General features: G+C 52.5%; 32 protein-coding genes and 2 tRNA genes. 21 read left to right on the forward strand and 13 right to left on the reverse strand.

Annotated elements, in window-relative coordinates; all coding sequences use genetic code 11:
* Nucleotides 1-193: 193 nt before the first annotated feature.
* Both tgt and queA read right to left on the reverse strand, forming a co-directional pair.
* The gene (gene tgt / locus AC4IE8_RS03465; protein WP_490790331.1) at nucleotides 194-1300 is read right to left on the reverse strand and encodes a tRNA guanosine(34) transglycosylase Tgt; all 1107 of its coding nucleotides are present in this window, start codon (nucleotides 1298-1300) and stop codon (nucleotides 194-196) included.
* A 289-nt stretch (nucleotides 1301-1589) separates the two neighbouring features.
* A complete protein-coding gene (gene queA, locus AC4IE8_RS03470) occupies nucleotides 1590-2630 on the reverse strand; it encodes a tRNA preQ1(34) S-adenosylmethionine ribosyltransferase-isomerase QueA (RefSeq protein WP_490790332.1) in 1041 nt (346 codons plus the stop codon).
* Nucleotides 2631-2805: 175 nt separating this feature from the next.
* Here queA and AC4IE8_RS03475 point away from each other — a divergent pair, with 175 nt between their 5' ends.
* The 7 genes from AC4IE8_RS03475 to AC4IE8_RS03505 all read left to right on the forward strand — a co-directional run bounded on the left by AC4IE8_RS03475 (nucleotide 2806) and on the right by AC4IE8_RS03505 (nucleotide 11221).
* Nucleotides 2806-3663 (forward strand): alpha/beta hydrolase, encoded by an 858-nt coding sequence (locus AC4IE8_RS03475; protein ID WP_490790333.1) that lies wholly within the window; start codon nucleotides 2806-2808, stop codon nucleotides 3661-3663.
* 32 nt (nucleotides 3664-3695) lie between these two features.
* Nucleotides 3696-5936, forward strand: coding sequence for a putative bifunctional diguanylate cyclase/phosphodiesterase (locus AC4IE8_RS03480; protein ID WP_068988327.1), 2241 nt, complete (start codon nucleotides 3696-3698; stop codon nucleotides 5934-5936).
* Between the two features lie 113 nt (nucleotides 5937-6049).
* Nucleotides 6050-6136 (forward strand) — tRNA-Leu (locus AC4IE8_RS03485).
* A 280-nt stretch (nucleotides 6137-6416) separates the two neighbouring features.
* Nucleotides 6417-7178, forward strand: a complete 762-nt coding sequence (locus AC4IE8_RS03490) for a hypothetical protein (RefSeq protein ID WP_490790334.1) — start codon at nucleotides 6417-6419, stop codon at nucleotides 7176-7178.
* A 24-nt stretch (nucleotides 7179-7202) separates the two neighbouring features.
* Nucleotides 7203-9215, forward strand: a complete 2013-nt coding sequence (locus AC4IE8_RS03495; RefSeq protein WP_490790335.1) for a vWA domain-containing protein — start codon at nucleotides 7203-7205, stop codon at nucleotides 9213-9215.
* Nucleotides 9216-9236: 21 nt separating this feature from the next.
* Nucleotides 9237-10010, forward strand: coding sequence for an ABC transporter ATP-binding protein (locus AC4IE8_RS03500; protein ID WP_083225937.1), 774 nt, complete (start codon nucleotides 9237-9239; stop codon nucleotides 10008-10010).
* A complete protein-coding gene (locus AC4IE8_RS03505; protein ID WP_490790336.1) occupies nucleotides 10007-11221 on the forward strand; it encodes an ABC transporter permease in 1215 nt (404 codons plus the stop codon). Before AC4IE8_RS03500 ends, AC4IE8_RS03505 begins: the two co-directional genes overlap by 4 nt.
* A 60-nt stretch (nucleotides 11222-11281) precedes the next feature.
* Here the strand turns inward: AC4IE8_RS03505 and AC4IE8_RS03510 are convergent, their stop codons facing one another.
* The 3 genes from AC4IE8_RS03510 to AC4IE8_RS03520 form a co-directional block, all read right to left on the reverse strand.
* The gene (locus tag AC4IE8_RS03510; protein WP_490790337.1) at nucleotides 11282-11755 is read right to left on the reverse strand and encodes a VPLPA-CTERM sorting domain-containing protein; all 474 of its coding nucleotides are present in this window, start codon (nucleotides 11753-11755) and stop codon (nucleotides 11282-11284) included.
* A gap of 197 nt (nucleotides 11756-11952) precedes the next feature.
* Nucleotides 11953-14295, reverse strand: coding sequence for an AAA family ATPase (locus AC4IE8_RS03515; protein WP_490790338.1), 2343 nt, complete (start codon nucleotides 14293-14295; stop codon nucleotides 11953-11955).
* A 329-nt stretch (nucleotides 14296-14624) separates the two neighbouring features.
* Complete coding sequence (locus AC4IE8_RS03520; protein WP_490790339.1) at nucleotides 14625-15920, reverse strand: putative Ig domain-containing protein; 1296 nt, start codon at nucleotides 15918-15920, stop codon at nucleotides 14625-14627.
* A gap of 431 nt (nucleotides 15921-16351) precedes the next feature.
* Here AC4IE8_RS03520 and AC4IE8_RS03525 point away from each other — a divergent pair, with 431 nt between their 5' ends.
* From AC4IE8_RS03525 to asd, 4 genes are read left to right on the forward strand one after another with little or no spacing between them, the layout of a single operon-like run.
* Nucleotides 16352-17539, forward strand: a complete 1188-nt coding sequence (locus tag AC4IE8_RS03525; RefSeq protein ID WP_068988318.1) for a pyridoxal-phosphate-dependent aminotransferase family protein — start codon at nucleotides 16352-16354, stop codon at nucleotides 17537-17539.
* Nucleotides 17536-18360 carry a sulfurtransferase gene (locus tag AC4IE8_RS03530; protein WP_490790340.1) on the forward strand — a complete coding sequence of 275 codons (825 nt, stop codon included), beginning with the start codon at nucleotides 17536-17538 and terminating at the stop codon, nucleotides 18358-18360. Before AC4IE8_RS03525 ends, AC4IE8_RS03530 begins: the two co-directional genes overlap by 4 nt.
* Nucleotides 18357-18944 (forward strand): hypothetical protein, encoded by a 588-nt coding sequence (locus AC4IE8_RS03535; RefSeq protein ID WP_068988314.1) that lies wholly within the window; start codon nucleotides 18357-18359, stop codon nucleotides 18942-18944. Before AC4IE8_RS03530 ends, AC4IE8_RS03535 begins: the two co-directional genes overlap by 4 nt.
* Nucleotides 18945-18951: 7 nt before the next feature.
* The gene (gene asd / locus AC4IE8_RS03540) at nucleotides 18952-19854 is read left to right on the forward strand and encodes an archaetidylserine decarboxylase (RefSeq protein ID WP_490790341.1); all 903 of its coding nucleotides are present in this window, start codon (nucleotides 18952-18954) and stop codon (nucleotides 19852-19854) included.
* Between the two features lie 25 nt (nucleotides 19855-19879).
* Here the strand turns inward: asd and AC4IE8_RS03545 are convergent, their stop codons facing one another.
* Together AC4IE8_RS03545 and AC4IE8_RS03550 are read right to left on the reverse strand one after the other, a co-directional pair.
* Entirely contained in the window at nucleotides 19880-20749 is an 870-nt protein-coding gene (locus tag AC4IE8_RS03545) for an arsenite methyltransferase (RefSeq protein ID WP_490790342.1), read from the reverse strand.
* A 15-nt stretch (nucleotides 20750-20764) separates the two neighbouring features.
* Nucleotides 20765-21052, reverse strand: coding sequence for an ArsR/SmtB family transcription factor (locus AC4IE8_RS03550; protein WP_490790343.1), 288 nt, complete (start codon nucleotides 21050-21052; stop codon nucleotides 20765-20767).
* A gap of 304 nt (nucleotides 21053-21356) precedes the next feature.
* Here AC4IE8_RS03550 and AC4IE8_RS03555 point away from each other — a divergent pair, with 304 nt between their 5' ends.
* Nucleotides 21357-24854 carry an autotransporter domain-containing protein gene (locus AC4IE8_RS03555; protein WP_490790344.1) on the forward strand — a complete coding sequence of 1166 codons (3498 nt, stop codon included), beginning with the start codon at nucleotides 21357-21359 and terminating at the stop codon, nucleotides 24852-24854.
* 263 nt (nucleotides 24855-25117) lie between these two features.
* Nucleotides 25118-26287 (forward strand): hypothetical protein, encoded by a 1170-nt coding sequence (locus tag AC4IE8_RS03560; protein WP_490790345.1) that lies wholly within the window; start codon nucleotides 25118-25120, stop codon nucleotides 26285-26287.
* 6 nt (nucleotides 26288-26293) lie between these two features.
* Here the strand turns inward: AC4IE8_RS03560 and AC4IE8_RS03565 are convergent, their stop codons facing one another.
* The 5 genes from AC4IE8_RS03565 to efp all read right to left on the reverse strand — a co-directional run bounded on the left by AC4IE8_RS03565 (nucleotide 26294) and on the right by efp (nucleotide 31740).
* Nucleotides 26294-27466 carry a GGDEF domain-containing protein gene (locus tag AC4IE8_RS03565; protein ID WP_490790346.1) on the reverse strand — a complete coding sequence of 391 codons (1173 nt, stop codon included), beginning with the start codon at nucleotides 27464-27466 and terminating at the stop codon, nucleotides 26294-26296.
* Nucleotides 27467-27677: 211 nt separating this feature from the next.
* Nucleotides 27678-28394, reverse strand: a complete 717-nt coding sequence (locus AC4IE8_RS03570) for a hypothetical protein (protein WP_068988303.1) — start codon at nucleotides 28392-28394, stop codon at nucleotides 27678-27680.
* A 273-nt stretch (nucleotides 28395-28667) separates the two neighbouring features.
* Complete coding sequence (locus AC4IE8_RS03575; RefSeq protein WP_490790347.1) at nucleotides 28668-29585, reverse strand: lipase family protein; 918 nt, start codon at nucleotides 29583-29585, stop codon at nucleotides 28668-28670.
* Nucleotides 29586-30166: 581 nt separating this feature from the next.
* The gene (gene epmA / locus AC4IE8_RS03580; protein WP_490790348.1) at nucleotides 30167-31147 is read right to left on the reverse strand and encodes an EF-P lysine aminoacylase EpmA; all 981 of its coding nucleotides are present in this window, start codon (nucleotides 31145-31147) and stop codon (nucleotides 30167-30169) included.
* A gap of 20 nt (nucleotides 31148-31167) precedes the next feature.
* Nucleotides 31168-31740, reverse strand: coding sequence for an elongation factor P (gene efp / locus AC4IE8_RS03585; protein ID WP_068988641.1), 573 nt, complete (start codon nucleotides 31738-31740; stop codon nucleotides 31168-31170).
* On the opposite strand from efp, the gene epmB reads away from it, so the two are divergent.
* Nucleotides 31739-32779: an EF-P beta-lysylation protein EpmB gene (gene epmB / locus AC4IE8_RS03590; protein ID WP_083225935.1), complete on the forward strand. Its 1041-nt coding sequence runs from the start codon at nucleotides 31739-31741 to the stop codon at nucleotides 32777-32779. The two genes, efp and epmB, sit on opposite strands and share 2 nt — an antisense overlap.
* Before the next feature lie 275 nt (nucleotides 32780-33054).
* Here epmB and tsaD read toward each other — a convergent pair whose 3' ends face one another.
* Nucleotides 33055-34098: a tRNA (adenosine(37)-N6)-threonylcarbamoyltransferase complex transferase subunit TsaD gene (tsaD, locus tag AC4IE8_RS03595; protein ID WP_068988294.1), complete on the reverse strand. Its 1044-nt coding sequence runs from the start codon at nucleotides 34096-34098 to the stop codon at nucleotides 33055-33057.
* A 119-nt stretch (nucleotides 34099-34217) separates the two neighbouring features.
* Between tsaD and rpsU the strand changes: the two genes are divergently transcribed.
* From rpsU to AC4IE8_RS03630, 7 genes are all read left to right on the forward strand, one after another.
* Nucleotides 34218-34433 carry a 30S ribosomal protein S21 gene (gene rpsU / locus AC4IE8_RS03600; RefSeq protein ID WP_068988292.1) on the forward strand — a complete coding sequence of 72 codons (216 nt, stop codon included), beginning with the start codon at nucleotides 34218-34220 and terminating at the stop codon, nucleotides 34431-34433.
* A gap of 34 nt (nucleotides 34434-34467) precedes the next feature.
* Nucleotides 34468-34911 carry a GatB/YqeY domain-containing protein gene (locus AC4IE8_RS03605; RefSeq protein ID WP_068988288.1) on the forward strand — a complete coding sequence of 148 codons (444 nt, stop codon included), beginning with the start codon at nucleotides 34468-34470 and terminating at the stop codon, nucleotides 34909-34911.
* Nucleotides 34912-34989: 78 nt separating this feature from the next.
* Complete coding sequence (dnaG, locus tag AC4IE8_RS03610; protein ID WP_068988286.1) at nucleotides 34990-36744, forward strand: DNA primase; 1755 nt, start codon at nucleotides 34990-34992, stop codon at nucleotides 36742-36744.
* Between the two features lie 103 nt (nucleotides 36745-36847).
* Nucleotides 36848-38695 carry an RNA polymerase sigma factor RpoD gene (gene rpoD, locus AC4IE8_RS03615; RefSeq protein WP_068988284.1) on the forward strand — a complete coding sequence of 616 codons (1848 nt, stop codon included), beginning with the start codon at nucleotides 36848-36850 and terminating at the stop codon, nucleotides 38693-38695.
* A 73-nt stretch (nucleotides 38696-38768) separates the two neighbouring features.
* Nucleotides 38769-38845: transfer RNA gene (locus AC4IE8_RS03620), tRNA-Ile, on the forward strand.
* Between the two features lie 191 nt (nucleotides 38846-39036).
* Nucleotides 39037-39822 carry a type IV toxin-antitoxin system AbiEi family antitoxin domain-containing protein gene (locus tag AC4IE8_RS03625; protein WP_490790349.1) on the forward strand — a complete coding sequence of 262 codons (786 nt, stop codon included), beginning with the start codon at nucleotides 39037-39039 and terminating at the stop codon, nucleotides 39820-39822.
* 28 nt (nucleotides 39823-39850) lie between these two features.
* Entirely contained in the window at nucleotides 39851-40732 is an 882-nt protein-coding gene (locus AC4IE8_RS03630) for a nucleotidyl transferase AbiEii/AbiGii toxin family protein (protein WP_490790350.1), read from the forward strand.
* Nucleotides 40733-41314: the final 582 nt, after the last annotated feature.

Genomic DNA, 41314 nt, shown 5'->3' on the forward strand with positions numbered 1-41314 from the left:
AACAAGTCCTGCTGGGCGCAAAAAAAAAACCTGAATGGTGGTTACTCTAACCTTATTTGGTGGGGCATGGCCCCACCCTACATTGATTTTAAGGTGTAGGGTGGGGCCATGCCCCACCAAATAGGGTTAGAGTAACCACCATTCAGGTTTTTTTTGCGCCCAGCAGGACTTGTTGGATTCGTGTTAACAGGCCCTAAGCACTATCACCCGAGCGCATCTCATAGAATTCTTTACGAAACGCTTCGAAGCGCCCATTCTCGATTGCACCGCGAATATCCCGCATCAGTTTCTGGTAGTAGTAGAGATTGTGGATGGTGTTGAGCCTGGCGCCAAGAATCTCATTGCATTTATCCAGATGGCGTAGATAGGCGCGACTGTAGTTGCGGCAGGTATAACAGTCACACAGCGGATCCACCGGGCTGTCGTCATACTGGTGGGCCGCATGGCGTATCCGTACAACACCCTGATGGGTGAACAGATGCCCATTGCGGGCATTGCGGGTCGGCATCACGCAATCGAACATATCGATACCCCGGGCGACCGATTCCACAATATCCTCCGGTGTCCCCACACCCATCAGATAGTGGGGTTTGTCGCCGGGCAACCGACCGCTCAGATGATCCAGTACCCGCCATCGGTCTGCAGGGGGCTCACCTACTGACAGACCACCCACCGCATAGCCGTCGAAGCCGATCTGTTTGAGTCCTTCCAGTGAGGCTTCCCGCAGGCCTTCATACATCCCCCCCTGTACGATACCGAACAGAGCAGACGGATTATCCCCATGAGCATCCCGGCTGCGACTGGCCCAGCGAAGCGAGAGCTCCATGGATCGCCTGGCCTCCTCTTCGGACGCCGGATAGGGGGTACACTCATCGAACACCATGACGATGTCGGAGCCGAGTTTTCGCTGCACCTGCATCGACTCTTCAGGCCCCATGAAGACCTTGCTGCCATCGATTGGAGAGCGGAAATCCACCCCTTTCTCTGTGATCTTGCGCATAGTGCCCAAACTGAAGACTTGAAAACCTCCGGAATCGGTGAGTATCGGCTTTTGCCAATGCATGAAATCGTGCAGATCCCCATGGGCCTGAATCACATCGGTTCCCGGCCTGAGCATCAAATGGAAGGTGTTGCCGAGAATGATCTCCGCACCTAAATCCACCAACTCCTCAGGCGTCATGGCTTTCACTGTTCCATAGGTGCCTACCGGCATGAAGGCCGGCGTCTCAATGCTACCCCTCGGAAAGCTCAACTGTCCCCGGCGAGCTGCACCATCAGTCTGGAAGATACTGAATTTCATCGTTTTATTGGCCCCGGAAGCCTATCATCGACCAACCATGCAAGGCATGATCAGGCAAAATCCTAGGAAATGTCATTTTCTGTGAACTCGCATTAGGGAAATCCCTAATATTTCTTGACTTTGACTCTCATAATATTAGAAAATACCTATGTGCTGATCATTATGCATCAGCACACACTCCTCCATCCTCCTTTGGTGGAATATTTCAGCGCGGCACCCCTGCCGCGCTTTTTTTTTGCCCTGAGTTCAGAGTCTTGCTCAACTCGCTGTCAACTGATGCCCGGAACATTTATGCCGCAGAAGATGCCCCTGGCGTGAGAAACATCGCATCCCCGTAGCTGAAGAAACGATAACGTTGTTCAACAGCATGCCGATAGGCACCCATCAGTCTCTCATATCCGGCAAATGCAGAGACCAGCATCATCAGGGTCGACTGGGGCAGGTGAAAATTGGTGATCAAGGCGTCAACCACATTGAATTGAAAGCCCGGACGGATAAACAGCCGGGTATCGCCCCGAAAGGGTTGCAGAACACCAGTTTGAGCTGCCGACTCCAGACTTCGCACACTGGTTGTACCAACCGCAATCACCCGCCCATTTTGTTGTTTGGTCTTGGTGATGAGATCACAAACAGCCTGATCAACCTCCGCATACTCCCGATGCATCACATGCTGGTCCAGGTCATCCACCCGTACCGGTTGAAATGTGCCAGCTCCCACATGCAGGGTCACTCTTGCCTGATTGACGCCCTTTTCCGCCAGTTCAGCCAACATCTCATTGGAGAAGTGGAGACCTGCCGTGGGAGCGGCGACCGCACCTGTCTTCTCGGCATATACAGTCTGATATCGGCTCTCATCCACCCCTTCGTCCTGACGGGTTATGTAGGGAGGTAGCGGCATATGACCCTGCTGATCCATCAAGGCATGGAAATCCCGATCTACGGCACGCAGCTGAAAGAACTCACCTTCCCTACCGATCACTTCAACCCGTGCATCATCTTCACCCAAGAGGATTTTGCTGTTGATTTTGGGTGATTTACTCGCCCGTACCTGAGCGAGTGCCCGGGTCGGTTCCGTAATCCGCTCAATCAGCACTTCGAGCCGCCCACCGGTCTCTTTTTTGCCGTGCAACCTGGCTTTCATCACCCGGGTATCGTTGAAAATCAGCAGATCGCCAGCACAGAGCAAGTCAGGCAGATCGGAAAACTGCCGATCCTCAGGTGACAACTGGTTTGGTGGAAGCACCAACAAGCGACTCGACCCACGCTCCTCTGGAGGATATTGGGCGATCAGCTCATCCGGTAGAAAGTAATCGAAGTCTGACAAACGCATAGGGCGCGGATGTTACCACGTGCAGCGTTTGATGTATTGATTATCGGCTCGTCATAACGACCAGCTTAAGCCTTTCCCTGATTTATTGACCTCACGCATATAACTGCTTACCGAGATAATTGACAATTGCCTATAAATAAAGGAAAAAGACCGGAGGTACAGGATGCTTACCCAGATGCTCAACCCCATAATCCGACCACGACCAAAACTGCTTTTGAGCCTCCTGCTGCTGGTCAGTCACTACTGCGCTGCGGAGACCATCCAACTGCGCATGCAGAACGGCCTACTCGCCACAGCAGACTATCTTGATGCGGGAGATAAAAAATCGCCAATCCTGATTTTGCACGGTTTTCTACAGACCCGTGACTTTTTCACCGTACGGCGGATAGCCGATGCATTGCACGATGAAGGGTATAGTGTTCTGTTACCCAATCTCTCCTTGGGCATTGATCAGCGTGATCAGAGCCTGCCCTGTGAAGCGATACATACCCACAGCATGGAGCAGGACCGGGACGAGGTAGCCCTTTGGGTCCGCTGGCTGTATGAAAAAAGTTCAAAACCAGTCACCCTGATCGGTCACAGCATGGGCAGTTTGACACTATTGGCCTATCTCGATTCGCAGCCTGACCAGGAATCCATCAATCAAGCGTTTTTAATCAGTCTTATCGCATTCGCACAGGGCCCGATAGCAAAAGAAAACTCAACGGATAAACAGCGTGCGGAACAAGACCTGTCAATGGATCCAAATCGTATATATAACTATCGACTGGCTTTTTGTGACCGCTATCCATCTCGACCTGACCACTACCTATCCTACCTCAACTGGGATCAGACCCGGGCCAGTCGTGCCTTACTTGGTTTATCAAAAAAACCGAGTATTATCTTAGGTAACAGAGACAATCGTCTTAGCCCGGAATGGAAACCGATACTCATGGACTTAAAAGCCAACGTTATCGAGATCGAAGGCGCCAACCATTTTTTTGATCACTCACATGAATTTGATCTATTCGACAGCATCATTCAGATGCTTTGATTGGAAAAAATGATCAGTAAGTTGTCATAGGCATGCAATTCAGACCGATACCATTAAGCCTCTTTACAACATTTTTTGTTGCCATCTTCTTGCTCCTGCTGTTCAGTCTAGGGCGCCTTACCTACCTGGAAATTGAAAAGCTGAACGACCGTTTCCACAATGCCAACCAACAGTTGGGAGACCAGGAGATCACTTCAGCATTGACTGAATCCCTGAACACAATCAGTAAGAAAACACACCAACTGGCTCGCTGGGAAGAGGTCGTTCAGCAGCTACAACAACCAACTTACTACACCTACTGGTACCGTCACCGAGCAAAACAAAACCGTTTTACCTCTGACTACATCCTCGATCTGGCCCTCTATGATGTCGAGGGTAATGTGCTGGCGTCGATCGATACCTCGCTGTTGCCTGATCACATTGAGAACGATCAGTTGGGTCAAACAATAAAAATCAGTGAACACCAGCCGTTTGTAACCGTTATCAAACCCGTTGTTAATCGGCATACCAACCAGCTACTGGGCTATATTTCCACACTCAATCAATTGATGCCGATCATCGAATCCCATCACTTCAGCAATGCTGATCCGGCAACACTCAACATCGACATCGAACAATCGGAAAATCTGTCGAGTGAGCAATTCAAACAACATCTGCACTACCGTTTGATCAGCACTCCATACAGTCAAGCCATTCAGTCCGAGTTGGCCGATTTTCTGCTGAGGCTTGCCGCTATCACAGCAATTCTCACACTGCTGATTTTCCCCTTGGCCGCGTGGCTTGTGAGCCGCCCGATCATGGCAATCACACATCACATCAACGAGCTGAAGCAATATCCTTATAAGAAGTTCGACCCAGTCAAGGATGCACCTTTGTTGATTACCGAACTGGATACCATCCGACAATCCCTCGACAGTTATCACAATCAGTTGAACCAGGTGAATACCACTCTCGATGAAAGAAATCAGCAACTGCAGCATCTGACCCAGCGGGATAACCTGACCGGGGTACTCAACCGCAGTGCGTTCGACGATTACTGGAACGAGATCAGCCAGCTGACCGGTAGCAAGAAACTGCAAACTTTCCTGATGCTGTTTGATATCAATCACTTCAAGGCACTCAATGACAGCTATGGTCATCAGGCTGGTGATGATGTGCTGATCACCATCGCTCAACTCATCAACAGTATGTTGCGAGGACGTGAACAGCTGTTTCGCTTGGGCGGCGATGAGTTTGTGACCATTTTGATTGGAGACAATCACCGTAAGGCGATGCAACTTGCCAAACAGTGCCACCTGGCGATTTCAAACTACCCGTTTGAAAAGCTGGGGATCCTGGAGCCTGTACGAATGAGTATCGGTCTGGCTCAAAGCTCGACTGAAGATGATTCAAATCTCAATACGTTGCTCTGGCAAGCAGATGTGGCAGTCCACTTTGCAAAACGTCCCGGTTATTCGAATATTGTCAGTTTTTCAGCAGAGCTGGCGCAACATGCCCAGGGACTGTTTTCCAATCGTACCCAAAGCGTCGTTTTCGATGCCATAGACAACGGCAGTGGATTGGTGCTGTTCTATCAACCCATTGTCAATCTGGAAACCGGGCAAGCCGAGTATTATGAGGCCCTGGTGCGCATCTCGCATGAAGATCAGCTGATCATGCCGTCCCACATCTTCCCGCTGGTGGAAGCAAGAAGCCTCGAGCTCGACCTGGACCGCCAGGTAATCCGGAAAATCTGTGCAGATCTGAAGGCGGACAAAATACCCGACGGTTCCGGTGTATCGATCAATCTCTCCGCTCCCACCATCGTCGATAGCGATTTAACCAACTGGCTGGAAACATTGATCCCCTACACAGGTCAGTACAAACTGCTGATCGAGGTCACTGAAACCGCACTGATCACGCAACTTGAAACGGCACGAAAAAACCTCAACAAACTGAGATCAATGGGATTCCGCATCGCGCTGGATGACTTTGGCAGCGGCTACTCCTCAATCCGCTACCTCGGCACGATGCCGGTGGATGTAGTCAAGTTTGATATCACCCTGACCAGGTTACTGGATGAGCCGGAGTCCAATCCCATCCTCGATCATCTGGCGCAGATGATCAACGAATCGGGGCACCTGCTGGTGGCAGAAGGGATCGAAACCCGATCTGCCGCAACCCAGTTGAGACAGCTTGGATTCCGCTATGGCCAGGGATACTATTTCGGCAAACCGAAGGGAGAGATTTCTGCAAAACAGGACTATAAAAACCCCTTAAATTTTTCTGCATGAGCCATGATTTCCAGGTATACTGTGCCGCTTCCAGGCGCAACCACCTAAAATCAACGGCTTATGTAGCCCTTGTGTTTTGGCTGGCCAGGCCAAAATGGTAATATTCGCTGTATGCCAGAGTGATGAAATTGGTAGACATGACGGATTCAAAATCCGTTGCCTTCACGGGCGTGCCGGTTCGAGTCCGGCCTCTGGTACCACTCCTTTCCCAGCCGGGACAAACGCTTAGGTCAGGTTTACTCCGCACCGCTTCGGCCAGTCTGCCGTAAGCCAGATCTCTCCCGGGTGTTGATTTTACTGAACACGCATCATCTCCACGAATCGCTGCTCATCAGCTTAGGCCCTAAGCGCCGGTTTGAGTCCTGGTTGTTTCATCGCCTGAGTAGATTTTAAATCTCCGTTCTGGTGAAATGTGCAGTTCAGGTACTCATCAACCACCGGTGAGGCTCGGCAGCCAGAACCCTAAAAAAACACGGCAGTATGACCAATTCGGATTCAACACAACCTGAAACTACCCCGGACGATCTGGAGGTGACCAATACCTCCGGCCATCTCAGGGTAGCCATTGAGATTGCCATTGCTGCAATGATACTGGTTGGTATCTACTATCTTTTCGCACCGGAAGAAACCATCGAATTGGCGCCACCGATCGATGAGACTCAGATCGATCCGGTGATTCGTGACCGGATTGAGGCTGCTAAAACAGATCAAAGCGCCGAGGAGATCCTGTCTGAACAGCCCGCAGTTGAGGAAACCCCTGCAGGAACCCTGCCTGATGAGCTACAAAGTTCTGAGTTGTCAGCCCCCACCGCACCCCCGGCTGCAGAAACTGTGGAACCTGCCACCATAACTCAGTCACAACCCGACGCACGCCAGATGATCTCGGAAATACGCCATGGTGAACTGGTGCTAAGTTCCGCTGAAATTATTGAAAAATCTGAGCTGTTCAGTCAGCAGGGACGATATACTGACACCTACCTGCTTCTATTCTATGCCGCCCGGGAAGGTGATGGTCAGGCCGCTTTTGCACTGGCCAGTCTTTATGATCCGAAATACTTTCAACCCGGCAGCGCCTTACTGGAGAAAGCGGATGTTTTCCAGGCCTACAAATGGTATAGCAAAGCCGCGAAACAACAGATTCCGGATGCCCAGCTTCGTCTCGACAGACTGCGTAATGAGACTGAAAAGCAGGCAGAAGCAGGAGATCCGGCTGCCCAGCGACTGTTATTGAACTGGCAATAATCCACACTATTCAGGATGCTTCCGATGTCATGGTTTAAATCGGTATCAATCATCATTGCAGCGATACTCTTCTCTGCAACCACCCTTGCCGCTCCCCAGACACGGCCGCTCCTGATGGACGGGAAACAGTCACTCTATCAACGGGTACTGAGTAAACCGGGTGCACAGATTTTCAGCCAGATCCAACAGGGTAGTGGCTCCGCAACGGCTCCGTTTTCCGTCTACTACGTCTACGATCGAAAACAACAGCAGGGTTCCGATTGGATACAGGTTGGATTAAGCCGTCACGGGGCGATTGAGGGCTGGATGCCTGAAGTTGACACCATACCCTGGAATCAGGGCCTCACCGTTGCATTCAGGGACCCGCTGGGAAGTGACCGGGTACTTCTGTTCAATGAAAAGCAGGCCCTGAAAGCGATCATCGAGGATCAGAATTCATCCAACTACAGTGAGCTCTATACCGCGGCGGAAGCCGGTAATCTGACAGCGGATTCTCCGGTGGTTGCGATCCAGCCCAGAACTCATATCGATATTCTCAAGGACTTTTACCTGGTCCCTATCCGTGACCACGAAGATATCTATATTGGTAGCGAGCAGGCAAGAATGCTGCAAATCTCCAGTGTGCCGCTTCAGCCGATCGAGCAGCAGCCAGCCAAAAACAAGGACGCAGCCAACAAGAGCGAACCCAAACGGCAAGCCTTTCGCTCTGCCGTGGTGTTCGTGATCGACTCAACACTCTCAATGGACCCCTATATCGATCGAACCCGGGAAGCCGTCAGAAAAATATACGACACCATAACCAAAGAGGATCTGACCGGTGATGTGAGCTTCGGACTGGTTGCCTTCCGAGACAATCCGAACGCTGCACCGGGGCTGGAGTATCTGACTGAAACCTACGTGGATCTTGAACAGGGCCAGAATGCCGACAGTTTTTTCTCTCAGGTCTCAACCCTGAAAGCGGCCACGGTCTCCAGTCGGGATTTCAAAGAGGATAGTTATGCCGGTGTCAACGAAGCCATCGCCGGAATCGATTGGCAGAATCAGGATGCCCGATACGTGGTATTGGTCACCGACGCGGGTCCCCGTGAAGCTGGTGACCCACTCTCTGGAACCGGTTTATCGAGCAGTGCATTGAGAAGTCTGGCGCAGAACAAAGGTATCGCCCTGTCTGTACTGCATCTGTTGACCCCCAGCGTGATGGCGGATCATGCCGATGCGGAAGAGACCTATCGGGACCTCTCCTACTATCCCGGTATCGGCAGTTTCTATTTTGGCGTCGAGACAGGCAACGTTGAACGCTTTGGCCGGGTGCTTGATGCACTGGCCCAGCAGATCACTGAGCAGGTCAAATTAGCGGCCATGGCTGCAGCCGGCAAAATGCTTGCTGAAGAGCGCCAGGCAAAACAGGCAGAGACAGAAAAGGCCGACGCCAACAATGATCAACTGGCGCAGTTTCAGGCAAAAGTGGCCAAGCTCGGATATGCGCTGAGAATGCGCTACCTGCAACAGGATGAAAAGCAGCAGATTCCCAGCATTTTCAATGCCTGGTTAGTAGATCGGGATATCCAGAACCCGCAACGCCAAACCCTGGATATCAGAGTACTACTGACCCGTGATCAGCTCAGTGACCTGCACAGCATCATGCGGCAGGTACTGATAACCGCTGAAGAGGGATTGCTCTCACCACGCAGCTTTCTCAACGACCTGAAGAGTCTTGCCGCAACCATCGCCCGTGATCCCGATCAACTCGGCACAACCACTCGGGCTACCGGCGCCAGAGAAGGAAATCTGGCTGATATGGGTTTCATGCGGGAGTATATTGAAGACCTTCCCTACACCGGCGAAGTGATGAACCTCTCCCTTGAACACTGGCAGGACTGGCCAGCCAAAGACCAGATTGAATTTATCAATCGACTGGAAGAGAAGATCAACTACTACCAGGTTCTGCATGACCATACCGATCTCTGGGTCTCGCTGGATGGCGGCCCGGTCTCTGGAGACTCTGTATTTCCAATCGGTCTGGAAATGTTGCCCTAGGGCCTCTCAACACGAATAGAAATGGTAAATCCTGAAGCTCAAGCAGGAGCGAGCCTGACAGGTGATCGCATCCTTATCTACCACTTGCGTGATGTAATCAAAACCCGTGAGGCCGAAGGCACCGCCTTTCGTCTTCGCGTGCCCAGCTTACAGATTGCGCTGGGAGAGAAGATTGCACTGATCGGCGAAAGCGGCTGCGGTAAAAGCACCCTGCTCGACATGTTGTCGATGGTGTTGCGCCCAACCGAAATCGGCTCGTTTCGCTTTCGCCCAGAACAGGGCGCAGAGCCGGTGGATATCACCAAGTTGTGGCAGAAAAGACGCCTGAACCAGTTGGGTGATCTGCGTCGTCAGCGTATTGGTTATGTAATGCAGACCGGTGGTCTGTTGCCCTATCTCACGGTGCGGGAGAATATCAACCTTTCCCGCCGATTACTCGATATGAATGACGATGGCCTGGTTGAGGAGCTGACCAAGGACCTGGGCATCCGGCAACACCTGGATAAGCTACCCCACAAACTCTCTGTCGGCGAACGCCAGCGGGTCGCCATCGGTCGAGCATTGGCTCATCGACCCTCCATCGTGATCGCCGATGAACCGACAGCCTCACTTGATCCCATAGCCGCTGAACGGATCATGTCGCTGTTTATCGAGCTGGTGGATGAGTTACATATCACTGTCATCCTGGCCAGTCATGCCTGGCGTCACATCAACCGACTGGGTCTGCGACATCTGGAACACCATACGGAGCGTAAAGAGGATGGATCCATGACAGAAACCGTGGTAAGCGGATGATGCGACATCGACTCAAAGATATTATCTGGCTGGCCAGCAAGGACTACCGCAACGAGTGGCAGATGTCCGGCTTCTTCATTCTTGCACTTGCGGCCGTGCTCGGACCGATGCTGATTCTGTTCGCCCTTAAATTCGGCATCGTCGGCAGCATGCTCAACAATCTGATCGAGGATCCCCGTAACCGGGAGATTCGACCCATCGGCAGCGGTCGTTATGACCAAGCCTGGATCGAGCAGCTGAATGAGCGGCCTGAAGTTCAGTTTGTCGTCCCGAGAACAAGAGCCATTGCCGCCACCATCGATCTGAAAAGTGAAACTGCGAAACGCATCATTTCGGTCGAGATGATTCCGACAGGCAACGGTGATCCTTTGCTGAAACACAAGCAAATTCCAGCGTCTGCTACCGAACTGGTTCTCTCCAGCAACGCAGCAAAAAAGCTGAATGTAAAAGTCGGTGACGAGATCACTGGCAGCCTGGCGCGGCGTTTCAAAGGACGCAGTGAACGGGTTCACCTGAAGCTCAAAGTCGTGGATATAGCATCGACTGCCAGCTTCGCCAGAGATGGCGCTTTTGCCCCGGTCGGCCTGGTCGAAAGTGCAGAGGATTTCAGAGATGGACGAGCTGTCGATGAATTCGGCTGGCAAGGCAACCAGGTGGATCCAGGCAGCCGTAAGTACCCAAGTTTTCGCCTCTATACAGATTCGATCTACAATGTGGGCCGGATCAGTGATGCGCTGGATAAAATCGGCATCGAGGTCAGAACACGTGCGGCGGATATCGAGATCGTACGTAACATGGACCGTAATTTGAGCCTGGTATTCTGGTTGATTGCAATCATCGGTCTGTTTGGATTCTCCCTCTCCCTGGGGGCCAGCCTGTGGGCCAATGTGGATCGCAAACGCAAAGAGTTGAGTGTGTTGCGGTTGGTTGGCTTCCGCACCGCTGAGATCGTCTGGTTCCCGGTTTTACAATCGAGCTTCACTGCCATACTCGGCTGGCTGTGTGCCAGCCTGATCTATTTTGGTGTCAGCATCACGATCAATCAGATGTTCGCCTCTCAACTCAATAACAGCGAGAAAATCTGCCACCTGCTGCCGGAACATTTGGCGATAGCCCTTTTACTGACCCTGGGATCCGCCATCTTTGCCGCATCCCTGGCTGGATACAAGGCGGCTCACATAGAGCCATCGGAAGGTCTCAGGGAGATATAAAAAAGCCATGGAGGAAGACCCTCCATGGCCTTGCCGAAATGCTATGAATTTCGGTATTTCTTATACTTTACGACGTCTGCTGTATGAGACGAAGCCGAGGAGAGCAGAACCAAACAACCAAGCAGCAGCTGGAAGCGGTACTGCACTCATGGTCAGATCATAGTCTGAGCTTATTTTGGTGTCGATTGCATTAAGCGCAAAACCGGAAATGGTAAAGATATAGTCTCCGGCACCAAGACTCAGAGTCTCGGAAAATGAGGTACCCAGGTGATACTGCTCATTTGTGGTGATGTTGGTTAATAACAGGTCATCGCCAAACATACCTTCATGAGTACCGGCAACCGTAATATCAAGTGATGCAGAATCCACAGTCAGACTGTAGGAATCAAGAAAATTTCCGTTCGGTTGAGGAGTTGCATAGCTATCCCCATGATCGGAAAAAACACCTGCATCATACGACGCCGCCTGAGCACCTACCGTTGAAAATGCCAGAAAGGCAACCAAGGCAATTGAACGTATAAGTAACTTCTTCATTATCTTCATCCTTAAATGATTGTTGAACTAGATGCAATTTCTTCCCATGCATCTACTTACGACGCTATCACTTATATTGGTTCTAAACAATAAGTAAATTCCCATACCTTGGGCTTTTGCAAAGCAGGTTACAAATCATCAGTTAGGCATCAGTAAGAGGTTTTTTAATTAAACAATATTCAATGTTCATATCAGGCTCAATTCGGAAACAGTATCATCTCAACCCGTCTTCGCTTCGCAGATTGACTTAGCGTCAAAACTTCAATCTCATCCTCTGCGGTTCCCACTGCAGCCACATGCAGGCGGCTGCCGGAGATGCCACGTTTGATAAAATACTGTTTTACCTCATCCGCTCGCTTTAAAGAGAGCTGATAGTTATATTGCTTGTCGCCCTGGGTATCCGCATATCCGATAATCCTGAGAAAGGTCGACTCTTCAGTCAGCATCTTGTATTGAACCGCTTTTAATAATGCGATGTATTCAGTCGGTATCGAGGCTTTGTTAAACTCAAAATAGACTGCATAGCGTGTCGCTAATTCAATTGTTTCTGAAACCTCACCGGAGAGATCCTGAGGATAGTGACTGATATCACTCTGCTGTAGATTCGAAGGCTCATCGGCACCTTGTTGCGCGGGGTCCCCACCGCTCTCTTCAGTAACTGGTTGTATCGTCAGTTGATTCGAATCATCCGGTTGCGCCCCAACCAATGCTTCATTTTCCAATACTTTGGCGGTCTGCTGATCCACAGCCTCCACGCCAGCTATCCGCTCCTGCAAATCACTCAATGATCGATTGATCTGCTTGGCAAACAGACCATAGAACAAGGCCATCAACAAAATGATGCCCAGCCAGGATACCAAGCGGAAGATGAATCGACCCAATTTACGTTGAGGTGGTTTGGCGAACTGTTGCGTGGAGACACCTGCTATCGCCACATCCGGACATGCGTCGACCCACATGGAGGGCATACTCAGGTTCTCTTCAACACTGATTCGATTGACCACCTTATCTGAGGGCAGAGAGGATTGAATGACAGCGTTACTGTTTTTTTCTATCTGGCTGTTGTTGGTCGCGGCTGATGAACTGTCACTTCTTCCACTCGACATCCACCATACACCGCCCCAGCGATGCTCATCATCCATCCGCTTTGAATTTTGATGTTTTGGCGTCTGCTCAACCTGAGATGTGCTGATATTGCGTTGCTTTTGTTGCTCCGAAATCAAACTATCCAGAGCGTTCCTGTCCAAATCGCTATTCCATATCTCATCCGCACTTGGAAACTCAACGGACAGCTCGTTATCGGTTGCACTCTCATCAGCACTCTCTTCCTCAAACTCACTGTTTTCGAATAACGAGGCGTGGCTCAACTCCAGGTCTGGTGTCTGCAGCGGTCTTTTTACGCTCAGATCACTCTCCCAGGATCCCCAATCGGAGTCTGGAAGATCCCAGGCTTCCTCAATATTCTGACCGGCATCATCAATGGCTGAAAGCAGATTTGTAGTGATCTGATTGGTACTGGCAATCAACTCCTGACGCTTATCGGCCTCGTCTTCATTGAAGTACTGTTCCTGCAGAGGACGGTTTTCAAAAATGTCGTGCACAACTGCCTTTTGCACAGCAGCCTGCTGCTCCATCGAATGCTGCTGTTTCTCGATTCGATATCGCTCGGCAAAGTCTGTGAAGGACTCATTCTCTGCCAAGGTGATACGTCGCTCATCCACAAGCTCTTCGAGGATCACCAGGACATCTTCATCTGTTAACGAATGCTTCTCTTCCAGAGAGGCGAAGAGCAACAGTCGACTCATCAGATGATTGATTTTTCTTGGCACGCCCTGTGCGGCCTGGTGCACCAATCCATAGACTTCATCAGCCAATTGTGGATCCTGTTGCCAGCCGACGATGCCCATCCGGTGAATTATGTATTCACGACTCTGCTCCGCCGACATGGGTTTGATTTGGCAGGTTGCAATGAGGCGCTGCTGTATGTGTTCCATTTTTGGGTTAAGGACCAGCTCCCTTAACTCATCATGACCGATCAACACAATCTGAAGCAAAGAGCAGTTTCCCTTTTGCAGATTCGAAAGCAATCGCAACTCTTCAAGACCATTGGCCGATAGATTCTGAGCCTCATCCAGAAAAAGAATTGAGCGTTGTCCACGATCATAGAGGTCAGAAAGATGTTTGCTGATACTGGTCAACAAAGTTGCCTTGTTATAAGACTCGGCAGGCAAACCGTACTCAAGCGCAACCTTTCTCAATAGCTCTTCCGCCTGGAGCTGACTGGTTACCAGATTGAGTGCGTTGAATTTAGAGTTGTCGATCTCGGAGATTACGTCTCTGACCAGCGTCGTTTTACCGGAACCGGGTTGCCCGGTGATCATCACAAAGCCTTCGCTCTGCTGCAGCGCATAAGCCAGATAGGCGGATGCCCGGAGATAGTTGTTATGTGCGTAGCGAAACTTTTCGTCCGCACTCAGGCGAAATGGCGTGTCCTTGAATCCAAAAAACGACTCATACATAGCCGCCGTTATCCCTCTCATGGTCCATCATTCAGAAATCCCTCTGATTACTATAGGGCATCAAAACACATAATCGAACCGTAAGGAAGCTCACGGCCAACGACAACCAGTGAGAATGTGATTGAAATTACCCTATTTCCACTACTTCTGATCGATATTCACAAACCGAGGATGGTGTGTGAACTTCTGAATTACAGCACTCAAAATAGTGAATTGACTATCCCTAAGCCATTTGAAATTCCCTAAAAAGACAAAAATCCTGAGGATTGATGAGTAACCATCAATCCTCAGGATTACGCGTTCCAGATAACTGTTATTTAACCAAATGGCTGAATAACACGAATCCTCAATTAATTGACTACGCTCTTCTGAACTATGTTTGACAAATCGCTTGAGTTGCCATTGTGATCATAGGCGGTAATAGCGACGTAGTAGTCACCGAGATCCATATTATCAAGCGTGTAACTTGAGAGATCGCCCTGACTCAGATCGACATGCATTTGCAGGTTGGACGCGGTTGTGCCGACATAGATCTGATAACCGCTGATGTCGGAAAGATTCAACGAGGAACCATCAGTCCTGGTTGTCGGTGCAGTCCAGTTAAGTGACATGGAACCGGTGCTTGCGGCTACCTGTACACTGTTGACTCGGATGCTGAACGAGGCCAGATTTGCACTATCGGTACCGTCGCTGACGGTAATCCGGACGTTGTTGTAGTCACCTACGTCCTGTGTGGATGGTGTACCGCTCAGTCTGCCATTTGAGCTGTTGAAGCTGGCCCACGCTGGCAGATTGGCAACGGAGAAGGTCAAGCTGTCGTTATCCGCATCATCTGCCGCCGGAGTAAAACTGTAGGCCACACCAGCATCAACGGATGTTGCCGGAGTACCACTGATGGTGGGCGCTTCGTTTACGGGGGCCTGCGCTTCACTACAGACCTGATTGGAGATCTGAAAATCTCCGCTAACGGTGTAGCGGGACTCAATCATAAAACAGTGCTGGATGGTCAGATCGAGACCGCTGATGGCCGCTGTCAGTGCGTGAGTGCGGTCTGCGCCTGTATCCATGGAGTCGATGACAACATCGAAACCGCCTTCAGGGGCGTCAAAATCGTTGCTCCAGGAGAGCATCACCTGGTCGCCGGAGACTATTGCTGAATTCAGGTGGGCTGAACCGATATTCGCCACAGGTGCTGCTGGCTCTTCCGCTGCGGGATCGTTGGTGTCAGCGGGCTGCTCTTCGGCAGGATCGGTTGCTCCAGCATTCTCTTCAGGTGCTGGGCCGGTGGTATCAGGAGCCGGCTCTTCGGCAGGTGTGTCATTCACGACAGGAGTGGTCTGAACCGGATCCGAAGGCTGACTGGGAGTGGGTTGTGTTACGGTTTCAGCAGGCGGTGTCGGGTTGGATTCTGTAACCGGCGCAGGTGGCACGACGACAGGGTTTTGAGATTCGGTGTTCTCTTGCTGGCCACTATCGCCATTATTCTCATCAGCCGGTGTCTCGGATGTCTCTCCATCATTGGATACGATGGTCTCCTGCTCGGAATTGTTGGCAGTTTCGCTCGACTCCGGATCACCACTTCCGCCGCATGCACTAAGGATAAAGCTTAGTGCAACAGCTGATGTTAAGATCTGTAATGATTTCATTTATGTGGCCTCAATGACGCGCTCTATTTGCCAATAGATTACGGCAAGTCCCTGTCTATCCTGAGGAACTGGATCACATAACTGAACGACATTCGTCTCATTATTGAAAATAGATTTCTTTCGCTTAAAAACACTGCAAATTCATGCAGATACAAACCCCCTAAATTTTTTAAACAGAGTTCGTCATAGGGTTTTTTAGGTGTCGTTGATCGATCGATTAGTCGACTGTTTTAGTCGGAATTAAACAACAGAAATCCTCTCCCAGAACAACTCCGTCACCGCTACTTGGCGGGGCGCTCGATCAACGATATTGCCAATACCCTATAGCCCGTCCGGCTGTAGGTGCTTGATGCTGAATCGGCTCGCCACTTATACTCAGCAACCGAAAACAACGACTTTGATATCAATTTTCAACAATAAGGCAGTTCTTCATGACTACTCCTAGCTTTAATCCACCTGTCCGCACCCTGATGGGTCCAGGTCCTTCAGACGTTCATCCGAGGATTCTGCAAGCCCTGGCACGCCCGACCATTGGCCATCTGGATCCTGTCTTCGTCGATATGATGGAACAGACCAAGTCCCTGCTTCAGTACGCTTTTCAAACTGAGAACGCACTGACGATGCCGGTTTCCGCACCTGGCTCAGCCGGTATGGAGACCTGTTTTGTCAATCTGGTTGAGCCCGGTGACAAGGTCATCGTCTGCCAGAACGGGGTATTTGGCGGACGCATGAAGGAGAATGTGGAGCGCTGTGGCGGCACCCCGATCATGGTGGAAGATGAGTGGGGCAAAGCCGTCGACCTGGAAAAGGTCGAAGCCGCCCTGCAATCCAACAGTGATGCGAAAGTGCTGGCGTTTGTTCACGCCGAGACCTCTACCGGCGCCAGATCCGATGCCAAAGAACTGGTCGAGCTGGCCCATCGTCACGACTGTCTGACCATCGTGGACTCCGTCACTTCTCTGGGCGGCAGCGAACTGAAAGTGGATGAATGGGGAATCGACAGTATCTACTCCGGCACACAAAAGTGTCTCTCCTGCGCGCCAGGCATTTCGCCGATCAGCTTTAGTGAACGGGCCCTGGATAAGGTCAGAAATCGCAGCTCCAAGGTACAAAGCTGGTTCCTCGATCTGAACCTGGTGATGGGTTACTGGGGAGGTGGCCAGAAGCGCGCCTACCACCATACCGCACCGGTGAATGGACTGTATGGCCTGCATGAAGCACTCTGCATACTGCAGGATGAGGGGTTGGAGAACGCCTGGGCACGCCACCGCAAGATGCACAACGCCCTGAAGGCCGGACTGGAAGCGATGGGACTCAGTTTCATCGTTGATGAGGCGCACCGCCTGCCGCAGCTGAATGCAGTCTCCATTCCTGAAGGGGTGGATGACGCCACAGTGCGCAGTCGCCTGCTGAATGAGTACAATCTCGAAATCGGTGCCGGCCTTGGTGCACTGGCCAGTAAGGTCTGGCGTATCGGGCTGATGGGGCATAGCGCCAGAGCCGAGAATATCCTGCTCTGCGTCAGTGCGCTTGAAGCGGTATTGAGCGAGATGGAGGCACCAATCAATCGTGGTGTTGCGCTGGCTGCCGTGCAGAAGTCCCTCTCCGCAGAAAGTTGAGCCTTCAGCTACCGCTGCTTGTCCAGCCAGACGATCTGCAAAACCACCTGAATGAGCAGGCGCCCAGCCTGCTCCTGGTGGATCTCTGTAAAGCAAGTACCTACCGGGAGCTGCATATCCCGGGTTCGGTACATCTCGCTTATGCAGCAATCACCGCATCTGACCATCCAACCCACGGACTGCTACCTGAACCTGAGCAGTTACAGCAGGTGTTCGCCGATCACGGCATCGGTAATGAAACCCATGTTGTCGCCTACGATGACGAAGGCGGCGGCAATGCCTCCCGTCTGCTCTGGACCCTGCACGCCATGGGACATCGGCACTACTCGCTGCTGGATGGCGGCCTGCACGCCTGGGCCAATGAAGGTTATCCCTGCAGCCGGGAGATGAGTTCCATTTCGTCTGCCAGCTTTCAGGCGACGGCGGATGAGAGCGCTATCTCCAGCAGAGCCTACATTCTCAGCCGGCTCGATTCCCCGCAACTGGCACTCTGGGACGCCCGGAGCAGCAATGAGTTTCGTGGTCTCTCCAGATTCTCCCAATATCCCGGCCATATTCCCGGGGCAATCAATCTGGATTGGCTGGAGGTGATGGACCGGCAGCATAACCTGCGCCTGAAACCGAAGGCTGAGCTGGAGGCGATGCTGACCAAACTGGGTATTACCCGGGACAAAGAGGTGATCACCTACTGCCAGACCCACCACCGCTCATCCCTGACCTGGCTGGTGCTGCGCTATCTTGAGTTTGATAATTGCAAGGGCTACCCAGGCTCCTGGTCAGACTGGGGAAACCGGGACGACACCCCGAAAGCGATGCCATGAGACGTCCCTCCAACCGGCAGCGCCGTTTCGTTATCCTGACCCTGGCCCTACTCACCTTCGCCCTGGCCTACTATGCCGGCTTCACCCAGAAGAGTCGCGAAATACCGGATATCCAGGGAGTCAGTATCGTACCACCCACCCCTGCCCCACCGTTCGTACTGCAGGATCACACTGGTGCGGACTATGACGAGCAGCGGCTGCTCGACCATTGGAGCCTGTTGATGCTCGATCCAAGCGGTCAGTCCCAGCCTGCCCCCGCCTTCAACAGACTGATGAAGGTGCACAACCGTCTGGCATCCCACCCTGAGCTGCAGCAACAGACCCATTTTCTCTATTTGCCGAAATTCAGTGCTGCCAGCCTGGAGAGCTCAACCTCCTACCTGAGTGGCAACCTGTTTGGTCTGCAGGGAAGCGCCGAACAGATCGATGAGACCTTTCTCAGTTTTGCCGTCACCGAGGAGACCGGGCAACCGACCCTCTACCTGATCGGTCCGCAAGGAAATCTGCATGCCCTATTTACCGAGGCGGTAGATGCCGCTACTATCGCCAGGGATTTAATCAAGCTGATCCATTCAAACCCGTAGTCAAACCATGAATCAAACAGAACCGTCGCGAAAAGATTTTCCACAAAAGCTGCTGGAAGGGCTGTTCGTCGCGCTTCAGTATCTGCTGCCCCACCACTTTCTCTCCGCTCTGATGCACAAGCTGACCCGGGTCGAGTTGAAGCCGGCCAAGGATATGATCATCCGCAGCATTGTGGACTGGTACAACGTGAATATGCAGGAAGCCATGGAGAGCGACCCCAGCCGCTATCGCAGCTTCAACGATTTCTTTACCCGGGCGCTGCGCCCGGATGCACGCCCGGTGACACAGCTGGCGCATGAGATTGCCTCTCCGGCTGACGGCACCCTGAGCCAAGCCGGTGATATCGAGTCGGGTTATCTGTTTCAGGCCAAAGGGCACGACTATGCCCTGTTTGAACTGCTCGGCGGTGACCAGGAGATGACCAACCTGTTTGAGGAAGGCCATTTCGCCACCATCTATCTTTCACCCAGGGACTACCACCGCCTGCATATGCCGTTGGCTGGAAAACTGCGCAAAATGGTCCATGTCCCCGGCCGGCTGTTCAGTGTCAATGAGACCACCTGTCGGAAGGTGCCACGGCTGTTTGCCCGCAACGAACGGGTGATCTGTCTGTTCGATACCGAGGCTGGTCCGATGGCCATGATCCTGGTCGGTGCAATCTTTGTCTCCAGTATTGAAACCGTTTGGGCCGGTACGGTGACACCGGCCCGCCTCAGGGTCTCCAACTGGGACTACAACTCGAAACAGCAGCCTGAGACAGTAGATCTGGAGAAAGGCGAGGAGATGGGACGTTTCAACATGGGCTCCACCGTCATCCTGCTGTTTGGCAAGGATGCGGTGGAGTGGTCTGAAACCTTTATCCCGGGATCACCAGTCAAGATGGGCAGTGCCATCGCCGATTTGACCTGATGATCCAGGCTTGAATCCAGCCGGCTCAGACGGCCCCATCAGGTTTGATCGCCTCGATGGTTGCAGAGACCACATAGTCCTCCACACCACGTCCCGGCGCCCAATCACTTATGAAAGACTTCGATTCATCCTTCGGCTGAATACGAATGGAGGTAAAACCTGCCTCATCGATCCAGCTCTGCAAGGTTTCAATCAATGACGCATTACCCATGCAGCCGGCGATCAGCTGTGGATCGTTGCGCATCTCTTCGGGCAGCTCGATGGTCGCCACGACATCGGAAATGGCCAGGCGGCCACCCGGTTTCAATACCCGAAAGGCCTCTCTGAAAACCCGCGCCTTATCCGGCGACAGATTGATCACACAGTTGGATATGATCACATCCGCGGTGTTGTCTGCAATCGGCAGCGCTTCGATCTCCCCAAGCCGGAACTCCACATTGGTGTAGTTGCCCTTGGCAGCGTTTCCTCGCGCTTTTGAGAGCATATCAGGGGTCATATCAACCCCGATCACCGCCCCTTCGCTACCCATTTCCGCGGCCGCCAGGAAACAATCGAAACCGCCACCGGAACCCAGATCGACCACCGTTTCGCCCACCTGCAGCGCGGCGATGGCTTTAGGATTGCCACAACCCAACCCCATGTCTGCACCCTCGGGAACCACCTGCAGATCCGACTCGCTGTAGCCCAATCGGGTTGAAATCAGTGTATTGATCGCAGCATCATCTGAGACTCCGCAGCAGCTCGACGCCACACCGCACCCGCAACCCTCGTTATCGGCAATGGCCACCTGGGCATAGGCTTCCCGTACCTGCTGACGATGGCTGTCTTCCACCACCTCGATCTGAGCTTCTGTAGTACAGCAATCTGTATCACAACAATTCGATTTTTCAGACATAATCCCTCCGGATCATTAGGTTTTAATGTCAGCGCTGAAAAAGGCGCCAAGGGATGTGAGCGTCTCTGGTTCTATCCAGCAGACCACCCGTTTACCCTGCCGTTCCATTTCAATCAATCCGGCTCGATGCAACTCCTTAAGATGGTGGGACAGGGTTGACGGAGCTATGCCTAGCCCTTCACCCAGCTCACCCACACTGAAAGAGATGGCCTGCTCCAGATCACACCGTGTTCCAGGCTGACAGCAACTACTCAAACGCTTGAAAATCAATAACCTGTGGGAGTTACCCAAAGCTTTAAACATTTCAGCTAGTTGATTTTCGTTATTTCTATATTTCGACATATTTCGAACAATAGAATAAATAACGGAAAAGGGCAAGCATCGGATCGATAGCCCAACTCGATCAAACGCTTCGAATTCTATAATCAGTCAAAAAGTAGTTATTAGACAAGTTAAGCTGAGAATGGAGTTTACTTGACACTGATCAATTATTTTGGACTATTTTTCCCAAATAATAGATTATCGACTAAATAGCTCTTGCTAAATAATTATCCAACTGGCTCATCAGAAGTCCGTTGATTACATAATAAGCAAAAGGGAGGGAGTTATGTGGTTTCTTCAAGCACGCATCGAGACAATCAGCTTAATCTCGAAACATCTGGGTGCCAAATGGTCTGCTGAAACTGTTATAGATATAGCCAGCCGCCAATGGATGGTTGCCATCGGTATTATGCTACTATCGAGTTACCCCCTCTCGCTCACAGCGAATGACATCCAGCTTTCAGGACTCTCGCAATCCCCACCCAATTCGGTGGCCGTTGGATCACCGATAACCTACAGTCTGACAACCAATAATATCGATGATGGCGTCAATCCACCCAGTAGTATCGGCATCAGCATCAGAATGCGGGTCGATGGTGCTGTAGTCCGAGCCGATTCAGGAGAAATCGATGCCGTTGGCTGTTCTGTCGATGCCAGTTTTCCTGATTATTTTGCCTGTAACAATCTGGTTGAAGGCGGCAGCCAGACTCCCTCATTCACCTGGAATAGTCCAACTCCTGGAAACCATACGGTATTGTTTGAAGCAGCATGCCAGCTGGTGCCGGTGCAAACTCCAACAGCTTTCTGCCCATCATTCGGTACTTCAATCTCAACCACAACCCAGGTTGGGGCCTTTCCGACTGCAGTGGTTAATCCTGCAGGACCAGTCACGATACAGTTTGGTGACCCGATACCATCATTCGATCTACTCTCATCGTTTGATCCGGACGGTTCAATTGTGACATGTGAAGCTGTGAGCAATATAAACACATGGATTACTTTGCCTACCTGCACCTATACCGATTCAGATTGGTTGGGTGCTCGAGATCCTGGAGTTTTGTCATTAGCGGTAAGGGTTACGGATAACGACGGCTTAACCGACCTCTCGGCCATCACGATTATTATTCAGTCGGCACCAACGGCTAACGCCGGTATCGATCAAACTGTTGTCGATAGCGATAATAACAATTCAGAAGCTGTGACACTCGATGGCTCTGGCTCTACCGATAACGGTGGAACGATTTTGAATTACGTTTGGCTGGAAAACGGAACCCAAATCGCAAATGGGGTTTCACCCACTGTCAATCTGGGCATAGGGACCCATACTCTGACACTCCAGGTCTTCGACAATGATTCGCAGAGTGGTCAAGACCAGGTGGTCATTACCGTGTTACCTGGCCCGAATGCGCCTACTGCCGATGCTGGGCAGGATCAGCAGATTGCCGATACTGACAGTAATGGCCTGGAAGATGTGTCACTCGATGCGAGTAACTCGGTGGATTCGGATGGTACTATCGTAACTTACGAGTGGATTGAATCCGGCACCACCATTGCTACCGGCGCAACCCCAACTGTCACTTTAGCCGTTGGAACACACACTCTGACGCTGAGAGTTACGGATGACAGTGATCTCATCAGTGAGGACCAAGTGGTGATCACGATCACTGAGGGACCATCCGCACCGGTGGCAAGTGCCGGGCAGGATATTATCTTGAGTGACGATGACGCAAACGGCAGCGAACAGGTGACCCTCGATGGTTCAGGATCTAGCGACGCGGACGGTACCATTGTTCTTTACCAATGGTTCGAGAACGGCACCGAAATCGCCACCGGAGTCACCCCGACAGTAACTCTAAGCCAGGGCATCCACACCCTCACACTTCGAGTTACCGATAGTGATGATCTGACCTCAGAAGATCAGATCACAGTGACGGTAGCAACCAACTCAACCACACCCGTAGCCGATGCAGGTATCGATCAATCGCTAACGGACCGGGATGGGGATGGTTCAGAATCAGTTACTCTGAATGGAACCAATTCGACGGATCCGGATGGCTCAATCGTCTCTTATCAATGGTACGAAAGTGGCGCCGAAATCGCTACCGGTTCATCTCCAACCATCAGACTCAACCTGGGAACCCATACCCTGACATTGACCGTAACGGATGATGCGGGCCTGACCCATCAAGATCAGGTGACCATCACCGTCAACCGTGATGACAGTCAATTGGAAATTGTCGCCGGAGATAATTTGTCAGGCAGCTCTGGTGCAACGGTTGGTCCATTTACAGTACAGTTGACAGACCTCAGTGGCGAGCCTGTCGCCGATTCAATCATTGTCTGGAGCGTGATACCGGAAAATGCGGCACTCCTGACAGAGAGTGAATCTACCACTGACCAGAATGGTCAGGCCTCCACCACGATGACCATTCAACAGACCGGCGTTATCAAGTTGGAAGCAACGCTCAATACCGCGAAGGTAGAGTTTGTAATCAATAGTATCGCCCAAACACCAGGGTTATCGGAAAACGAACAATCGGTGGGTTCAAGCCTCGATGACCTCTGCCCAGCACTACTGGACAAACAAGCTTCAGCTGATCTCTCAGCAGCTGAACAGGATCTCCTGACAACCTGCAACACCTTGGTTAGCGATTCAAGCACGGACGCTGCTGCAACCCTGGCTTTGCTGGCACCGGAAGAGGTTGCTGCACAAGGCTCAGCGTCCATTGAAGCCGCCACCGCTCAACATACCAATGTCAATACCAGACTGCTGGCTTTGCGCCGTGGTGATACCGGCATGAATCTGAGTGGATTAACGGTCAACTACGCAGGAATCTCCTTCAACCGGAACCTGCTTAATGGCCTTCTACCCATAGATGACCCAGCAACCGGTGGTGGTGCCGGTGACGATGCATTGATAGGACGTTGGGGGGCCTTTATCAATGGCACCGTCAATTTTGGTGAAATGGATGACACCGAACAGGAGTCTGGGTTTGATTTCGATACCCGGGGCATCACTTTTGGACTGGACTACCGCTTCAGTAATGAATTTGTGGCGGGTGGCGCAATAGGCTACTCCAGATACGACTCTGACTATAATAATGCTTCGGGCAATCTGGAGATGGATGCATTAAGCCTTTCCGCCTATGGCACCTACTACCAAAACAACAATATCTACATCGATGGATTGATCCAGATAGGTTCAAACAGCTATGAGACGAGTAGACGGGTGAACACACAGGGTAGTGCGGATCAGTTCGGTCAAGGTGATACAGATGGTATGGAGTATGCCTTCAATCTCGGTGCCGGATATGAGTATCATCGCAATGCTCTGACTATCACTCCCTATGGACGATTGGCCTATACCCGCGCAGAGATCGATGCATATTCGGAACAGGCCTCAAATCCGAATGCAGCAGGTGTTGGATCCATGCTACGCATTGAAGATCAGGAATTGAAATCGATGGTGCTGGTGGTTGGCGGCAACCTCTCATACAACTTGAATCTGGCCAGCGCTGTACTGATACCGCACTTTCGATTTGAATGGGAACATGAATTCAGTGACGATTCACGTTTCATCAATGCCCGTTTTGTGAGTGACCCAACCCAGTCTCGGTTCTCCATAGAGACTGATGAGCCGGATCGGGATTACTTCAATCTGGGTTTAGGTCTATCTGCTGTATTTGCCCATGGTAAAACCGGCTTCCTATCTTATGAAACCCGGCTTAGCCAGGATAACGTCACACTGAATAGAGTAACTGCCGGTATTCGAATCGAGTTTTGACAATACTCGTTATCTACCCGGCAACTCAATAGATCGCTTCTGCCATCGTATGCACGATTGAACTTCTGAAAGCGAGATATTGAGTTGCCGGTCTGAAATGAATCACTTCCCTTCGATCCACTATTGGCAGTAGGATAGGTTCTTTAATTAATTCTGTTCATTAAAAGCCTATTTTGTACTGTCCACCCTCACTGAAATCAAACTCACCAATCATGTCATTGAACAAATCCAGATATATTGTGTTATTCACGCTGTTTGTGACAATGGATGTTCAAGCCACTGAAAGCTCAACCATTGGAGTATTCGCCAATAGCCGACAGGATATCGATTACGAGCTCAATACATTGGGCGCTTCCGCCTCACTGATCACCCCGGCAGGACTGTTCCACTGCAAACCGGGACTGCTACGAGGCGAAACCCGAATCGATTCATTCAACAACATCATCGGAATCTCCGATGTCCGCAACGCGGAGTGGAAAGATTTCTCAGCCCATGACCTGGAATGCCGTTACGGCGCAAAATGGCAAGGTTTTGGAGGAAGCTTCAAAGCAGGCATCGGTTTGCGTGACTATCTTGGAAAAACAGATGACGAACCTGGCGGAAAACATATCAGTATTGAAGGCATTGGCGCTCTGATTGCCTACGACAGCAATCATATTGATGTCGATCTATCCTGGCAACGGGCGGTCCACGACTACACACTTCAGAATCAGTCCTCTTTTATCGACTACGACAGTCTGATCGATTTTGCTGAAAACACCACAGAAGCGACCGTTAAATACCGACATTTATATCTCCACGGTAAACATCTCAGCGGCAACAAGGATAATGTCTATACCACCCCGGTCTTTCCCGCCAACAGCTTTGAGTTCGATCATACCGATGTCGCTCTGGGCATTTTGTTGACGCCGGAATCTGATGGATTGACATTAATCGCGCCGATCTTTGGCGGTGGATCCTATCGGGGTTCATTCAATCCGTTGGAGGGTGACGATCTCCTGAAAGGGATCGAGCTGGCAGGGCGACTAAAGGGCATTGATATCGAACTGACTTTTGTACGACACGATGGCGAAGGTCATCGCCCCTATCTTCCAGCGACCGAAAACCTGACCGAAACGAAAGAGAGCAATCGGCTGAGTATCGGATTCAGCTGGGAGGATTGGAGTCTGACCGTTGAGAACGTCAAATCCAACCACAAGGCCAATGCACGCATAGCCGACCCTCTGTACGCGGCCATTCTTGGCGGTTTCGGCCCTTATAACAACAAACGGGATGAAGACAAATGGACCATTTCGCTCTCCATGCCGGTCGTCAGGAATATCACCGCCGACCTATCCTTCTACCACACCACAAGAGAGGATCAGCAATACAACCATCCCCAGCATAACTACATAGAGCGGGGCGGGAGCATTCACTTCAAGATGGGGGTGTAGATGGGATCAGGCAGAAACCGCCGCCATCACCTTGTTCACCTCAACCCGATTGCGCCCGTTGGTTTTGGCCCGGTAGAGGGCCTTGTCCGCCGAGGCAATGACTGAATCCGGGGTCTGGGAGGATGCCAGACTGACCGAACTGTAGAGCCCGACACTGATGGTTACCTGAATCGTCTGCTCTTTGAACACCACTGACTCTGCCGCCAAGGTCTGTCGCAACTCTTCTGCCAGCCGTATCGCACCCTCGGGCGGCGTATCGGGCAACACAGCGAGAAACTCCTCACCACCTATGCGACCGACGATGTCCTCCTGGCGCAGGCGTCCCTTGATGGTATTCGCAACCCGCTTCAAGACAAGATCACCAGCCTGGTGTCCATAACGATCATTAACCTGTTTGAACAGGTCGACATCCATGATCATCAGACTCAACGGCTGAGCTTCCGCTTCAGCTTTGGTAAACAGCTTGTCCATCGACTCAAACAAGGCACGGCGATTGAACATCCCAGTGAGTGGATCGATCAGCGCCATTCTGCGATTCTGTTCGGCACCCTGCTCCACGGTTGTCAGAACAAAGCCGAAGGCAAGAAAGAACATCCCCAGATAGTTGATCATGTAGAACAGGGTTGTCAAAACATCCCTGGATTGAAAGGGCGTAACCTCATGCCAGCCCAGCAGGAAAGACATCCCCCGATAGGCCATGGTCACCATACCAACGACACAGGCGAGAGACATGATCATCCGGCCCCGCCCGACAAAGGTATTGCCCGGCCTCACCAGCGCCCAAAGAATCAGCGCGATCTGATAACTGATAATGAACGAAGCAATGATCAGCCTTGAGTGCCTGTCATCAATCAGTATCAGGCTGACGACCAGCATCAAAGCAACCGGCGTGATGTAGAGTGCCGGCTCCATCTGCGCCCGCCGACTGCTGAGCACCGCTTTCAATACCAGGGTCAGGGTCAGCGCCCCCAGCATATTGCCGAAGCCAATCGCCAGCAGATCGGGAAGCACCCCTTTCGCGCCCAGCACCAGATAGTAGCCGCTATTGGTTACCAACCCCCAGGCCAGCAGCTTCAATCCGGGTATGGATTGGCGCAGCGCAACGATCATCACCGCGAGTGTCATCGACAGATTGGTGACGATGCTGACGAAATAGATGGATGGAATATCGAGTGTCATGCGAGGTCAGATCAGGTTTGCTCTCGACTAGAAATAAAATGCAATTCAACAACTAAAGCGCATCCCTCGCTTGATCGCATCTTAGTTGAAAAGCACCCACTTTAACAGAACTTAAAACCAACCCTTAAGGCTATAAACAGAAGCACTTAAAGAGTGCGGGCCGGGTGGTGCTCCTCTAATCCAAGTGCAAACCATCCACTCCTGTCATCCATCAAAGTTTGAAATAGACCGGTCGATCAAGCGTTATCCCCCCGGTCAGTTCCCGATTGATTGAAACGGTTTTGGCAAACGAGCCGGGATTATAGTGATTGGGTGGGTGTTCGGTTTTGAGCCAGCCCATTTTCTGATAGGTATTGGCCACCATCTGGGCACAGAATGAGTTCAGCATGCCGCTATCGATATCCACCTGACCCTCTATCCAATGCAGAAACTCCTGTTTGGTCGGCGGAAACGGGGTACCGTCATACTCATACATCACCGACCACAGCTGTTTTTCATCAATCTCCACACCCTGCAACCCGGCAAAGGCAAAACGGTATTTGGAGCCGTCAGGGGATGGATAATATTTGTCCAGATTGGCCAGATAGTCTCTGAGCACCAGCAGGTGGGTACCGGGATGGTCCGGATTTGACTCCTTATCGATCTGATCATCCATCTTATCCACTGTATCGGCCGTCCACAGGTAGAGCTGGGGATCATCATGAAAGCGGACAATCATTGCCGAATGGCTGAAATCGGTATGGTCCACCTCTTCAATCAAACGGCTTTCAGCAGCCGTTCCGCTGCAGAGTAAAACAGACCCGCAGGTAATCGCGGTACCCAATTCATCCAGCGTTTTGAGTGTTGCCGGATCATAACTTTCCGGTTGTTTATGCAACTTAACCGCAACCTCTTCCGCTGCTTCCAACACATCTTTCATTATCACCATATCAAGCTCCTTTGGATTGCATCATCGGCGGTGGTGAATCACATCTATCGGGCACACCAAGCCTCAGGCCATGTCAGCTTTGCGGCCATGCTCTCTGATAGTTTAGGAAGGATTTGATTAATTATTGCCTTCAGCATCCCGACACGGGGTAATAATTACTGAACCGGCAGCCAAGTATGTCGTATTCAACCGGAGTCTGCTGTAGGCCGGGACCCGAACCGGGTTTGGCTCAGCCAACCCATAGCATGAGAAATCAAACCGAGCCTGTATGGCTCAGTGATCCTCAAGTTCCGGCAGCTCAGAACAGATCGTGAGATTCTCAGCAACCTGTAACTGCTTGTTGTTGCAGATACCGATACCGCTGCTGCTGGCACAACAGATCACCGCCTGGTAGTTGTCACTTGAGTGAGCTACCTTGAGATCCATTTTGCCGAGGATGTCGGTGGCGTGAAAAGCGACCAGATAGGCTGAAGGATGGTGCCTGAAACCCAGCTTGGACGGTGGTAGATGGGGAACTGCATCATGCACATTCACCACTCGCAGGGTTGGATGGCGAGTCTGTTCACCATAGAAATCGACAAACGCCTTGTTGCCCACCCTGGGCGAGGCAAAATTGATGTTCTCTGCGCGGATGTCAGGACTGGAGATGGCCAGGTCGAGCGTGAACAGCTGACAGAGTGCTCCACCCAGACTGTGCCCCGTTATATAGATCTCACTGAGCGGTCTGGATGAGTGCCGATACTTGTCGATCAAGGCAAACAGCTGAGCCTGCATTGAAACTACAGATCCATTCCGGCTTCTGTAAATATCGTTGAATCCCGACTCAACCCGAACCGGATCCGGCACAGCCGCATTCGACTCAAAGGGGACAAAAGCTTGTGGCTCCACCCCGCAGTCATCGAGCATGTCGAGTGTGCTGTCTGTACCACGAAAGGCAAACACATATTGCCAGGGGGCGGATCTGGTACGAAACACCACACCATAGGTTTCAACCGTCTTCTCCCGCCCGAACAGGGAATCCACACCACTCCAGGAATCGATCAGCTCAAAGCCCGCTGGCGCGGCCACCTTGTCCACCGCACACTGGGCGAGCTGAGTTTCCGAAAGGGCGTTATAGGCCTGGATACTGCATTCAATCAGAAGCTCAATACGTTCAACATTCAACTTACGGATGTCATTTTCAGAAGCCATTGCATTACCTTGCACTGTGACTGTTACGAATTCGGGCCTGTTAACACGAATCCAATACGTCCTGTTGCGCCTGAAAAAGCACCCATCAAGGCGCGAGGAGCGTAGTTTGGTTACTCCAAATGAGTGACGAGCAACTCCGAGTGGCGCTTTGTCAGGCGCAACCCAGATGGCTGGGGCTGATTTGCGCCCAGCGGCGTTATCATTCGCTCATGTAGAATAACTACACGACGCTCATTCTGCCTTGCTGGGCACAAAACAGACCCAGCAGGGCGTATTGGATTCGTGTTAACAGGCCCTAAGAAACGCAGAGCCTCTGATGAATCGATCGATCCGCCATTCGCCGTGATGCATTATAAGTGAATGAAGTCAGAAGTTGCGTAAACCTAGATTGCACAAACAAAGCGGGCAATCCGGTATAGAGCGACCAGGATATTAAACGGCAGCCCATCCGTTTCTTTGAGTAGAGTTCACTCTGCAACCGATAAAAAGGCGCACCATACTGAAATTCTAACGGTTTTTATTTACCGGAGGGCTGAATGAGAAGCAACCCATCAACTTGCCCGAAGTCTGGCCGATTGCACTCAGGCCCGATCAAGATTGAAACTGATCACATCCCGTATATTGTCGCTTCCCGTCAACACCATCATCAATCGATCGATACCCAGTGCAACACCGGCACAGGGGGGCAGACCTTGCGCAAGCGCCTGCAGCAACCACTCATCCATCGGGACACTCGGCCGACCCTCTTGATGTCGTTGGCTATTATCCTTTTCGAAGCGACGCTGCTGCTCTGCAGAATCATCCAACTCATGAAAACCATTGGCAATCTCAATCCCCGAGATATAGAGCTCAAAGCGTTCAGCCACTGCAGGTGAATCGCCACTGACTTTTGCCAACGCCGCCTGACTGGCCGGATAGTCATAGAGAAAGGTCATCTTCTGCTGACCCAGGCCAGGTTCGATCAGATGACTCAGCAACAGATTGAGCCAGCCATCCCGGTCCAATATCAGCGCCTCGATACCGGGCAGACGATGATCGATGGCCGCCGCTCTCAACTGTTCGATGGTGGCGTTGTGAGGATCCACTTTCAGGCTTCGCTGGAAGGCTTCTGCATAGCTCAACCTCTCCACAGGAAGCACTTCATCACTGAGAAGGTTGACCAGCTCAGCCACCTCATCGATCAATTTGTGATGGTCAAAACCGGGGCGATACCACTCCAGCAGCGTGAATTCAGGATTGTGTCGATTCCCCAATTCCCCTTCGCGGAAGACTTTACAGATCTGATAGACCGGCCCACTGTCGGCGCACAGCAGACGCTTCATCGGAAACTCAGGGGATGTTTGCAGGTAGAGGGGAAGACCTTGTGCAGCTTGCGGGCCGGTGAATCGGGTCTTGAAACTGTCGATGGCCGGATCGGTGGTGGCGAAACGGGAACAGACCGGGGTCTCGACTTCGAGCACCCCAGCCTGCCAGAAAAACTCTCGAATCTCCCGCAGCACTCTTGCCCGGCGACGCATCATGCCAAGGGAGGCCGAGGGTCGCCATTGATCCAAATGGTTCATGGCAGGAAAATCAGATCGACCTAATCATCCTTGGCTCGGGAGACATACTCACCGGAGCGGGTATCCACCTTGATCGACTCACCAATCTGCACAAACAGCGGCACCCGAACCACAGCACCGGTCTCCAGGGTGGCCGGCTTGCCGCCACTGCCAGAGGTATCGCCTTTCAAACCAGGATCGGTGTCTGAAACACTCAACACCACGAACTTCGGTGGCTCGACAATGATCGGTGTGCCATTCCACAAGGTCACCATGCAGAGATCCTGCTCCTTCAGCCATTTGGAGCTTTCGCTCACCGCAGCACTGTCCGCACTCACCTGCTCGAAGCTCTCCGGATCCATGAAGTACCAGAACTCGCCATCGTTATAGAGATATTGCATGTCGGTCTCATGCACATCGGCGCCTTCCACGGATTCACCCGATTTGAAGGTCTTTTCCAGAACCCGGCCAGTTTTCAGATTGCGAATCTTGACCCGGTTGAAAGCCTGCCCTTTGCCAGGCTTGACGAATTCGTTTTCAATAATAGAGCAGGGGTCGCCATCCAGCATGATTTTCAGACCACCCTTAAACTCATTGGTGCTATAGCTAGCCATGTCATCCTCACGAAACATTTTAATTGCGGCGCACATCATACCTGAGACGGGCGCCGGTGTGCAGTTACCCGCCTGGCAAACGGCCCTGGCGGAGGCATTCAATGATCCGCAGAGCCTGCTCAGCTATCTGCAGCTCAAGCCGGAGAACCTGGCCGACCGCCAACTCGCACAGCATCAATTCAGCCTCAAGGTGCCGCGACACTACGCCGATCTGATGACCAAAGGGGATCCGCTCGATCCGCTACTGCGCCAGATACTGCCCTGTCGTGACGAGATGGTCGACGCGCCTGGGTTCATCGACGATCCAGTCGGTGACCTGCAGGCGAAGCAGCAACCAGGGCTGTTACACAAATACCAGGGCCGGGTACTGATCCTCACCACCGGCGCCTGTGGGGTGCACTGTCGCTACTGTTTCCGGCGCCACTATCCCTATCAGAATGGCACCGCGACCCCGGGGCAGTGGCAGAGCATCCTCGACACCATCCGCCGTCAAGCTTCGATCCGGGAGGTGATTCTCAGTGGTGGCGATCCACTGATGATCCATGACCAGCGGTTGGAAAAGATGCTGGCAGAACTGCAAGCATTACCACAACTCAAGCGTTTGCGACTGCACAGTCGCCTGCCGGTCGTGCTGCCGCAACGCATTACCCCGGGGCTGCTCGAGTTGCTGAGCAGCAACCGACTGCAGAGCGTCATGGTGCTGCATGCCAACCACCCCAATGAGCTTTCACCAGCGCTGGCAGAGGCGTGTGAAAAAATGCGTGCCGCCGGGATCACCCTGCTCAACCAGTCGGTGCTGCTGAAGGGGGTGAATGACGACGCAGAGACCCTGATCAGGCTCAGTGAAGGACTGTTTGAGATCGGTGTCCTGCCCTACTACCTGCATCTGCTCGACCGGGTCTCCGGGGCGGGTCACTTCGAGGTCGAGCCTGATCGGATCGAACCCCTTAAGGCGCAGCTGTTGCACCAGCTGCCAGGCTACCTGGTGCCCAGGATGGTCCGGGAGATAGCCGGGGAGGCTTCAAAAACCCCGGTTTAATCCCAATTCACTGCTGACTTATTCTGATAAAGATTTGAGAAAAGAACGCACAAATCATCAGACTACCAATCAGGAGGGAGAGTAGCTCCCCTCTCCCCTCGCGGGAGAGGGGCCGGGGGAGAGGGGGAGTACCCGACAGCTCCATCAATCACCTGAGCTTCACCCTCTCCCCAACCCCTCTCCCATCAAGGGAGAGGGGCTTTTAAGGTCACTTCTGAATCGATTGAGAAATAACGGGAGAACCTTGATCACACACGCCATGTTCCGCCTTGCGGCTATCCGGCCTGCGACAACCCATTAAGCTCCTCCATCGGCCAACGAGGCGTAACAGAAAAGCTCAATCCGTCGTGCTCACCGGCCATCAGCCGCTGGCACCCGGCATAGGCGATCATCGCCCCATTGTCGGTGCAGAACTTCAACCGAGGATAGTAGGCCGCCCCACCCTCCTTGGCCATCATCTCACCAATCCGTTCCCGTAAGCGTTGATTGGCGCTGACACCACCCGCCATGATCAGGCGCTTGATGCCGGTCTCGCGGACCGCACGCCGACACTTGATCATCAAAGTGTCCACCACCGCCTCTTCGAAGGCGCGGGCGATATCGGCCCGGGTCTGCGGTGGAATCGGCTCACCCTCCGCTTTGGCGGCATCCTGCAGGGTGTTCAGGGCAAACGTCTTCAAGCCGCTGAAACTGAAATCGAGGCCGGGACGGTCGGTCATCGGGCGGGGAAACCGGTAGCGCTCAGGATTCCCCCGGGTCGCCAGTTTGGAGAGCTCCGGTCCACCCGGATAGGGCAGATCCAGCAGTTTAGCGGTTTTATCGAAGGCCTCACCGGCCGCATCATCCAGGGAATCCCCCATCAGCCGGTAGTGACCGACGCCCTGAACCTCCACCAGCTGGGTGTGTCCTCCGGAAACCAGCATGGCGATGAAGGGAAACTCGGGAGGCTCAGCTTCCAGCATCGGCGCCAGCAGATGCCCCTCCATATGGTGCACACCAATCGCCGGAACCCCCCATGACCAGGCCAGACTTCGCCCCACCGAAGCACCGACCATCAGCGCCCCGACCAGACCGGGCCCGGTGGTATAGGCCACCCCGCCGAGACTCTCCGGGCCAATATTTGCATCCGCGAACAGCTGACGGATCAGCGGTAACAGCTTCCGCACATGGTCCCTGGAAGCCAGCTCCGGCACCACCCCACCATACTCTTGATGAATAGCAATCTGACTGTGCAGAGCTTCCGCCAGTAACCCCTGATCATGGTCATATATCGCAACCCCGGTCTCGTCACAGGAGGTCTCAATACCTAAAATTCGCATAGTGATGTGGATTTAAACCGATTTATTTACGCCACACCTTTGCAAACTGGGGTGGCAATGAGTAGAATTCCCGCCTTTCGATTGTCGGCGAAGCTAAAAGTAGCGAGGATACAGCATAGATGCCAAACGTACACGTTAAAGAGAACGAACCATTTGAAGTTGCCATGCGCCGTTTCAAGCGCTCCTGCGAAAAGGCCGGTATTCTTGCCGAAGTCCGTCGCCGTGAGTTCTATGAAAAGCCTACCTGGGAACGCAAGCGCAAAGCCGCTGCCGCTGTAAAGCGCAACCTGAAAAAGGTCTCTCGCGAGAGCCGTCGGTTCGAGCGTCAGTACTGATCGCTGATCCAGTCAGACCCTCACGGACTCCTCCATGTTGAAACAGCGCATCCAAGATGATGTCAAGACGGCTATGAAAGCCAAGGACAAGGACCGTTTAGGCACCTTGAGGCTGATCACTGCGGCAATCAAACAACGTGAGGTCGACGAACGGGCAGAACTTGACGACAGTCAGGTTCTGGCCATCCTGGATAAGATGATCAAACAGCGCCGGGATTCGGTGGAACAGTATGAATCCGCCGGTCGCCAGGAGCTGGCAGACCAGGAAAAAAGCGAAATCGCCATCATTGAAGACTATCTCCCTGCCGGCCTGAGTGACGAGGAAGTCGCCAGCATGATCGAAAGCGCCATTCAGGAAGTCGGTGCGGCCGGTATGCAGGATATGGGCAAGGTAATGGGCAAGCTCAAACCTCAGATGCAGGGGCGGGCAGACATAGGCAAGGTCAGCGGCCTGGTCAAACAAAAGCTGGCCGGATAACACCCCGCTGAGGCAGTTCTCTCAAGTTTCGGTTATCCTTGCTGTCAGGGCCTCCACTGGAATGGTCGACTGACAACTATGGCAGGCAAGATCCCCACACACTTTATCGATCAGCTGCTCAATCGGGTTGACATCGTCGATGTCATCAACCGACGTGTGCCGCTGAAGAAGGCCGGCAAGGAGTTCCAGGCCTGCTGCCCTTTTCACGACGAAAAAACCCCCTCCTTCACCGTCAGCCCCAGTAAACAGTTCTACCACTGCTTCGGTTGCGGCGCCCACGGCTCGGCGATCGGCTTTCTCATGGAGTACGACAACCTGGGCTTTGTCGAAGCGGTCGAAGAGCTGGCCCAGTCGGCGGGCCTTGAGGTCCCCAGAGAGGGGGGACAAGAACAGGGCCCCGACTTAAGACCCCTCTATGAGCTGATGGAGAAGACCGCCCGCTTCTATCAGCATCAGCTCAAACACCATACCGACAGCCCCACAGCGGTGGATTACCTGAAATCGAGAGGCATGAGCGGCCAGATCGCCGCCAGCTACGGGATCGGTTTTGCCCCACCCGGCTGGGACAACCTGACCAGCACATTAGGTGGCGACAAATCGAACCTGGAGAAGCTCAACAAGTGCGGCCTGCTGAGCGAAAGCAACGGCAAACAGTACGACCGTTTCAGAGACCGGATCATCTTTCCGATCCGGGATCCCCGCGGCAGAACCATCGGTTTTGGCGGCCGGGTGCTGGGAGACGACAAGCCCAAGTACCTGAACTCCCCGGAAACCCCCCTGTTTCACAAAGGCCGGGAACTCTACGGCCTCTACGAAGCCCGCCAGGCCAATCGGGAGATCAGCAACCTGCTGGTGGTCGAAGGCTATATGGATGTGGTGGCGCTGGCGCAACACAACATCCAGAACGCCGTGGCAACCCTGGGAACCGCCACCACCCACGAACATCTGGAGCTGATCTTCCGCAACTGCCCGGAAGTGATCTTCTGCTTTGACGGGGACCGGGCCGGCCGGGATGCGGCCTGGAAGGCGCTCAACACCAGCCTGCCACTGATGCGGGATGGCCGGGAAGTCCGGTTTCTTTTTCTGCCCCAGGGTGAAGACCCGGATACCCAGGTACGTAAAGAGGGCAGCGAGGCCTTTCAGCGGCGCATCGAAACGGCCACACCCCTCTCCGAGTTCCTGCTGCAACACCTCTCATCCCAGGTGCACATGGAGAGTATCGACGGCCGCGCCAAACTGGCCCAACTGGCCAAACCCCACTTGGAGAAACTGCCCAAAGGGGTATTCCGGCAGATGATGTTTGAGCGCCTGGAAGAGCTGGTCGGCCTGAAAGCGGGACACCTGGACGACCTACCAACCACACCCCGACGGAAACCGGCAAAACCGACGCCGAACAAGTCTCAGGCACCCACCCCGATCCGCACCGCTATTGCACTTTTGCTCGATCATCCCCATCTCTATGAAGTGGCCGATGAGGTCTCCGCTGACTGGCAGGGATGGGATAATCCAGGCATCACTATTCTCAAGCAACTACTTGAAATTATTAGAACTCAACCTACGCTTAGTAAAGCAGCTCTGATCGAGCGCTGGCGGGACACAGACTACTTTGCCCATCTCAACAAACTGGCTCAGGCGAACTACCAATTTGACCTGCCTGGGATGGATCAGGCCACAGAGTTTCGTGATGCACTTCACAGATTGAATGCGCAGTTTCATAAGCAGAAACGCCCTCAATTGGGGAATATTCCTCCAAGTGAATTGTCTGAACAGCAGCTTGAAGAGATAAAACAGCGTTACCCGGGAAAGATACAACAGGATGAAAGCAAATCGTAACCCAGAGCGCCCCACCGAGTAACTAGTGCAACAATATAAAAATGTGCTAATATGGCGAGTTCAGTCTCGACATAACCAACCTCGTCTCACAACAAGGTAGAAGATGAACCAGGAACAGCAGCAATCTCAATTGAAACAACTGATTGCAAAAGGCAAGGAACAGGGCTTCCTTACCTACGCGGAAGTTAATGATCACCTTCCTGAAGGCATCGTTGAGCCTGAACAGATCGAGGATATCATCAGGATGATCAATGACATGGGCATTACTGTCCATGAGTCCGCTCCTGACCTTGAAGACAACACCCTGAGCGACTCGGCCGTCACCACCGACGAAGATGCCGCAGAAGCCGCCGCTGCCGCCCTGGCCAGCGTCGACAGCGAATTTGGCCGCACCACCGACCCGGTACGCATGTACATGCGTGAGATGGGTACTGTGGAACTGCTTACCCGCGAAGGTGAGCTGCGTATCGCCAAACGTATTGAAGAGGGCCTGAACCAGGTCTCTGCCGCCCTGGCCACCTTCCCACCCACTGTTAACCTGCTCTGCACCCAGTTGGAGAAGGTTGAAGAGGGTGAAGCCCGTCTGGCGGATATCACCAGCGGTTTCATCGATCCCAACGAACCGGATGAGATCCCTACCCCGGTTCAGCCCCAGGCCCTGAAAGAGAACGCTAACGGGGACAACAATGCAAACAACAATGACGACGACTCTGATGATGACGAACCGGAGAATACCGGTCCGGATCCGGAAGAAGTCGCCGCCAAGGCCAAAGAGCTGCGCAAGCGCTACAACGCCCTCTGCACCTGCCTGAAAAAGAGCGGCCGGGCCAACGCCAAAACCCAGAAAGCGGTGGATTCAGTCTCCGAGTCATTCCTCGAATTCAAACTGGTGCCCGCCACCTTCAATCTGCTGGTCGCCACCCTGAGAGACATCATCGAGCGCATCCGTAATCAGGAGCGCATCATCATGCATCTCTGTGTGGACAAGGCGCGCATGCCGCGGAAAGAGTTCATTGCATCCTTCCCGGACAATGAGACCAACCTGGCGTGGATCGAAGATCAGCTGAACAGTGGCAAATCCTACGCGGAAGCCCTGCAAGAGCACAAAGAAGAGATTCTGCGCACCCAGAAACGCCTGGTTACCATCGAAGCCGACTGCCAGCTGAGCATCGGCGAGGTCAAAGAGACCAATCGCAAGATGTCGATCGGCGAAGCGAAGGCACGCCGCGCCAAAAAAGAGATGGTCGAAGCCAACCTTCGACTGGTGATCTCGATCGCCAAAAAGTACACCAACCGGGGTCTGCAGTTCCTCGACCTGATCCAGGAAGGCAACATCGGCCTGATGAAGGCGGTGGACAAGTTCGAATATCGTCGCGGCTACAAATTCTCGACCTACGCCACCTGGTGGATCCGTCAGGCCATCACCCGCTCCATCGCGGACCAGGCCCGCACCATCCGTATCCCGGTACACATGATCGAGACGATCAACAAGCTGAACCGAATTTCGCGCCAGATGATCCAGGAGATGGGCCGGGAAGCCACTCCGGAAGAGCTGGCGGAACGCATGGAGATGCCGGAAGACAAGATCCGCAAGGTACTGAAGATCGCCAAAGAGCCGATCTCCATGGAGACCCCCATCGGCGACGACGAAGACTCCCATCTTGGCGACTTCATCGAAGATTCCGGTGTGGTATCCCCCATCGAATCGGCCACCGCCGAGGGATTGGGCGAAGCCACCCAAAACATGCTCGCCGGCCTCACCAGCCGTGAAGCGAAAGTATTGCGCATGCGCTTCGGCATCGACATGAACACCGACCACACTCTGGAAGAAGTGGGCAAACAGTTCGACGTCACCCGTGAGCGTATCCGTCAGATCGAAGCCAAGGCGTTGCGCAAACTGCGTCACCCTTCCCGCTCCGACAGACTCCGCAGCTTCCTCGACAACGATTAAACCCGGATTAGAGATAGGTAGCATCACTAGCTATACCGGCGGTGATGCGATCTGTTAGAATCCTGCCGTTTTCGGGCCCATAGCTCAGTTGGTTAGAGCAGGGGACTCATAATCCCTTGGTCCTAGGTTCGAGTCCTAGTGGGCCCACCAAAAATAAAAACAAACATCTCACCCTCTTAATGGCAAGCTTGATTTGGCATTCCCGCGCCAAACCGGGACAGTCAGCAATTGATATTGTCATCGTTCGTTAAAATCCAAGAAAATAAACCACAGGTATATTTTTATTAGTTTAATTGAACCAAAACCTATCATTGGTTCAATAATTACTCTATAAATACACCATGGGTATACGAAAAGACGAAAAATTAAACCGATTGCAGCAGTTGCTTCCTGAGGGGGTGGCCATCCCCAGCTCTTGGCTGTCCGCCAATGGTTACACCCCCCAGCTGGTTCGTAAATATGTACAAAGCGGGTGGCTCAAGTCGCTTGGCAGTCGTGTTTACGCTCGACCCGGTGAACCAGTTACCTGGGAAGGGGTAGTACTTGGGCTACAAAAGCTGGGGCAGTTACAGCTGCATATCGGTGGAGTCACCGCCCTCAATCGCCAGGGTTTAGCCCACTACCTTTCACTCAGCGGCGATGCCAATGTCCATGTATGGGGTAAAGACCGGCCTCCAACCTGGATCGAACAAGTCTCTCTCAATGTAGCGTTGTCATTCCATCGCCGCTGTCTCTTTACCCAGGACCCTGAACAGGCCTGGGTGATGCTGCCGACAAAAGTACGCGACTGGACACTACGCGTATCAGCACCGGAGCGGGCGATCCTTGAAGTTTTGAGTGAAGTGGATGAAACGCCTGCCTCATTTTCGTTTGCCGCAGAGCTCTTTGAAGGGCTGACCACAGCACGACCAGCCGTGGTAAACGCTTTGCTGGAGTCTTGTGTTCACAATAAGGCGAAACGGTTGTTCCTTTTTCTCGCCAACCACTATGCATACCCGTGGACAAAACGTATAGACCTAGACGCCATCGATCTGGGGCGCGGCAAACGCCTGGTCACGCGAGGCGGCAGATTGGACAAGCACTACCAAATAACAGTGCCTGACACCTTCCATGCTAAACCGGAGTAACCCCTATTACCGTCAGGTGGAGCTTGTTATGCGTGTTCTACCGCTGGTGGCACGGGAACCTCGTTTTGCCCTGAAGGGTGGCACTGCAATCAATCTGTTTATTCGAGACCTGCCGCGCCTGTCTGTGGATATCGATCTGACTTATCTCCCTTTGGATAACCGGGAGGCCGCGCTCTCTACAATTGAAGATGGAGTGAAAGGGATTGCCGCTGATGTAGAACGTGTGCTTGCAGATACATCTGTGACTGCGATACCAGGAGAAGGCAATTACATTCAACGGTTACAGATAACTGCTGGCGGTGTCTCGATCAAGATTGAGGTCTCCCCGGTTCTCCGGGGTAGTGTGCTTGATGCGAGTGAAATCCCAGTCAAGGATTCGGTAGCCGATCAGTTTGGTTACGTTGAAACCCATGTTTTGTCGCTGGAAGAGCTGTACGCAGGCAAACTGGTGGCCGCTCTCGACAGACAACATCCCCGCGATCTGTTTGACGTGATGATACTGCTTGAAAGTGATGGCATAACCTCTGAGTTGATGGAGCTGTTCGTTGTCTACCTGATAAGCAGCAACCGCCCAATCGCTGAACTACTTGCGCCAAGACTGCAGCCTCTGCAACCGGTCTTTGAACAACAGTTCCAAGGCATGTCTCTACAGACTGTTACAGTAAATCAGTTGGAATATTCCCGCCGTACAATGATAGAAACCCTCAGGCACCAATTGACTGATCATCACAAGCATTTTCTACTGTCTCTCAAGAGCGGAGAACCAAAATGGGACCTTCTGAAATATACTCATGCACAGGACCTGCCAGCTGTACGCTGGAAACTGCAGAACTTACAGCGCCTGACTTCAGAGCAGAGAGAGGAAGCACTGAGCAAGTTACGAAAAACCTTTGATGATATGACAGAATAACGGAACAAAGTATTGGTTTTTGTTTGATCACTAGAATACTCAACTAATACCAACCATTGTCAACAGGTACTTTCTGTGAAGACACCCTACCCCATTCAGTTTATCTACTGAATAAGTCGTCATTTATCTTGCTGCTTCCGCAGGTCTATTTTGAATTAAGCAGATAATGTCACAGCGGCCCCATTAACTTCGAAGGTTATGCCGTTAGCTGATGAAATGTGTTTAGCTTTTCTTGCAGACTGTGAGTTGAGACATGGAAAGCATCGTGCAGCAGGGGATTAAAGCTGGAAAGAGTCACAAAACGTCAGCGAGTCAAAGCTGTGGGGTGAACAGCTCCCCTCTCCCCTTGCGGGAGAGGGGCCGGGGGAGAGGGGGAGAATGACCCGCATCATTTCACCAAGAATCGATATGATAATAAATGAAGGGTAAAAGCGGCTTTATCTTTGACTCTCATGAAACGCTTCGCGTACACCCTCTCCCCAACCCCTCTCCCGTTGTATAGACCGGTGTCAAGGGTAACAGGTGTTCGGAGACATAGGTAACACGTTGAAGATTCATCGATATGGATTCCTTAAGTCGATT

The organism is Candidatus Thiodiazotropha sp. AKAK2 (assembly GCF_058244685.1).

What these genes read in the sequence shown, in the direction of transcription:
- tgt (WP_490790331.1), bottom strand. Translation starts at nt 1,300, where the DNA reads ATGAAATTCAGTATCTTCCAGACTGATGGTGCAGCTCGCCGGGGACAG.
- queA (WP_490790332.1), bottom strand. Translation starts at nt 2,630, where the DNA reads ATGCGTTTGTCAGACTTCGATTACTTTCTACCGGATGAGCTGATCGCC.
- AC4IE8_RS03475 (WP_490790333.1), top strand. Translation starts at nt 2,806, where the DNA reads ATGCTCAACCCCATAATCCGACCACGACCAAAACTGCTTTTGAGCCTC.
- AC4IE8_RS03480 (WP_068988327.1), top strand. Translation starts at nt 3,696, where the DNA reads ATGCAATTCAGACCGATACCATTAAGCCTCTTTACAACATTTTTTGTT.
- AC4IE8_RS03490 (WP_490790334.1), top strand. Translation starts at nt 6,417, where the DNA reads ATGACCAATTCGGATTCAACACAACCTGAAACTACCCCGGACGATCTG.
- AC4IE8_RS03495 (WP_490790335.1), top strand. Translation starts at nt 7,203, where the DNA reads ATGTCATGGTTTAAATCGGTATCAATCATCATTGCAGCGATACTCTTC.
- AC4IE8_RS03500 (WP_083225937.1), top strand. Translation starts at nt 9,237, where the DNA reads ATGGTAAATCCTGAAGCTCAAGCAGGAGCGAGCCTGACAGGTGATCGC.
- AC4IE8_RS03505 (WP_490790336.1), top strand. Translation starts at nt 10,007, where the DNA reads ATGATGCGACATCGACTCAAAGATATTATCTGGCTGGCCAGCAAGGAC.
- AC4IE8_RS03510 (WP_490790337.1), bottom strand. Translation starts at nt 11,755, where the DNA reads ATGAAGAAGTTACTTATACGTTCAATTGCCTTGGTTGCCTTTCTGGCA.
- AC4IE8_RS03515 (WP_490790338.1), bottom strand. Translation starts at nt 14,295, where the DNA reads ATGAGAGGGATAACGGCGGCTATGTATGAGTCGTTTTTTGGATTCAAG.
- AC4IE8_RS03520 (WP_490790339.1), bottom strand. Translation starts at nt 15,920, where the DNA reads ATGAAATCATTACAGATCTTAACATCAGCTGTTGCACTAAGCTTTATC.
- AC4IE8_RS03525 (WP_068988318.1), top strand. Translation starts at nt 16,352, where the DNA reads ATGACTACTCCTAGCTTTAATCCACCTGTCCGCACCCTGATGGGTCCA.
- AC4IE8_RS03535 (WP_068988314.1), top strand. Translation starts at nt 18,357, where the DNA reads ATGAGACGTCCCTCCAACCGGCAGCGCCGTTTCGTTATCCTGACCCTG.
- asd (WP_490790341.1), top strand. Translation starts at nt 18,952, where the DNA reads ATGAATCAAACAGAACCGTCGCGAAAAGATTTTCCACAAAAGCTGCTG.
- AC4IE8_RS03545 (WP_490790342.1), bottom strand. Translation starts at nt 20,749, where the DNA reads ATGTCTGAAAAATCGAATTGTTGTGATACAGATTGCTGTACTACAGAA.
- AC4IE8_RS03550 (WP_490790343.1), bottom strand. Translation starts at nt 21,052, where the DNA reads ATGTTTAAAGCTTTGGGTAACTCCCACAGGTTATTGATTTTCAAGCGT.
- AC4IE8_RS03555 (WP_490790344.1), top strand. Translation starts at nt 21,357, where the DNA reads ATGTGGTTTCTTCAAGCACGCATCGAGACAATCAGCTTAATCTCGAAA.
- AC4IE8_RS03560 (WP_490790345.1), top strand. Translation starts at nt 25,118, where the DNA reads ATGGATGTTCAAGCCACTGAAAGCTCAACCATTGGAGTATTCGCCAAT.
- AC4IE8_RS03565 (WP_490790346.1), bottom strand. Translation starts at nt 27,466, where the DNA reads ATGACACTCGATATTCCATCCATCTATTTCGTCAGCATCGTCACCAAT.
- AC4IE8_RS03570 (WP_068988303.1), bottom strand. Translation starts at nt 28,394, where the DNA reads ATGGTGATAATGAAAGATGTGTTGGAAGCAGCGGAAGAGGTTGCGGTT.
- AC4IE8_RS03575 (WP_490790347.1), bottom strand. Translation starts at nt 29,585, where the DNA reads ATGGCTTCTGAAAATGACATCCGTAAGTTGAATGTTGAACGTATTGAG.
- epmA (WP_490790348.1), bottom strand. Translation starts at nt 31,147, where the DNA reads ATGAACCATTTGGATCAATGGCGACCCTCGGCCTCCCTTGGCATGATG.
- epmB (WP_083225935.1), top strand. Translation starts at nt 31,739, where the DNA reads ATGTCATCCTCACGAAACATTTTAATTGCGGCGCACATCATACCTGAG.
- efp (WP_068988641.1), bottom strand. Translation starts at nt 31,740, where the DNA reads ATGGCTAGCTATAGCACCAATGAGTTTAAGGGTGGTCTGAAAATCATG.
- tsaD (WP_068988294.1), bottom strand. Translation starts at nt 34,098, where the DNA reads ATGCGAATTTTAGGTATTGAGACCTCCTGTGACGAGACCGGGGTTGCG.
- rpsU (WP_068988292.1), top strand. Translation starts at nt 34,218, where the DNA reads ATGCCAAACGTACACGTTAAAGAGAACGAACCATTTGAAGTTGCCATG.
- AC4IE8_RS03605 (WP_068988288.1), top strand. Translation starts at nt 34,468, where the DNA reads ATGTTGAAACAGCGCATCCAAGATGATGTCAAGACGGCTATGAAAGCC.
- dnaG (WP_068988286.1), top strand. Translation starts at nt 34,990, where the DNA reads ATGGCAGGCAAGATCCCCACACACTTTATCGATCAGCTGCTCAATCGG.
- rpoD (WP_068988284.1), top strand. Translation starts at nt 36,848, where the DNA reads ATGAACCAGGAACAGCAGCAATCTCAATTGAAACAACTGATTGCAAAA.
- AC4IE8_RS03625 (WP_490790349.1), top strand. Translation starts at nt 39,037, where the DNA reads ATGGGTATACGAAAAGACGAAAAATTAAACCGATTGCAGCAGTTGCTT.
- AC4IE8_RS03630 (WP_490790350.1), top strand. Translation starts at nt 39,851, where the DNA reads ATGCGTGTTCTACCGCTGGTGGCACGGGAACCTCGTTTTGCCCTGAAG.